Here is a 57,671-nt window from a genome sequence, read left to right on the forward strand (position 1 = left end):
ACCTATGGCATAGTACCCCGGAATATTGGTCTGGTAATAGTCATTGACCAGAATTTTATCGCGGTCCGTAGCAATGCCAACATCTTCCAGGCCAATATTTTCGATATTCGATTTAATACCCACCGCAGAGAGGACAATATCTGCTTCAAGGACTTTCTCACCTTTTGCCGTCTTTACGGTAGCCTTTACACCTTCTCCCGAGGTATCCACACTGGTAACCTCGGATGAGGTCATAATCTTGATGCCTGTCTTTTTGAAACTTCGTTCCAATTGCTTGGAGACCTCTTCATCCTCAACGGGGACTATCCGGGGAAGAAACTCCACAACAGTAACTTCGGTACCCATGGCATTATAAAAATAGGCGAATTCTATGCCTATGGCCCCACTGCCTACTACAATCATTTTTTTTGGCTGCCCTCCCAAGGACATGGCCTCGCGATAACCGATTATCTTCTTCCCGTCTTGGGGTAGGCTTGGAAGCTCCCGGCTCCGTGCACCTGTGGCAATGATGATATGCTCCGCACTATATTCGGATTCCTTGCCCTCTGCGTCGGTAACCGATAGTTTTTTCCCAGGTTTTAGTTTTCCAACACCGGAAATGACCTCTATTTTATTCTTTTTCATCAAAAACTGTACGCCCTTGCTCATACTATCGGCTACCCCCCGACTGCGTTTTACGACGGCATTGAAGTCCTTGTCCACATCTTCCGCCTTAAGGCCATAATCCTCGGCATGCTGAAGATATTCAAATACTTGCGCCGATTTTAGCAAGGCCTTCGTAGGGATGCAACCCCAGTTGAGACAAACCCCACCCAGACTTTCTTTTTCAACAATAGCGGTTTTGAATCCCAATTGGGAAGCCCTTATAGCGGCAACATAACCCCCAGGACCACTACCCAAAACAATAAGATCGAAATTGGCCATTTTTTCAACTTTTTAAAGATTACCTCTTGAAAGGTCCCGAATAAATCATCAGGCAAGAGCGGTGCAAAAGTACGGAAATCAGAACCCAAATTACAAATTCAAAATCCCAATTGTTTGCCAAGGGATTCCTAAGCGATACATCAAAACATAGATTTAGGGTTTTTCCGTTTTCCTAGGTTTGGGAAAATCCATAGTGCACCTTGTTATGTTTCCATTTCAACATAACATGCCTTTGTTTTTAGGAATCTTGTGCTTCGTATTAAGTTAGGTCAACTCAATTAAAGTAATGAAAGAAGATGCAGGTGTTTTATTCCTTGGGGATAAAGTTCAGCGCCACACCATTGATGCAATGCCGTTTTCCGGTGGTACTTATAGGGCCATCATTGAATACATGTCCTAAATGACCACCACAAGTTGCGCAATGCTCCTCGGTTCGTTTATAACCTATTTTGTAATCTACATCGTATGCCACATTGCCTTCTATTTCGCGATCAAAACTGGGCCACCCCGTACCGGAGTCGAATTTGTGTTCGCTTCTAAAAAGTGGGGTACTACAACCCGCGCAGACATAGATTCCCTCTTGCTTGTTGTCCAAAAGATCACTACTAAATGGATTCTCGGTCGCAGCCTTTCGCAGCACGTAGAACTCAATATCGGTGAGTTCCTTTCGCCATTCCTCCTCTGTTTTGGTTACTGGGAACGTCTTTTCTCTTTTTGCATCCTTTTTCGAGGCGTTTTCCTTTTCTTCGAAATTTCCTTTACATCCCGCTATAAGTAGGGTAAAGGCGATCAAAAGCATTCTACGGTTCATAAATATAGAGATGTTACATTTCTTGGATTGGACGATACAAGGGATAATTCCTTTCAAACATAGCCTAGCCTTATAAATTGAACTACATTTAGATTTACCAATGTCATCCGTTTAAGGGAAAAGCCCGTTCACCGTTAGGGAAACCGGGCTTTTCCACGGGTCTTATTACAGAATTTTATTAATCCAATTGTATTTTTCTTACGTCCTTTTCTTCAATGCCCAAGGAACGCATCACGGCATCAATATTGGATTTATCCATTTTTGAGGATAGACCTAGATTGGCTGGGATGACCACAATTCTAAATATCTGGTTTTGGATTAAATCCACAGGAACCAGGCTGGCATCAAATTCCGGTTCAACCAGAACGCTATAATCATTTAGGGTAAAGTCAAAATTATAGTACAACAAACCCTGATCGGAGAAGAAGGGTTGTGGTAATTGGCGCCAAACATCAAGGCCATTGTTTACCTCTTCCAATCTATACATGAGCACCACATCGTCTTGTAACAATACAACATCATCCGGAAAAGGTTCAAGGGCGAATTCATATCTGTTCAGGTCGGAATTCAGGACCATATCGATATCGATTTCAAAGGCTACGGCTTCAAATTCGGGGCCTGGAGGTCCCGGGGCACCATCCGCTCCATCAAATCCGTCCAATCCAGGAGGTCCTGCCGGACCTTCACAGGATATAAAAAGTAGGGCCAATACTGTACTGAATACCAAAGTTGCTTTTTTCATAATTAACGTATTTTAGCTAGAGATTTGATTCTTTTTTTACTCTTTTCAAAAAGCGTTCCAAAATTGAAATCGATTGCATTTGGGATGCCTAAAGAAGCCAAGAATTATATCTCGTTCCTGTAGGATTATCGTTTTATTTCCTATTTTTAGCAAAACCGGACAAACCTTGAATTATGCTTAGACAACAACGAGTTGTTATTGAAAATGTTTCACCACAAATTCAATGCGGGGATTTTTTTATCAAAAGAACCGTAGGTGAAAAAATAACGGTTTACGCGGATGTACTTCCCGATGGCCATGATATTATCCAGGCCGAAATTCTCTACAAGCATCATAATGATAGGAAGTACTCCGAAATGCGAATGCAACATCAAGGGCAGGACGTGTATTTTGGGACATTTTCAGTACAAAAACAAGGTTTTTACGATTATAAGGTACAGGGGTGGGTGGACCACGCCCTTAACTGGCAACACGGTATAGAGGCCAAGCTTAAGGATGGGCAGCATGTAAAGAGCGAGCTTTTGGACGGGGTACAGTATCTGAAATTCTTGGCCAAAAAGGCTCCAGCGCGGGAGAAACCCTATCTTCAAAAATTAAAGCAGCTTTTTGAGGATGACAATTTGTATGATGAGGCGGTAAAGGAAGCCGTTTCCCCAAAACTGCACGAACTATTCTTAAGCTACCCCCAGCGTTTTCTTGCCAATAATAGCAAGGTGCTCCAAGTCTACGTTGACCGTAAGAAGGCGGCCTTTAGTACTTGGTACGAGTTTTTTCCGCGGTCCTCCTCCCAAACGGAAAACGCTCATGGAACCTTTAAGGATTGCGAGGGATTACTGCCTAGAATCGCCAACATGGGCTTTGATGTGGTTTATTTTCCGCCGGTACACCCGATTGGCGAAGTAAACCGAAAAGGCAAGAACAACACGGTAAATGCAGTTGAGGGCGATTCAGGAGTGCCCTGGGCTATTGGCTCAAGATTGGGTGGACATAAGGCCATACATCCGGAATTGGGTACCGAAAAGGACTTCAAGAATTTGATCGAAAAGGCAAATGATCATGGAATTGAGATTGCCATGGATCTTGCCTTTCAGGCCGCGCCGGACCATCCCTATATCACCGAACATCCGGAATGGTTTAGAAAACGACCGGATGGTACTATTCAATACGCGGAAAACCCCCCTAAAAAGTACCAGGATATCGTCAATTTTTATTTCGAATCCAAGGCATACAAAGAATTGTGGGAAGAACTGTTGGACGTTACCTTACATTGGGTTAACTGCGGAGTACGTATTTTCAGGGTAGACAACCCCCATACCAAGCCCTATTATTTTTGGAATTGGCTTATTGCCCAAGTGAAAAAGGATTACCCTGATGTACTTTTCCTGGCAGAGGCGTTTTCACGACCAAGGGTAATGCAGCAATTGGCCAAGCAAGGCTTCTCACAATCCTATACCTATTTTACATGGCGGGTATGGAAACATGAGCTTATTGAGTATATGGTGGAGCTTACCCAATCCGAAATGAAGGAGTATTATCGTCCCAATTTCTGGCCCAATACCCCGGATATCAATCCGTACCATCTCCAAGGGGGCAATGAGGCCATTCATCTTATTCGGTACGCTTTGGCCGCAACAATGAGCGGAAATATCGGAATTTATGGGCCGGTCTTCGAATATATGGATACTGCATCCCTTCCAGGCAAGGAAGAGTATCTGAACTGCGAAAAGTACGAAATACGGCATTGGGACTGGTCCAGGGAAAATAAATTGACCTATGTTATTAGCAAGATAAATGCGGCACGAAAGACCCACGAATGCTTGCAGCAAACCAATAATATCCGTTTCTGCACCATTGAGAATGATAATTTAATCGCTTTTTATAAGTGGAACGATGACCAAACGGACCGAATGTTGATCGTCATCAGCTTGGACCCGCATTATGCCCAGAGGGGTACGGTTCAATTACCACTGGATAATTTGGGAATCCATGCCGGGCAACCCGTATCGGTCCATGACGTTATTACGGATAATGGGTACCTTTGGCATAATGAATGGAATTTTATTGAACTGCATCCGGCCTTGCCTTTTCATTTGTTCCATATCAATACGTAAGAGATGACCAAAAAGAAAAAGGAATCCCTGGCACGACCGCCTTATCATTTCGATACCGTTTGGGAGGAATTGATGGAGAACGATAAGTTCGTTAAAGTGTTTCTTTCCGATGTACTGGAAAACTATGTGGTAAAACAACGCTGGTACGGGGGTAAGGCGAGCAAGTTAAAATATTTGGAACTTCAGGAGTATTTTAGGATACAACAAAACGAAGAAGTCTATTATGGCCTATTATTACAGGTCAATTTTGAGGAAGCTTTCTATCAGCACTATTTTTTACCTATAGCATTTGTCTCCGACGAGAGTTTTGCCGAGAAAGACCGCATATTGCCGATACAGATAAGAGATCAGGAAGGTTTTATTATAGATGCCCTTAATTTGGAAGCTTTTCGAAAGTTGGTCTTTGAACGTATCATGACCGCTGTACCCAATGATACCACCAAGGTAAGGTATCACAAAAGCTCCGGTTTTTCGGAAACGGAATATGTTTCCTCCCGATTTATGGGATTGGAACAGAGCAACACTTCGGTCATCATCAATGATAGGTTGGTCATCAAGTTTTTCCGCAGGATTTATTCCGATAAAAATCCCGATTATGAAATGACGCGTTTTCTATCGGAGGAGAAAGAGTACCAAAACATACCTGCCTATAAGGGCAGTATCAATGTGATCGATTCCGATAATGTGAATATAACGATTGCCCTGATGCAGGAATTGGTACCCAATCAAGGGGATGCTTGGGAATATATGTTGGGAGAACTTCACAAAATATTTAGCAATCTGGAATACAAGCGTATTCAAATAAAAAATTTACCTGAAACGCCAATGTTCAAAAATTTGGGAATAAATGATGTGCCCCCAAGGATTATTGACTGGGCCGGGCTCAACATTTTTTTGAAAATTCAAAAACTTGCCCAAAGAACGGCGGAAATGCACATTGCCTTGGGATCTGAATTTGGTGACACGGCATTTCATCCCACCCATTTCAACGGAGACTATGAAGTATGGTTAAAAAATAGGCTGCTATATCAATTTCAAAATCGCTTGAATATTGTTGAGAACAACATGCATCGTTTGGAAGGGCTTTCCTTGGAACTGGCCCAGGAATTTTTGGAACGCAAAAATGAGATACGAAAACGGTTTGTAAATTTTGATTGGACCAAGCTAAAAGGGGAACGTATCCGTATTCATGGCGATTATCACTTGGGTCAGGTATTGGTTCAGGAAGACGATTTTTATCTTTTGGATTTTGAAGGCGAGCCGGAAAGTACCATTCGGGACCGTAAGGTAAAACAACCTCCCCTAAAGGATGTGGCCGGTATTTTCCGCTCTTTCCATTATGCTATTTATGCCACCATTTTCGGAAAAGGAGAGGGGTATCCCTATTCCCGTGAAGACCTGTACAAGGCTGGTGAAATATTATATCGCTATTTTATCGGCGTTTTCCTGGGGAGCTATGTAGGGTTGATACAAGAGCACAACCTTAACATCGGGTATGTTCAGGAACGCATATTTCTTTTGAAATACTGTATGCTGGAAAAAGCGGTCTACGAGTTGGGCTACGAAATGAATTCCAGGCCGCAATGGGCGGTAATACCTTTAGAAGGTATCATGGGCATTATTAATGACACTAACTAAACAACAATATGGCAAATGTAATACCGCACAGTCTGTTTACTGATTTTGATATCAATCTTTTTAAAGCCGGAAAACACTATCGGCTATATGAGAAGTTGGGGTCACATCCTATGGAATTGGACGGTCAAAAGGGTACCTATTTTGCAGTATGGGCCCCAACGGCCAAATCCTTATCCGTTGTGGGCGATTTCAATTATTGGATCGAGGGCGATCATAAACTCTTTGTGCGATGGGACGAAAGTGGTATTTGGGAAGGATTTATCCCCGGTGTAGATCAGGGTTCCCTGTATAAATACAAGATACATTCCCATAATAACGATATAAAGACCGAAAAAGCGGACCCTTTTGCACGTTACTGCCAACATCCTCCCAATACTGCATCGGTGGTTTGGGAAGATGATTACAAATGGAAAGACAAAAAATGGATGGGCTATCGTGCGGATAAAAATGGTCTAGACAGACCTTATTCCGTTTACGAGGTACACTTGGGCTCTTGGCGGCGTAAAAATGGAAATGAATACCTTTCCTATGTTGATTTATCGGATGAACTGGTACAATATGTAAAGGATATGGGCTTTACCCATGTGGAATTTATGCCGATTATGGAGTATCCTTATGACCCATCCTGGGGCTATCAGTTAACAGGATATTTTGCCCCCACTTCAAGATTTGGGAAACCTGAGGACTTCAAATTACTGGTGGACAAGCTTCACCAAAACGATATTGGGGTTATCTTGGATTGGGTTCCCTCGCACTTTCCGGAAGATGCCCATGGACTTGGCTTTTTTGATGGATCGCACCTTTATGAAAACCCGGATCGCCGTAAGGGGTACCATCCGGATTGGAAAAGTTTGATTTTTAACTATGGTAGGAACGAAGTTAGGGCCTTTCTTATTAGCAATGCCCTTTTCTGGTTGGAACAATTTCATGTGGACGGTCTACGGGTAGATGCGGTAGCCTCGATGCTCTATCTGGACTATTCCCGGGAAGAGGGAGAGTGGGAGCCCAATATATATGGAAACAACGAAAATCTGGAAGCGATATCCTTCATTCGCGAACTCAATGAAACGGTATATGGAAACTATCCGGATGTGCAAACCATAGCTGAAGAGTCCACAGCATTCTCAGGAGTTTCCAGGCCGGTTAATCTAGGTGGACTTGGTTTCGGGATGAAATGGATGATGGGATGGATGCATGATACTTTGGAGTATTTCAAAAAGGAGCCGATTTACCGCAAACATCACCAAAATGACATCACTTTTAGCATGACCTATGCCTTTACCGAAAACTTCATGTTGCCTTTTTCACATGATGAGGTGGTCTATGGAAAACAGTCCCTTATCTATCGTATGCCGGGAGACGAGTGGCAACGTTTTGCCAATCTCCGACTGCTTTTCGGGTATATGTTTACCCATCCAGGGGGCAATTTAATTTTTATGGGCGGTGAATTCGGCCAAACTTCCGAATGGAATTTTCAACAAAGTTTGGATTGGCATCTGACGCAGTACGATCTACATTCGGGAATACAGGAATTGATCAAGGATTTGAATACATTGTACAAATCGGAACCTGCCTTGTACGAGAAACAATTTAGCCATGAAGGCTTTCAATGGATAGACTACGGGGATTCTGAAAATTCGGTACTTACCTATGTCCGCAAAGGCCATGATGAGCAGAATACAATTGTTGTAGCCTGTAACTTTACACCTGTCCTTAGGGAAAACTATAGGATTGGTGTCCCAAAATCCAAGGCCTTAAAAGAAATCTTCAACAGTGATGCCAACAAGTATGGTGGTAGTGGTGTGCAAAATACTTCAGCGAAAATCAAAAATACGGAATGGCATGGGTATAAAAAATCCATAGAAATTACCGTTCCTCCTTTGGGTATTGTCATTTTAAAGTAAGGAAAAGTAGCTATATCGTTATAGTTAACAATTGGTCGTAATATGTTTTCGTTATTATGGGTTAAGTCCTTAATTTGTGGCGTTTTAAATTTAACTAGCGATGATAACGAATACCGAACTTGAATACAAGGGTAATTTATACCCCAACCAGATAGTAGATTATAAAAGGGATTCGGATAAACTTTACTTTACCACAGAAAATGGCGTTATACTGGAGATTACCGTTCTTCAAGACACTGTTTTAAGATTTAGATATGCGACGGAATATGTATTTGAGCCGGATTTTTCATATGCCATAAGTGAAACGGCCAGCAAGGGATACAATCACTTGGAGACCACGGAAACTAAAACGGAATACCTCCTAGAGACCGCTGTATTGCAGATACTGATTGATAAAAAAACCTTACGTATACAGATATCGGATTTGGAAGGAAATATTATCAATGAGGATGAACTAGGTTTTCATTGGGAAGAGAACTACGAATATGGGGGTAATACCGTAAAGATGAGTAAAATAACCCAGACCGCTGAAAGCTTTTACGGTATGGGCGATAAGGCTACACACTCCAACCTTAAGGGCAAACGCGTAAATAACTGGTGTACGGACCAATATGCCTTTGGAAAAGACCAAGAGCCCCTTTATAAGGCAATCCCATTTTACACAGGTCTGCACAATGGTAAATGTTATGGTATTTTCTTCGACAATACCTTTAGGACCTATTTTGATTTTGCCCATGAACGCCGAAATATTACCAGTTTTTGGGCAGATGGGGGAGAGATGAACTATTACTTCTTTTATGGACCACAAATGTCAGAGGTTGTCCGTTCCTATACCAATTTGACCGGGACTCCGGAAATGCCACCACAATGGGCGTTGGGGTATCATCAATCCAAATGGAGTTATTTTCCTGAAAGTAGGGTAAAGGAAATCGCCGACAACTTTAGAAAGCTGAAGATTCCTTGTGATGCCATCTATCTGGATATTGATTATATGGACGGTTTCCGCTGTTTTACATGGGATAAAACTCGATTTCCCGACCCAAAACGGATGATAGGTGAATTAAACGAGGACGGTTTTAAGACCGTAGTGATGATAGACCCGGGCATTAAGGTAGATAGGGATTATTGGGTATACCAGGAAGCCATGGATAAGGACTATTTCTGTAAACGTGGAGATGGACCCTATATGCAGGGAAAAGTGTGGCCGGGTGCCTGTAAGTTCCCCGATTTTACCAACCCCGAGGTACGCACTTGGTGGGCCGAGCTATACAAGGAATTCATGGCAGAGATTGGGGTACATGCCGTTTGGAACGATATGAACGAACCTGCGGTAATGGAAGTACCCACCAAGACGGCCCCTTTGGATACCAGGCATAATTACGATGGTCATCCCTGTACCCATAGAAAGGCGCATAATATTTACGGCATGCAAATGGTAAGGGCCACCTATGAGGGTGTAAAGAAGTACGTATTCCCTAAAAGACCTTTTGTTATAACTAGGGCCGCATTTGCCGGAACCCAAAGATATTCCTCTACTTGGACCGGAGATAATGTGGCCACCTGGGAACATTTATGGATAGCCAACGTACAGGCCCAACGGATGTGCCTTAGCGGCTATTCCTTTGTGGGATCGGATATTGGGGGCTTTGCGGAACAACCTAATGGTGAACTGTTTGCCAGATGGATCCAATTGGGGGTTTTCCATCCTTTCTGTAGGGTGCATTCCAGTGGTGATCACGGCGATCAGGAACCCTGGTCATTTGATACTGAAGTGACGGATATCGTCCGAAAATTTATAGAGCTGAGATATCAATTATTACCTTATTTATATACCATGTTCTACAGGTACACGGAATATGGCACACCGATGTTACAGTCTTTGTTCTACTACGATCAGGAGGATACTCAGACCCATTTCCGAACGGATGAGTTTATTTTCGGGAAACAAATCTTGGTCTGTCCTGTTCAGGAACCCAACGCAAAGGGTAGGCGAATGTATTTGCCCAGAGGGAAATGGTATAACTATTGGACTGAAGAAACTATGGAAGGCGGCCGGGAGACATGGGTGACCGCAGATATCGACAAGATCCCGCTTTTCATCAAGGAAGGAGCCATAATTCCTAAATATCCTGTACAACAGTATGTGGGAGAGCTTGAAATAAAGGAATTGATTCTTGATGTTTATTTTAAAATTGGCGCCGAGAATTCAATGGTCTACGAGGATGCCCAGGATGGATATGATTATAAGAAAGGACAGTTTAGTTTGCGTAAGTTCAAATTGTTGGGCAAGGAAAATGAACTTATAATCCAGCAATTCAAGGATGGATCGTATACTACTTCTTATGAGAGTTTCAAATTTAAATTACATGGCTTGCCTTTTACTATAGACACCATAGAAGTGGATAATGAGGTGGTCCCCTTGAAGGAGATAAAATTGAATGGAAACAACAGTATAGAAATCGACAAGAATTTTACCGAATTGCACATAACAGGAAAATAATTTTCGTATTTTTCTTATGCTAAACACTGGTTAAAATGAGAAGATTAATATTGACAATAGTGATTTTTATGGGCATGGCCGCCTGTAAAACCAATCCATTCACTGGAAAAAGCACACTGAATTTTTATCCCAATAGCCAAATATTTCCGATGGCATTCGCCCAGTACGACCAATTTTTAAATGAAAACAAGGTGGTGGAGGGAACGGCCGAAGCCAAAATGATAAATAGGGTTGGTCAAAGAATAGCTTCTGCCGCTGAGAGGTGGTTAGCGGCAAATGGTGAACCAGGATATCTTAAAGACTACAAGTGGGAGTACAATCTTGTTCAGGACGAAACGGTAAACGCATGGTGTATGCCTGGTGGAAAAATTGTTTTTTATACAGGTATCATGCCCATATGCCAAGGAGAGACCGGTGTTGCGGTCGTCATGGGACATGAAGTGGCCCATGCCCTAGCAGACCACGGCGCGCAACGGATGAGTGCCGGCACATTGCAACAGTTAGGGGCTGTGGCAGGCAATGTAGCTATTAAGGATCCCCAGAAGCGCAATATGTTCAATCAAGCATATGGTATAGGATCTTCCGTAGGTTTAATGTTGCCCTTTAGCAGGAGCCACGAAACCGAAGCAGATTTGATCGGGCTCCAAATGATGGCTATTGCAGGATATAACCCAGATGAGGCCGCCAATCTTTGGCGAAGAATGAAGGCTAAAAGTGGGGGACAGGCCCCTCCCGAGTTCTTGAGCACGCACCCTTCCAATGATACCCGTATAGCCAATCTTGAAAAATGGGCTTCAATGGCAAAACAGGAAGCAAGTAAATTTGGCGTAACATCATTCCAATAAATCTCTTAAAAACAGATGTATAAAATCGTATATTGAAACCCGTCCGCCAATTCGCGGACGGGTTTTACTCTTTATCAGATGAACAGAACAATAACCATAAAAGGAGATCGGAAGTTACTAAATGCCTGGGCATTTTATGATTGGGCGAATTCAGTCTATAGTCTGGTCATTGCGTCTGCCATTTTTCCAATATTTTACGGTGCTTTGTTTCGAGTGGCGGAAGTTGAAAGGGTTTCCGTTTTTGGTGGCGAAATTGCACGTGCACCATTGATCAGTTATGTTACTTCGACCGCCTTTCTCTTTATAGCTTTGATTACCCCTTTATTATCGGGGATGGCCGATTACCTTGGGAACAAAAAGGTATTCATGAAGTTTTTCTGTTACTTGGGAGGGCTATCCTGTATAGGTCTCTACTGGTTTTCCTTGGACAATATCTATTTGGGTTTAACCTGCTATTTTTTTGGTCTTGTCGGTTTTTGGGTAAGCTTTGCCATTAACAACTCCTATTTGCCGGATATTGCCTTTCCGGAGCAACAGGACAGGGTTAGTGCAAAGGGCTTTTCCATGGGCTATATAGGAAGTGTCATTCTATTACTCTTCAATCTGGCTATGGTTATGAAACCCGGTCTATTCGGTATTGAGGATAGTGTGGGGGAGGCGGCCGAATTGAAGGCTATGAAGTACGCTTTTGTATCCGTTGGTATCTGGTGGATTGGCTTTGCACAATACACCTTTTTTCACTTGCCAAAGGGAACTAAAAAGGAAGGTGAAAAAACAAATATTGTACTCAATGGTTTTAGGGAATTAAAAGGTGTTTGGCATCAATTGGGTAATGAGACCAGACTAAAACGCTATTTAGGGGCATTTTTCGTCTACAGTATGGCGGTCCAGACCGTAATGCTTATAGCCACCTATTTTGGCGAAGAGGAAATTAGTTGGGGTTCCGATAGTGAGCGTACCACGGGTTTGATTGTTAGTATTTTGGTCATACAAATAGTCGCTATCCTCGGAGCCACCCTTACCGCTAGGGCCTCTAAAGCTTTTGGTAACATTCCTACCCTTATCGTAATCAACCTTTTATGGGTTTCTATTTGCATCTATGCTTACTTTTTGATTACTCCGATGGATTTTTACATTGCAGCGGGGTGTGTTGGAATGGTTATGGGAGGTATACAAGCCTTGTCCCGTTCCACTTATTCCAAGTTTATTCCTGAAACAACGGATACCACTTCGTTCTTCAGCTTTTATGACGTAGCCGAAAAAATAGGTATTGTAATAGGTACTTTTTTATATGGATTTGTCGCACAGTTTACAGGGAGTATGCGAAATTCCACAATATTTCTGGGGTTGTTTTTTCTTATAGGCATGTTTTTACTGACTCGGGTCAATAAAACTAAAAAAGCTCCCATTGGATAATGGAAGCTTAAATTAGGATGTTGTTCGTTTTTTGATTTATGTTTTTACGCCGGATTATCCCCTGGAAATATCCCCCGACCCGGATGTCTTGGTATCTATTTTTTCTGGATTGCCTCGGTATTCTATATCCCCAGATCCGGAAACCCGTGCTCTTAGCCTCTGATTGGCGGTGACCTGTATGTTCGCCGATCCCGAAACAGTGGCCTCAACATTCTCCGCTTCTAGCGAATAGGCCTCAACATCTCCTGATCCTGAAACACTTACGTCAAACTCATCAGCCTTTCCTTTAAGCCGTATATCCCCCGATCCAGACATGGAAGCATTTATCGAGTTTGCTTCTACGGATAAGGTGATATCACCCGATCCGGACATGGCCGTTTCAAAGGAACTCGCCTTAATGGTTGTTTTTCCAACGATGTCCCCTGATCCGGATAGTGATATGGAACTTACACTTTCCACTGGAACGGTTATGACAATACCTTCGTTCCACTTGGAAGGTTTCAGATTCACTCCTTTTTCGGTCTTAATGACCAGCTTTCCATTTTTAACTTCCGTCTTAATGTATTCCAGAAGGTTATCCTCACCCTTTAAAGTAAGTTCCCCCTCGTTGCCATCAACCAAATTTACATCAAACCATCCGGAAACTGCAATTGCGTCATAGTCCCCTGTGGACCTTTCTATTGTTACGGTATTGCCATTTCCTTTTATTCTACGGCCCCATTGTGCGGTACAGGAGACCGTAAAAGCAAGTAAAAGACCTAATGTGATTAATTTTTTCATTTTGTGTCGTTTTTTTGGGTTATTATCGCTATTCTAAATGTTTCTTTTTCTTTTCGTGACAGACCCTGACCCTGAAACCTTACTGTCGATTTTATCGGGGGAACCTATATAATTGACATCTCCAGAACCGGAGATTCTTGCCCGGATTTCTTCATTCGCCTTTACATTGACGTTGGCGGAGCCGCTAATGGTAGCCACAACAATATCCGTCTCCAGGTCATAAGCTTTTATTTTACCGGAGCCGGAAATCTCCGCATCATGGTTTTCGGCCTGTCCGTGAAATATAATATTCCCGGAACCTGATATTCTGGAATTTAGGGAGTTGGTGTTTACGTTCAAATCGATTTCCCCAGAACCGGAAAGATTGGCAGCAAAGCGTTCTGCGGTCAAGGTGGTAGTTCCTGAAATTGAACCTGATCCGGAGAGCGATACACCATGGATACTTTCAACAGGAATGGTTATCGTTATCTTGGAGAAAGAATAGAAGGGGTTTAGATTAGATCTTTTTGCCCACTCTATTTTTAGGTCACCGTTCACTACTTCGCTGTCAATGTGTTTTAATAGGCTCGCTTTACCTGTAATGGTAATTTGGCCCTCTTTTCCCTCCACTAGTTCTACATCGAACCAACCGGATATGGATATTTCATCATATTCTCCTACGTTTCGTTTTTCAAGATTTTGCGCCTGTACGGAAAAAGAAAGGATTGAGACTAAAAAGGGTATTAGAACATTTTTCATAACGGTCGGATTTTTATTTAATTTCTTGAAAAGGACACACCACCATAGTCACTGGAAATAGTGACTGTGTTTCCACTATTTTGTTGTCCATGGAAACCCTTATAATACTTGGAATGGGATTTCTCCTTGCTGATATTGACTTCAAAATCGCCCATACCATTTACGCCGGCATATTCCGTATCGATTTCAAAATCAAAATGGTATTGGGGGGAATATCCGATTTTGATTCCGGTATAATCCGTTTTAATTTGAAGGTCTCCGGCATCATCGGCCATATTTTCTATTTTTATGGAGCCATAATCTGCTGTAATACCCACCGCACCATGTATTGTACCTAATTTCACATTGATATAGTCACCACTTCCCTGAACATCGTTTGCCTTACCGATATCTATTTTTCCATAATCGCAGGTGTACTGTAAATTTTCCATTTCTTCCACTGTTGAATCCGTATAATCTGCATTGATCATAAGATCCCCGGCCTTTTCGATGGTAAAACCGGAATAATCTGCCCGTATGTCACCACTGTTGATGTAACCAATGCTTGATCTGGAAGTGTAATCAAAATTAAGCTGGTTGTTCCTCCCTCGCAACTCCCCGATTTCCAATCTGCCATAGTCGCAATTTATTTTGGCATGGCCATCCACACGGTCCAAAATGATATTTCCATAATCATTATCCAAATGTACACTGTTCTTAACAGGTAGCTTTATGGTGTAATCAATTTGCATATTTACGTTATTATTCCTGCCCCAATTCCAACCCCAACTACCTTTGTTGTCGTTAAAAATAGTTTTGGCAGAGACCATGCTACTGCTCGCATCAAAATCCACGTTAATATTGTCCAGTTTACGCTGCACCTTATCTTCGTTATTACCACTGGTTTTTATATGGACCTCAATAAGCACACGATTCTCGTTCCAAGAAGTGATATTTAGGTTCCCATAGCTATTGTTTACTTTTAAAAGAGCATCAGAATTTACATTAAATTCCTTTTTGATGGTCTTTTCCTTGGTATATCTGCCCTTTAACTTTCCATCATGGGCCCATAAGGTCAATGGAAGTACACCAAAAAGTAATAGCGCTGCGTACTTATATAGTAATGTTTTCATCATTGTAGTCTTTTAATGTTTGTATAGTTTCAATTTGGTCCAGCACATCTTGTAAAAGATCTATTCTTGTCTGGAAATTGGTAATCATGGCACTGAGAATAAACTTGCTGTTACCACCATTTAAAAGATCTTCTTCCAATTGCCCATAATTGGTCTCCAATTTTTTCAACTGGGTCATGGTATCGGCAATAATCTTTTCGGTTTCCGGAGAACTCTTGCTTTCCAGTTCCCTTACCTGCTGCTCAATAAGATTGGCAAAGTAAAACTCTGTCTTGGATACCTCTGGGGAAATCTCAGCCACTTTTTCCTCGGTCGTAGCCTCGCCTGTGTAAATGCCAAGGCCTATAGTGCAAAGCACAAGGACGGAGGCCGCTATGGAGAGGGGTTTCCACCAGTTTATTTTTTTTGGGTACATCTGTACCACTCCTTGCGCTGCGTTCATCTTTTCCAAAAAACGCGCTTCATGACCTGGAGCTGGTTCTTCAATATCAAAAGAACCTCCTAGTCTTTTGAACATTTTTTCCAAATTGTCGTTTTCCATTATCCTGCGATTAATAGTTTTTGTCGTAGGCTTTCCTTGGCTCTTGAAATTGTTGTCCTACAATTAGCGTAACTTATATTCATAATACCACTTATTTCCTCATAGTCGTAACCTTCGATTAAATGTAGGGTCAAAGAAATTCTGTAATTGTCTTTCAACCGTTTCATGGCTTCCATCACCTTTTGAGCCTTCAGTTCGGTAAACGCATGATCCGAAGCAACTCCATCATTATCCTCGACCCTGTACATTATATCATCCAAAGCAACCTCATTTTTTTTCTGCTGCTTTTTATAGTGATAGATACTGTTGTTTATTACAATTCGTTTTAGCCAGGCTCCAAATGTGACCTCTCCCTTGAACGTATGCAGTTTTGTAAACGCGTTTAAAAAAGATTCCTGCATAACGTCCTCCGCTTCGGCACTATCCTTTACAATTCTAAGGGAGGTATTGTACATCGCCTTGTAATACCGATTGTAAATCTCTAGTTGTGCACTTTGGTTTCCCTTAAGGCATAGTTGCAATAAAGCATCAGTATGTTCACTCTTGTGGCTCAAAAGATGGACGGTTTATACAAAAGAGGACTTCATTTTTGGATTGTTACAGTAAAATATAAAAAAGTGTGTTTGCGTAATATGGATATGGCATAACAATTGTTTATTAAGGTTTGGCTAGAGTTTCTTATTATAAGGAACGACAATAATAATAGGCTCTGAAGACATTTATAATTTTTTACTTGAATATAATGTTCTGTCCAATTGTGACAGAATGACCGAAATAAATATATGGGAGATTCCAAATTTTCAAATTTTGACAATATGTCCTTTCATGGAATTGATGAGGACTCTGAGTTGATTCCCTTGTTGACCCCTGAGGACGAGGAAAAAATGAGTAACGAAGGGTTACCGGAAACCTTACCTATTTTACCTTTACGAAATACCGTACTGTTTCCTGGCGTAGTTATCCCTATTACCGCTGGCAGGGACAAGTCCATTAGTTTAATTAAGGATGCCAATAATGGGTCTAAAGTTATTGGGGTGGTTTCACAGAAGGATGAGGAAACAGAAAATCCTGACATAGACGATATCAATACCTTGGGTACCGTTGCGAGAATACTCAGGGTCCTTCAAATGCCGGATGGAAATACTACGGTCATTATACAGGGTAAAAAACGTTTTGAGATAGCTGAGATTCTTACTAAAAAACCTTATTTGATGGCTACGGTAAGGGAAACAAAGGAAGAACGGCCCGATGAGGACGGACAGGAGTTCCTTGCCATCATAGAATCTATTAAGGATTTGGCCTTGAGAATAATCAAGGACAATCCCAATATTCCTAGTGAGGCATCTTTTGCAATAAAGAATATTCAGAGTAATTCGTTCCTTATCAATTTTGTATCCTCCAACCTGAATTTGGATGTAAAGGAAAAGCAAGAGCTTTTGGAAATCGGTAGTTTGCAGGAAAGGGCCTTGGCCACTTTAAAATATATGAACCTGGAACTACAACGGCTGGAGCTGAAAAATGATATTCAATCCAAGGTCAGGAACGATATGGACCAGCAACAACGTGAATATTTTCTTCATCAGCAAATGAAGACCATCCAGGAAGAATTGGGTGGGGTTTCCTATGATGAAGAGGTGCAGGAGATGCGTACCAAGGCCAAGACCAAAAAATGGGGAAAAAAAGTAAAGGAGCATTTTGAGAAGGAATTGGGCAAGATGCAACGAATGAACCCCCAAGTTGCGGAATATTCCATCCAAAGAAATTACCTAGATCTTTTCTTGGACCTTCCCTGGAATGAATATTCCCAGGATAAATTCGATTTAAAGAGGGCACAGCGGATTTTGGACAGGGACCATTACGGGCTGGAAGATGTGAAGCGAAGAATAATGGAGTATTTGGCTGTATTGAAGCTTCGTAATGATATGAAATCGCCTATCCTTTGTCTTTATGGACCTCCTGGAGTCGGTAAGACCTCCTTGGGAAAATCGGTTGCCGAGGCGTTGGGACGGGAGTACGTAAGAATGTCCTTGGGTGGATTGCGGGACGAAGCAGAAATCCGCGGGCATCGCAAGACCTATATTGGTGCTATGCCGGGTCGCATTGTACAGAGTATTAAGAAAGCAGGAACTTCCAACCCCGTATTTATATTGGATGAGATAGATAAACTCTCCAGCAGTCATCAAGGGGACCCCTCCTCAGCTATGCTTGAAGTATTAGATCCGGAACAAAACAACGAGTTTCATGATAATTTCCTGGAATTGGGGTATGACCTTTCCAAAGTGATGTTCATTGCCACGGCCAATAACTTATCCACTATTCAACCAGCGCTACGGGATAGAATGGAAATTATTAACGTAACGGGGTATACTATAGAGGAAAAGGTAGAAATAGCCAAAAGACACTTACTTCCCAAACAATTAGAGGAACATGGACTTTCCTCAAAAGATTTAAAAATAGGGAAACGGCAATTGGAAAAGATAGTTGAGGGGTATACCCGGGAATCCGGGGTTCGTTCCCTGGAAAAACAAATTGCCAAAATGGTCCGCTATGCGGCCAAATCCATTGCTATTGAGGAAGACTACGACGTAAAGGTCAGTAATGCCGACGTTGAAAAGGTTCTGGGGCCGGCGCGTTTGGAAAGGGACAAATATGAGAACAATGAAGTTGCTGGAGTGGTTACCGGACTTGCCTGGACCAGTGTTGGAGGAGATATCCTTTTTATAGAATCCATATTGTCCAAAGGAAAAGGCACATTAAATATAACGGGCAATTTGGGGAAGGTAATGAAAGAATCCGCCACAATTGCCATGGAATATATAAAGTCCAATGCAGAACGGTTTGGGATAGATGCCCAGGTTTTTGATAAATATAATGTACACATCCATGTACCGGAAGGTGCTACACCAAAGGACGGGCCCAGTGCCGGTATTACTATGCTTACCTCCCTGGTATCCTTGTTTACTCAGAGAAAGGTAAAAAAGAGCTTGGCCATGACCGGTGAAATTACACTTCGTGGAAAAGTATTGCCAGTGGGTGGCATAAAGGAAAAAATACTGGCCGCCAAGCGCGCAAAAATCAAGGAAATCATTCTTTGCGAAGACAACAGAAAGGACATTCTGGAAATAAAGCAAGCGTATTTAAAAGGACTTGTGTTCCATTATGTAACCGATATGCATGAAGTTATCGATATTGCCCTAACGGACAGAAAAGTAAAGAACGCCAAAAAGTTATAGTACATTCCAAGAAACATTCCCCTTGGAAATCATCTTAGAACTCTGTAATTCTCCCTATTTTTAACCTATGGGAAAAATCACGATCGCCATAGATGGTTACTCGTCCACAGGCAAAAGTACTATCGCAAAACAGTTGGCAAAGTCCCTGGGTTATATATATATAGATTCAGGAGCCATGTATAGGGCCGTTACGCTGTATGCCCTTACAAATGGGCTTATTGAAGGGCAAATCCATAATAAACAGGCTATCGCGAAATCACTTTCCAAAATCAGCTTGAAATTTACTTATAACGATACGTTGGGATATTCCGAGATGTATCTTAACGGAACCAATGTAGAGCAGGAAATACGAAGCTTGGAGGTCTCTAAATATGTGAGCAGGATAGCCGAGATTAAAGAGGTCCGTGAAATGCTGGTCGGCATGCAGCGGGAAATGGGACAAGGAGGCGGGGTCGTCATGGATGGCAGGGATATTGGGACCGTGGTTTTTCCCAATGCCGAGCTAAAGGTTTTTATGACCGCATCACCGGAAAAAAGAGCTTACAGAAGATATAAGGAACTTTTAAATAGGGGAGAACAGGTTACCTATGAACAGGTGCTGAAAAATGTGCAGTCTAGAGATCGCATAGATTCCAGCAGGGAATTTTCACCATTGCGAAAAGCCGAGGGTGCCATAACCTTTGACAATAGTGATATGGGGTTGCAAGAGCAATTTGAGCGCTTGCACAATTATGTAATGCGCGTATTGGAAAGCAAAAAGGGCGCTCAATGAGGGCCCTTTTTCTATTATAAAAATATCTAGGCATTGGGAATAACCAAAACCTGATCCGGATGTATCACATCTGGATTGCTCAAGATGTTGGTATTGGCCTCGAAAATTTGCTTATATTTCATGGCATCACCATAATAATGTTTTGCAATCTTGCTTAGCGATTCCCCGCTTTTGACCACATGTCTATGGTAAACGGAGTCATCGGCAACGGTAATATTGGCCTTTATGTCGGAAGGATTTTCACCTCCAATTTCCTTTATTTTATCCCACAACAAATCCTTTTCATAAGGTGTGTTGGCCTCTCCTTTTATCTTGATGACACCTCCTTCCTCGGTGACATTTCCGTCCTTGACACCTAATTGCTCGCCCAAACTTAAAACGGGTTGATACTTGGCTTTAACGCTCATAGTTATTCTCTTTTAATGGTTAATATTAATGGTTGAAAGATAACGATTCTTCATCTATTATGATGAAAAAATGCGTAAATACTATTTTTACCCAAGGCTCCGCTTCTTGCGATTTGTAAAACCATTTTTAAATTGTACTTTTGCAGTCCTTTTTTACAAAGAGTCAAGAGGAAAGGGATACGATAAAACATACTTATAACTACTTTCGGAGGTATTGTTTAGCTCTTGTAACACTTCGGAATACAAAATTTAAATCAGCATATGGCTGAAAAAAAAGAAACGGCCCAAGTAGAGGAGACTACGGAAGCGGTACAGGAAACACAGACTGAAACACAGGTTCAAGATCCCAAGGAATTTCTGGAGAACTTTGATTGGGATAAATACGAACAGGGAATAGAACGGGTGGAGGATTCCAAACTTCAGGAATTTGAGGATTTAGTTGCCGAGAATTTCGTGGATACTGCCGATGAGGAAGTAGTTGAAGGGAAAGTCGTCCATTTAACGGAGCGTGAAGCCATCATTGATATTAACGCAAAATCGGAAGGCGTCATCTCACTCAATGAGTTTCGTTATAATCCACACTTGAAAATTGGGGATAAAGTTGAAGTACTTATCGATATCCGTGAGGACAAAAGTGGTCAATTGGTCCTTTCCCATAGAAAGGCCAGGACCATTAAGGCCTGGGAGCGGGTAAATAATGCCCATGACAAGGAAGAAATTGTAAGTGGATTTGTGAAGTGCAGGACCAAAGGCGGTATGATCGTTGATGTCTTCGGAATAGAAGCTTTCTTGCCTGGGTCGCAAATAGACGTAAAACCAATTCGCGATTATGACCAATATGTGGGAAAAACGATGGAATTCAAAGTGGTTAAGATAAACCATGAGTTCAAGAACGTAGTAGTTTCCCACAAGGCGTTGATAGAGGCGGATATCGAAGAACAAAAGAAAGAGATCATCAGCCAGTTGGAAAAAGGACAGGTTTTGGAAGGTGTGGTCAAGAACATTACTTCCTATGGTGTCTTTATAGACCTTGGCGGTGTAGATGGATTGATCCATATCACGGATTTGTCCTGGAGCAGGATTAACCACCCCAACGAAGTGGTGGAATTAGATCAAAAGCTAAACGTGGTTATATTGGATTTTGATGAAAATAAATCAAGGATTCAGTTGGGGCTAAAACAATTGGAGAAGCATCCATGGGATGCCTTGAGTGATGAGATCAAAATCGGCGATAAGGTTAAAGGAAAAGTTGTTGTAATTGCGGATTACGGTGCCTTTATTGAAGTTGTTGAAGGTGTTGAGGGACTTATTCACGTTTCTGAAATGTCCTGGTCCACGCATTTGCGTTCCGCACAGGATTTTGTAAATGTCGGCGATGAGGTAGAGGCAGTAGTATTGACCTTGGACAGGGAAGATCGTAAAATGTCCTTGGGCATAAAACAGCTAACTCCAGATCCATGGACCGATATTACTTCCAAGTATCCGGTCGGTTCCAGGCACAAGGGAATTATTAGGAACTTTACCAATTTTGGAGTGTTTGTAGAATTGGAAGAGGGTATAGATGGATTGATATATATATCCGATCTTTCCTGGACCAAGAAAATTAAGCACCCATCGGAATTTGTGACTGTTGGAGATACTATAGAGGTGGAAGTGCTGGAATTGGATGTGGAAGGCCGTAAACTTAGTTTGGGCCATAAGCAGACTACTGAAAACCCTTGGGATAAATATGAAAAGGAATTTGCCGAGGGAACAGTTCATAAAGCGACCCTTACAGAAATAGTGGACAAGGGAGGTACCATTGACTTCAATGAAGATATCACTGCCTTTATTCCACAACGACATATGGAGAAGGAAGATGGGAAGAAATTGAGCAAAGGTGAAGAGGCCGAATTCAAGATTATTGAGTTCAATAAGGACTTCAAGCGTGTTGTGGCAAGCCATACGGCCATCTTTAAAGAAGAGGAGCGACGAAACGTAAAAGCTGCTGCCAAAAGGGCTGCTGCCAGTGCTGAGGAATCCAAACCTACCCTTGGTGATGCCAATGAGCAATTGCAGGCTCTAAAGGACAAGATGGAAGCCAATAAGAAGAAATAGGTTTTCATTATAATGTAATGTTCCGTTAAGGTGGAAATAGGGAGCCCCGACATTTTAGGTCGGGGCTTTTTTGTGCGAAAAGGGACCGTTTTTGGCTTAAATGCATTACTTGTAGAAATCCCGTGGCTTCCGATATCGAATTCTTCCTTTGGGAACAGTTCAAATTCAGAAAATTTCCAATTTCAGTCTGAAATACGCCTATAGGGTTCCAATAGGTATTTGTTCAATCCGTCCGTATTTTAAAGAGAAATCCCTATTTTTGTCCTTCCAAGGGTAGACGGTCTAATACATGAGCCAAAAAGTACTACTTTCCTCAAAAGAAATTAATATCATTCTCCATCGTTTGGCTTGCCAACTTCTTGAAAATCATTTGGATTTTAAGGACACCGTTCTAATCGGTCTTCAGCCCAGGGGTATTTTTGTGGCCCAAAGACTAAAAAAAATACTCCAATCGGAATATAGCGTAAAGAAGATAGATCTTGGTTTGCTTGATATCACTTTCTACAGGGACGACTTTAGAAGGGGAGACAAACCCTTGGAAGCCAGTAAAACCAGAATAGATTTCTTGGTGGAGGACAAAAAGATTGTATTTATTGACGATGTATTGTACACCGGTAGAAGTATTAGGGCGGCACTTACAGCGATTCAGTCCTTTGGCCGACCCCGGGAAATAGAGCTGCTTACACTTATTGATCGTCGATTTAGCAGGCATTTGCCCATACAGCCTAATTATAGAGGCAGACAGGTTGATGCCATAAATAATGAAAAGGTAAAGGTTATGTGGGAAGAGAATGAGGGAGAAGACGTAATTTATTTGATAAATAAATAAGAATGAGTGAATTAAGTGTAAAGCACTTATTGGGAATAAAATATCTGCAAGAGAAGGATATCCAACTCATTTTTGAGACTGCCGACCATTTTAAGGAAGTCATAAACCGATCGATCAAAAAAGTACCCTCTCTTAGGGATATAACCATAGCCAACATTTTTTTCGAAAACAGTACCCGTACAAAATTGTCCTTTGAGCTGGCGGAAAAACGACTTTCCGCAGATGTCATTAATTTTTCCGCGGGGCAGTCATCGGTAAAAAAAGGTGAAACTTTGATCGATACCGTAAACAATATCCTCTCCATGAAGGTGGATATGGTAGTGATGCGGCACCCCAATCCAGGAGCGGGAATCTTTTTGGCCAAACATGTCAACGCCTCAATAATCAATGCAGGTGATGGGGCACATGAGCATCCTACCCAAGCCCTATTGGATTCGTATTCCATCAGGGAAAAACTCGGTGATGTGGCGAACAAAAAAGTGGTTATTGTTGGGGATATCTTGCATTCCAGGGTGGCCCTGTCCAACATATTTGCCTTAAAACTTCAAGGGGCCGAGGTGAAAGTATGCGGTCCGAGAACCTTATTGCCCAAGTATGTGGAATCTTTGGGGGTAGAGGTTGAAACCGATTTGAGAAAAGCCCTAAATTGGTGTGATGTTGCCAATATGTTGCGTATTCAGAATGAACGATTGGACATCAGCTATTTTCCTACCACCAGGGAATACACCCAACAGTATGGAGTGAACAGCAGGTTGTTGGATAGTCTGAACAAAAAAATTGTAATCATGCACCCCGGGCCTATCAATAGAGGTGTTGAGATTACCAGTGACGTGGCCGATTCCGGACAATCCATCATATTGGACCAAGTGGAAAATGGCGTAGCAATACGTATGGCCGTTATTTATCTGCTGGCCTCAAAAATAAAGCAGTAAGCCATGATTTTCGATAGGGAAGGAAACATCACTTTGGTCTATCAGGAAAATATCTCCTTAAAGAGCTTTTTGGAGAACTTGACAAAGTCTTATCAAAAAATCAAAAATGATAATATCATAATCAACCTTTTTTCGTTTTCGGAATTAACCTCCGGGGAAGTTTTGGAATTTTTGGAACTTTCCAACACGCATAGGGCCTCTAAAAAATCCTTTGTATTGGTAACGAACCAAGTGTCCTACGATGAGGTACCCGATGAAATATGTTTGGTGCCAACACTTCAGGAAGCATATGATATCGTTGAAATGGAAGAAATTGAAAGGGATCTGGATTTATAGCAAATGGCCATACGACTTTCAATTTTAGGTTGTTATGCGGCTACCCCAAGGACGCTCACCAACCCTACCTCACAGGTATTGGAAATCAAAGGCCACATGTTTTTGATAGATTGTGGTGAGGGGACCCAAGTTCAGTTAAGGAAGAATAAGATAAAATTCTCAAGGATCAACCATATATTTATCTCCCACCTGCATGGAGACCATTTTTTTGGACTCCCCGGACTAATTTCGACATTTCGGCTTTTGGGAAGGGACAAGGAAATGCACATCTACGGCCCAAAAGGAATAAAGGAAGCCATTACCCTTTTATTGAAACTTGGAGATTCGTGGACCAATTACCACTTGATTTTCCATGAGCTTACCGCCAGGGAACGTACTGTGCTATTTGAGGACGATAAGGTTAGTGTAGAAACTATTCCATTGAACCACCGGGTGTATACCAATGGATTCCTGTTCAGGGAAAAGCCATCGGAACGAAAACTGAATATTGATGCCGTAAGGGCCCATAACATTGATAAGGCCTATTTTCGAAACATTAAAAAGGGTAAGGATGTACAGTTGGATGATGGAAGGGTTATTCCGAACGGGATGCTCACGCTAGATCCACCAAAACCCATGAGTTATGCATATTGCGGTGATACCCGGTTTAAGCCGGATATAGTAGACCAAATAATCGGTGTGGACATCTTATACCATGAGGCTACTTTTTTGGAAACGGAAAAGCACCTATGCGCCAAAACAAAGCACGCCACTGCCAAAGAGGCGGCAACCATTGCCCGGATGGCCAAGGTAGGCACCCTTATTTTAGGGCATTACTCCACGCGGTACCGTTCCATTGACGCCTTTAAGGTTGAGGCAGAAGAGATTTTTGGAAATGTGGAACTTGCGGACGATGGGAAAATCTTTGAATTTTAATTTTCATGCCCTTGTTTCTCAAACTCCCTATTTGAAATATCCCAATACATCTTTTCAAGAGTCCCATCTTTTTAAGAACTTTACCTAGCTTTTTAACAATTACCGAAATGCAAAACGATTTAGGGAGTTATAGGAGGTCATACGAAAAGAGTACCCTAATAGAGGAGAATATCTCTGATAATCCCATGGAACTTTTTCAAAAGTGGTTTTATGAGGTTGAGGCATCTGAAGGTATAGATGAACCCAATGCCATGACGCTTTCAACTATGGGATTGGATGGGTTTCCGAAAAATAGGGTGGTTCTCCTTAAAAAATTTACTTTCGAAGGGTTTATTTTTTATACGAACTATGAAAGTGAAAAAGGTAAGGCCATTACCGAAAACCCTAATGTATGTCTTTCATTCTTTTGGCCTGTTATGGAGCGCCAGGTTATAATAAAGGGAAGTGCAGAGAAAATAGCAGAGAATTTATCCGATGGATATTTTGAATCCAGACCGGAAGGCAGTAAATTAGGAGCAATAGTATCAGACCAAAGCAGTGTTATCCCTTCTCGTGAGTTCTTGGAGGTTAAGTTAAAGGAACTGGAGAAAAAGTACGAAGGCAGGGATATTGAAAGACCCGATTATTGGGGAGGGTACATTGTAAAACCTTCATCTATCGAATTTTGGCAGGGTAGGCCCAATCGTTTGCATGACCGCATCCTATATACACTTCAAGAAGATTTTGACTGGAGAATAGAGCGCTTGGCCCCCTAAAACCCTAATGTATTGAGTTCTTTTAATTTCGGTTGCCGTACCTTTAAATGCAAATTAAGTTTAGGTTAAATGAAGACACTTATATTGGTAAGGCATGGCAAATCTTCTTGGGAGTATTCCGTTGATGATAAAGATCGGCCACTCAGTGAAAGGGGGATCAAAGATGGTCACTTGGTAAGCTCTATCTTCCATTCACGAGATATTGAAATTGATGCTGTTTTTTCTAGCCCGGCCAATAGGGCACTTCATAGTTGTCTAATCTTCCTCAGACAGTTGAACTTTCCTTTTGATAGATGTAAGCTCACAAATATGTTATATGACTTTTCCGGGGATAGTGTACTCGAGTTTGTTCGAGGTTTGGACGATAATTTGAAAACGGTTATGATTTTTGGACACAACCACGCCTTTACCCATATTGCCAATTCTTTGGGAAATAGCTATATTGACAATGTCCCTACCAGTGGACTGGTCCATTTGGAATTTCGGACCCAAAAATGGGCTTCCGTGGAAAAAGGGAACACAATTCAGACTATTTTTCCAAAACATCTTAGAGAATGAACAAAACGGGTAATCAATATGTTAATAGGGAAATTAGTTGGTTGTGGTTCAATGAAAGAGTATTACAGGAAAGTGCCGATAAGAATGTACCACTCATAGAAAGACTTCGATTTCTAGGGATATTTTCCAATAATCTTGACGAATTTTTTAAAGTGCGTTATGCTACGGTAAAGCGCATCGTGGAAGCCGGAAAGACAGGTAAAAGTGTGTTGGGAGGTGAGAGGGCAAAGGATTTACTTGAGGAAATCACCAAAATTGTAATAAAACAGCAAGCGGATAGTATTACCATTTTAAAGAATATCGAAAAGGAACTGGAGACACAGAACATATTTCTTTTACGGGAAACGGAGCTTAACGAAAATCAAAAAGAATTTGCAAAAAAATACTTTATTCAAAATGTGAGCCCCCAGCTCATGACCATTATCCTTAACGACCTTACCGAATTCCCCATGCTAAAGGACACCGCGGCATATCTTGCCATAAAAATGGTGATAAAGGGAGACCGGAAGGAAAAGGAAAAAAGATATGCGCTGATAGAAATTCCAAAGGGGATAGATCGTTTTGTGGTACTTCCCAAGGAAGGGGAAAAAAACTACATCATTATCTTGGACGATTTGATACGGTATTGTTTGGACAGCATTTTTACCATGTTCGAGTATGAGTCCATATCCGCACATATGATAAAAATTACCAGGGATGCCGAATTGGATATCGATAATGACTTGAGCAAAAGCTTTATCGAAAAGATATCCTCTAGCGTTGAGTCCCGTAAAATAAGTGACCCGGTGCGGTTTGTTTATGACCAAAGTATAGGACCGGATACGCTCCTTTTCCTAAAGGAAAAAATGAATATAGAAGATACGGACAGTGTTATCCCCGGAGGTAGATACCATAATAGAAGAGATTACATGGGCTTCCCCAGTTTGGGAAGGAAAGATTTGCTCTATGATAACATTACCCCCTTACCGGTTAAAGGCCTTAGCATGGAAGGTAGTCTTTTTGAACATATAGCACAAAAGGACTATTTGCAATATACGCCCTACCATACGTTTTTCTATGTAATCAAGTTTTTGAGGGAAGCTGCTTTGGACCCCAAAGTACGTAGCATAAAGATAACCGTCTATCGTCTGGCGAATAACTCCCAAGTGGCCGCCTCATTGATCAACGCCGTTAAAAATGGAAAACAGGTTACCGTCCAAATAGAACTACAGGCCAGGTTTGATGAACAGGCGAATATAGAATATGCGGAGCAGTTGCAAGCGGAAGGTGTTAAACTGATTTTTGGGGTACCCGGACTTAAAGTGCATAGCAAAATATGTGTTATTGAACGGGAAGAGAATGAGGAAATTAAGCGTTACGGGTTCATAAGCACAGGCAACTTCAATGAGTCCACGGCAAGAATTTATACGGATTATACACTTTTTACCGCCCATGAGGCCATTCTAAAGGAATTGAACAAGGTTTTTGCCTTTTTTGAAACAACGTATAAAATAAACAAGTACAAGCATTTGGTGGTATCCCCACATTACACCAAAAGTACCTTTCAAAAGCTTATTGATAACGAAATCGCCAATGCTATTGTGGGCAAGGAAGCCTATATAAAAATAAAGATGAACAGCTTTACGTCCTATAGAATGGTGGATAAATTGTACGAGGCCAGTAGGGCGGGAGTAAAAATTCAATTGATAATCCGAGGTATATGTTGTTTGGTCCCTGGTGTAAAAGGTATGAGCGAGAATATCGAGGCCATAAGCATAGTGGATAAATTTTTGGAACACCCCAGGATTTTCATTTTTGCCAATGAGGATAATCCCCAGGTGTATATATCATCGGCAGACTGGATGACCCGAAATCTTGATTATCGTGTGGAGGTGGGTTGTCCTATTTACGATAAGGACGTAAAACAGGAATTGATGGATACTTTTGAGATTTCTTGGAAGGACAATGTGAAAGCCAGGGTCTTTTCAGAAGAACAGGATAATTCATATAGGGAAAATGATGGCCCAAAAGTGCGATCTCAGTTCGCCATGTATGATTATTATTTGGACAAGCTCAATTCCTAGTGCCGCTAAGGGACCAGGTTCCGCCTAACCGTGAACAGTCTCCTTTTTTCCCAGGGTTTTCATAATATTTGCTTCGTAAACCAATAGTTCCTTCCACTTCTGATCAACTTCGTGGCGTTTCCCGTACATTCTGGCAAATTTTAGGAACATCGTATAATGCGAAGCTTCACTTACCATTAGTTTATGATAAAATTCTGCTAGTTCCTTATCCTTAAGTTCTTCGGACAATAAACGGAATCTTTCACAACTTCTGGCCTCTATCAGTGCAGCATACAATAATCTATGGACCAATTGCGTGGGGCGGCTACCGCCTTTAGGAAAAAATTTCATTAGCTCAATTACATATTCGTCCTTTCGATATTTACCCAAGGTTTCTCCACGTGCAATTATGAGGTCGTGGACCATCTTAAAATGGCCCATTTCTTCCCGGGAAAGCGCTATCATTTCCTCCACCAACTCGGGATATTCGGGAAAAGTGACGATCAATGAGATGGCGGTGCTTGCCGCTTTTTGCTCGCAATAGGCGTGATCGGTCAGAATTTCACTGATGTTTTTTTCAACAATATTGACCCACCTTGGGTCGGTCGGTAGTTTTAATCCCAGCATGGCAATTGTCTTTTTTCAAAATTAATAGGAATAGCGATAGAATTCAAAAGTCGGCTTAGTATATTTGTTCTTATGAAGTTATTTTTTCCCATTTTGGGCTGGGTTTTTGGAGCTTTGTTCCTAGTTTCTGCCGCAGTTCAGTATAACGATCCAGACCCTTGGACCTGGATTTTAATTTATAGCATTGCCGCGTTGGTCTCTTTTGGCTTTGCTTTGGGAAGGATATCTTTTCGGATACTGCTGTCCCTTGGTATTATAACATTTTTGGGTTTCATCTATACTTTTCCCGAAAAATTCGAAGGCTTTGAAATAGGTGGGGGGGATATCAAGAATATTGAGGAAGGTAGGGAGTCTTTTGGTCTTCTCATTATTTCTATCATAATGTTCATATACGCCTTTCGGACCCGATATTTGAGAGCTTCAAAAATCTAGATCAAATTCCTTGCGCAGTAGATCTATGGCTGGGTTTTTTTCCCGAAGCTTCTGATATTTTTCCTCTGGTGTAAACGCAAATTTCTTGGCAGTCCGCTCGTTAACGGTAATCCTCAAGTTAACGGAATGGTTGTTCAATTGCTGCCTTAAATACAACATTAGGTCATACTGTTCCCTTTCTACCTCTTTTTTCATGGTATCATTGGGCAATTCTATCCAAATAGTATTTTCGTCAAAAAGTTTGGGAGTATCCGTCATAAGACTCGATGCCAGTATTTTTCTTCCTTCCCCATCCAATTTTTGTACAAAATCCTCCCAATGTCCTTGCATTTCCTTCTCGGTAAAAGCATCTTTTGGCAGCTCGCCTTCCTCAGTGGATTCTTCTTTCTTGTTGAGATGATGTTCCTTTTTTGCTTTAAGACTGGAGAGTGAGAGTCCCGATATCCTCTTCCCTGTGGTCTTAAGGTCTATCTTTTTCAATGCCTTCGGTTTGTCCGATACGGGCATCGCAGAAGAAAGCACAGTACGGGCCGTTGCAATTTCAACGTCATGATCTAAAGGAACTTGCTCTACCGTTTCCACTGAAGAAGCAGATGGTTCAAAATCTATCGAAGCGTCTTTTGAATGGACTTCCCCTATTCTTTTTAGGGTGTCAGGGACCGGAGCAGGCACCTGATTGTAAAAGGAAGCCGGAGCAATAAATCCAATAGGGGATTGGTTCACTCCTGTGAATTCAGACTTTTTTTTTTCAAAGTCAATGGATGCCATTTTCATCAGGGCCAACTCCACGAGTAATCTTTGGTTTTTGCTGGCTTTATAATTTAAATCACAATTATTGGCAATATCCAGGGCCTTCAACAAAAAAGAACCGGAAGTCTTTTGGGATTGTTCTTGATAATGCTTTTTAGCCACTTCGCCCACTTCCAATAGATCAATGGTATCCTGATGTTTACAAACCATTAAATCTCTAAAATGGGAAGCAAGGCCTATAATAAAATGATGACCGTCAAAACCAAGGGCCAGGGTACTGTTCAACAACACTAATAATTGTGGGATTTGGTGTTGTAGTATTAAATCCGTTGCTTCGAAGTACGTATCATAATCCAATACGTTTAAATTTTCCGTAACCGCCTTCCGGGTCAATTGTTTTCCGGAAAAACTGACGACCCTATCAAATATGGAAAGTGCGTCGCGCATAGCACCATCTGCTTTTTGCGCAATAATATGCAAGGCGTCTTCCTCCGCCTGTATACCCTGTCTTTCTGCAATATTCTTAAGATAATTGGCGGCATCCCTGACCGTTATTCGCCTAAAATCGAATATTTGACATCGGGATAAAATAGTTGGAATTATCTTGTGTTTTTCGGTGGTGGCCAAAATAAAAATGGCATGTTTGGGTGGTTCCTCCAAAGTTTTTAAAAAAGCATTGAACGCCGACTGGGAAAGCATGTGTACTTCATCTATGATATACACCTTATATTTGCCAACTTGGGGAGGTATACGTACCTGGTCTATAAGGTTCCGAATATCATCCACTGAATTGTTGGATGCTGCGTCCAATTCAAAAATATTGAAGGCAAAATCCTCTTCTTCACGTTCCGAACCATCTTGATTGATCTGTTTGGCCAAAATGCGGGCACATGTAGTTTTCCCAACTCCCCTTGGGCCACAAAAAAGCAAGGCTTGCGCCAAATGATTGCTTTCAATTGCGTTTAATAAGGTTCTGGTAATAGCCTCTTGCCCAACGACATCCTCAAATGTTTGTGGTCTGTATTTTCTGGCCGAAACGATAAAGGGTTCCAAATACGTATCTTTTGAATTACGGGTAACCTGTTCTACAAATATAAAGATAGCTGTTTTTGATATGCTTTGATAATGGGCGATATCGTTAATTTTTATCAACAATTGGGCTACCTTTGCAGAGAGCAGGCCACCTTATCGCCCCTGATGGATATCCGGGGAGGAAAGTCCGGACACCGTAATGCGGCATAGCGGGTAACGCCCGTCTTCCCATACTATGGGAAAGGACCAGTGCAACAGAAAGTATGTACAGATAATGCTGTAGTGAAATCCGGTAAACTCTATGCGGTGAAACGTCACGTATACCGGCGTTATGAGGGTTGCATGCCCAAGCCGAAGGGTAGACGGATTGAGCTTTTGGGCAACCAAGGGCCTAGATAAATGATAAGGTCCATTGTAATGGAAACAGAATCCGGCTTATGGCCTGCTTTTTTCATGTATTGAGCTACGATCGATTCTTGTTGACTCCCTATTTTTCTAGTCTATAAAAAAACTAAAGACGCTTCCCCCATATTTTCTTGAATTTGAGAAATTTAGACTTCGCGATAAATCCACATGTTTGGAATGTTCCATGACCAATATTCCGTTTTCCGTGAGTAGGTTGTTTTTGAAAACCAGCTGTGGAATTCTTTCAAGATCAACTAGGGCCATGTCATATGGGGGATCTGCAAAAATGATATCGACCTTTATGTTGGATTTTTCCAAATAGGTGAATACATCCACCTTAATCGGGGTAATATTAAAACCTAATTCGCGGGCCACTCGCGAAATGAATTTTATACAATAGCTGTTAACGTCTACGGCATAAATATGTTTGGATCCCCTGGAGGCAAACTCATAACTAATATTTCCGGTCCCTGAAAACAGGTCAAGAACGGACACGTCCTTAAAATAGAACTGATGGTTCAAAATGTTGAACAAAGCCTCCTTGGCCATATCGGTCGTAGGACGTACGGGTAATTTTTTAGGGGCCAAAATCCGCCTACCCTTATATTCTCCAGAAATAATTCGCATTATAGGGAATTTAACACGGCAAAATCAATGTTTTCGGATTCGGCATCTATAAAGGGGTGGGACCCACCGGAGGGGACAAATATGGATATCTGTTTTATATATTCGTAGCAAAGTGTATAAATTTCGTCGTCCTCCTCGATAGAGCCGAAGAGCCTTAAGATTACAGATTCCGTATCCAAGTCCAGTTGTTCCAAGGTGAAGAGGAGGTAATACAGAAAATCTTCTTTGGTATCGAAAGAAAAGCTGTTGTACAGTACTAATTTTTTTTGGGAGACAACTACGATATCCATAATTTTTTCGGATACATGGACGTAGCAAACCGGGTTTTTTCCGTTGGTATGACTTTTTAACAAAGACTCGATCAATACCGTCCCGACATGCTTAAAAATGAACTCACCAAAAAGCTCATAGATGTAATTGTTGATATTTACAAAGGGTACATACACGTTGACCATATCGTAGCTCGTAATTTCGTCAAAAACTATATGATCGCTAGCTAAAATTTTGGTGTTGAACTTTATATAGTTCGGCAGCTCTTCTGGGTTGAAAAGCGGTTTTGGGACCAAACCGTACAAATTGTTCTGATGAATTACAATTACCTCGGAAAACTTTTTTTGGGAAATGGAATGTCCATTAAAAAGCTCCTTTATTTCCTTCAGTAATTGATAGGGCGTAAGCGATATATCAAAAGTTTTCCTTTCCGATAGCAGTACCGCACCTTTTAGGGTATCCAGAATACAAAAAGAAAGTCCATTCAAACTAACTTGAATGGACAGTTTCAAAAAATCTTGAGAAATTCCCTTGGAATTATTGTTCACCTTTTTTGTCGTAAATAGGGGGCCAGTTACCACTTGTGCTAACTTCCTCCAGAGAACCTACTTTAATGACATTCCCATTAACCTCATCCACTCCGATTTCTGCATTTTCCTTAGCCAATAAATCTTTGGGTTGATCATATAGGATAATACTTTTCTCGACTTTTGCCTCAAAAACAGGAGCTTTATAGCCACTTTTTTCAATAATGTCCGCTTTCATTTCAAATTTTTCACCGCCAGGTGCCCCGGGCACGTTCATCATACTTTTAAATCGGTCATCTGATTTGAACAAAGAATCCTTTACGGATACAAAACCGAGTGTATCGATAATTTTCACTTCCTTCAAAAGGTCTATTTGGTACACTTTGTCGAACTCCATATACGACGAATCCCTTTGTTGGGTAATAACGTATTTTCCGGTGTCCACAAAAGTGACAAGACTATTAAAATCCTTGGCGTATTTACCGTTCACTGTTTTGTAGGCTTCCTGGGAATTGCGGATATCCTTGAGGTTTGAAACAACCTTGGCAAAACGCTCTACCTTCACCTTGTTAAACTCTATCGGGCCGGTAACGGACTTATAGATGAGATACCCAAGTCCTATACAAGCTAGCCAAAGTACAATCTGAATTATGGTCTTCATTTCCTATGTGTTAATTTAATTTAGTGGTTAACACAAATCTACAATTTTTTTGCAAACTGCCTAATTTTTTGTGTTTGGATTTCAACGTGTACCTCATTGATTCAATTGCAGCGAATTGCTTTGTTTTAAGGGGCAAAAGGCAGAAGACATAAATGGGTAGCACAAGGAATTACAGATTGTAAATAGGAAAGGACTGTGTAAATTTCTTTTATTCAATTGCAGGGGTTTCGCAAGGAAATCATCTCTATCTTTGAAAATCTATGAAACGTCTTTCAAGCGCGTCTTTTTATGCTATTCTAAAGGAAAAATTTCCCCACGAGCCTACAATGGGGCAGTCTGTTGTTCTTCAAAAAATCGCGAATTTTCTTTTGTCCGAAGACAAGGATACGGTATTCCTTTTAAAGGGGTTTGCAGGTACCGGAAAGACCACTATTATTGGTGCCTTGGTGAATTGTTTGTGGAAGACGACTATGAAATCCGTACTCATGGCACCAACGGGAAGGGCCGCAAAAGTGATGTCCAATTATTCCAATACACAAGCTTTTACGATACATAGGAAAATTTATTTCCCAAAAAAGCAAAGTGGGGGAGGTATCCAATTTGTATTGGCGCCCAATAAACATAGGAATACGGTTTTTATAGTGGATGAGGCCTCCATGATACCGGATACCCCAACGGATTCCAAGCTCTTCGAAAATGGTTCCTTGCTGGATGATTTGCTGATGTTCGTGCATTCGGGCCATAATTGCAAACTGATTTTGATCGGTGATATAGCGCAATTGCCTCCGGTACATCTGGATATAAGTCCAGCGCTGGATGAAGACAAGCTTTCCCTAAATTACAATAAAGAAGTGATTCGGGTAGAGTTGGATGAGGTAGTACGCCAAGTTGGGAATTCGGGTATTTTGGTCAATGCCACTATGTTGCGGGAACAGCTCCAGGGCAGTTTTTTTGATGCGTTTCAATTTGATGTGAACTCGTTCAAGGACATCCAAAGGTTGGTAGACGGCCATGAAATCCAAGAGGCCATAGATACCTCCTATTCACAGAATGGGAAAGAAGAGACTACCTTCATCGTCCGTTCAAATAAAAGAGCGAATCTGTACAACGAAAATATCAGAAGTCGGATTTTGTTTTTGGAAAATGAACTGGCCGTAGGGGACTATATGATGGTAGTCAAGAACAACTATTTTTGGTTGAAACCCAATTCAGCGGCCGGATTTATTGCAAATGGCGATATTATCGAGGTCCTTGAGATTTTTGCATTGAAGGAAATTTATGGTTTTAAATTTGCCGAGGTAAAGGTAAGAATGGTAGATTATCCCGATCAAAAACCGTTTGAGACAGTACTCCTCTTGGATACGATACAGGCCACCACACCTTCCCTATCCTACGAGGATGGCAATAAACTATATCAGGAGGTTAGTAAGGATTATATGCATGAAAAGTCGAAATATAAACGATTTTTAGGAGTAAAGAATAATAAGTATTTTAATGCCTTACAGGTAAAGTTCTCCTACGCAATTACATGCCATAAGTCCCAGGGAGGGCAATGGGACACTGTTTTTGTGGAACAACCTTATCTGCCCAATGGGGTGGATAAAGAGCATCTCCGTTGGTTATATACTGCCATAACCCGTGCTAAGAGACGGTTGTATCTTATAGGTTTCAAAGACAATTTTTTTGTTGGGAATGAATAGGTTAAATTCGTGAAACTAAAGGGAGCGATTAAACCAATGTTCCCATGAAAAGGAATGACCTCAGAAACCATTATCAGTATATTTTTGGGTATAGGCCTTGCGGCTTCTGTGGGCTTTCGGGTATTTTTACCTTTATTTGCCCTTAGTTTAGCTGCTTACTTCAATATTTGGGAGCTTAATGAAAACTGGGAATGGGTGGGTAGTCTCCCCGCTTTGATTACCTTGGGAGTGGCCACCGTAGTCGAGATTTTTGCCTATTTCATTCCGTGGGTGGACAATATATTGGACAGTATGGCCATACCCTTGGCTGCCATTGCAGGTACGGCGGTTATGGTTTCTACCGTTGCTGATTTGGACCCCGTGGTAACCTGGTCATTGGCCATAATAGCCGGAGGAGGAACCGCTACGGCCATTAAAGGTGCGGGTGCTACGGGCCGACTGGCTTCAACGGCATCAACAGGGGGGTTGGCAAACCCCATAGTATCAACGGTGGAAACAGGAACTGCTCTTGTTGTAACCACAGCGTCCATCTTTGCACCAATAGCAGCCGCTTTTCTGGTTATCATAATTTTAATCATCGTATTCAGAATATATAGAAAATTAAGACCCAGACCTAAAACATGAATAGACCAACCAAAACAAAAAAAAGGTGAGAATCATTGCTATGATACCTGCGCGTTATGCCGCATCGAGATTCCCTGCAAAATTGATGCAAGACCTTATGGGCAAACCCGTAATCTTGAGGACTTACGAAGCGGCGCTAAAGACCCGACTTTTTGATGCTGTATATGTTGTTACCGATAGCGAACTTATTTTTAATACCATTTCCAATGCTGGGGGAAAGGCGCTTATGAGTTTTAAGGAACATGACTGTGGAAGTGATCGTATTGCTGAGGCCGTTCAGGATATGGATGTCGATATTATAGTAAATGTTCAAGGGGACGAACCTTTTATCGATAGGGAAAGTTTAGCGGGAGTGCTCGATGTTTTTCAAGGTGATGTAAATAAGGAAATTGACTTGGCCTCCCTAATGGTCAGGATTTGGGACAAGGAAGAGATCAATAATCCCAATACGGTAAAAGTAATAGTGGACCATCATGATTTTGCCTTGTATTTTTCACGAAGTCCCATTCCTTATCCTAGGGCCGAGGAAGTTGATCCACCTTATTTTAAACATAAGGGAATTTATGCTTTTCGAAAAAGGGCCTTGATGGATTTTCAACGACTGCCCATGCTTCCTTTGGAGGCATCGGAAAAAATTGAGGCCATTCGCTATTTGGAATACGGAAAAAAAATAAAAATGGTAGAAACAACGGTAAGCGGCATAGAAATTGACACACCGGAGGACCTAAAACGGGCGCAAGAGCAATGGAAATAGATTACAGTAGAATAAAGGTTATCGGATTCGATGCAGATGATACTCTTTGGGTAAATGAAACCTATTTTAGGGAAACTGAGGAAAAATTTGCCGATTTATTGGAAGGCTATGAGACCAAAAACAAAATAGACCAGGAGCTCTTTAAAGTGGAGATGAAAAATCTTGAACTGTACGGGTACGGAATCAAAGGATTTATGCTTTCCATGATAGAATCCGCTATGGAGATTTCAAATAATCAAATTTCCCAAGCAACGATATTGGAAATATTGAATCTTGGTAAAAGGATGATTGCCCACCCCGTGGAACTATTGGATGGTGTAAAGGAGGTATTAAAAAGACTAAAGGGAAAGTACCGACTTATTGTTCTGACAAAAGGTGATCTTTTGGATCAAGAGCGCAAATTGGAACGGTCTAGCCTGTCGAACTACTTCCACCATGTTGAGGTCTTGAGTGATAAAAAAGAAGAAAACTATCTAAATTTGTTGGATCATTTAAAGATCGATGTCCATGAGTTTTTAATGATAGGAAATTCCTTAAAGTCCGATGTATTGCCAATTCTTAATATTGGCGCACAAGCCGTACACGTTCCTTTTCACACAACATGGCAGCACGAGGAAGTATCGGTGGAAGAAGGTGAGTATACATATCTGAAAATTAACAAGTTGACGGATATTTTGAAGTATTTGTAAATCGCACTATGGAGATTAAAAAAGATGTTGGCTTAAAGCATTCCCGAACCATTGAAGCAAATCGATATAGAAACTTTCCTATGGTGCCCAGGGTAATATTTGGGAGGGGAAGTTTTGATCAGTTGGGAGAAATTCTTATGCCAAAACGTAGGCATTCCGAAGCTCCATTCATTTTTTTGGTCGACGATGTTTTTGAGGGTACTTCGTTTATTGACCGTATCCCCTTGATTTTTAATGACCAGGTTGTTTTTGTCTCGGCTGAAGAAGAACCTAAAACAGTTCAAGTTGACGCCCTGGTTGGGAGGATTAAAACGGAATTTAATGAACTTCCCTCGGGAATTGTTGGAATTGGCGGTGGTACGCTATTGGACCTAGCCAAGGCTGTAGCTATTTGTTTGACCAATAAGGGTAGTTCGTGTGATTACCAAGGATGGGATTTGGTGATAAAGCCTTCGGTGTACCATGTGGGTATTCCAACAATTAGTGGTACAGGAGCTGAAGTCTCCAGAACCACGGTTCTCCTGGGACCAGAAAAAAAACTGGGAATAAATTCAGATCATACCACCTTTGATCAAGTAGTCCTAGATCCTGATTTGACCATGGGCGTTTCCAAGGAACAATGGTTTTATACGGGAATGGACTGTTTTATCCATTGTATAGAATCGCTCAACGGCACCTATTTAAATGCTTTTAGCCAAAGTTACGGCGAAAAGGCTTTGGAGCTCTGCAAGGAAGTATATCTCGGGGAGTTATCGCCTTCGGATTCCAGGGAAAAATTGATGATGGCCTCATGGCATGGGGGCATGAGCATAGCATATTCCCAAGTAGGGGTGGCACATGCTTTGAGCTATGGACTGTCTTATTTGCTCGGTGTAAAGCACGGTATCGGAAATTGTATGGTATTTCGGCATTTGGAAGAGTTTTACCCGGAAGGTGTAGCACTTTTTAATCAAATGATACAAAAGCAAAAAGTACACCTCCCAACAGGAATCTGTTCCGAACTGGCCGATTGCGATTACGAAACTATGATAAGTATTTCCCTTGGTATGGAACCCTTGTGGGAGAATGCCTTGGGTAAGGATTGGCGCAAAATTGCCACACGGGAAAAATTAAGGTCCATTTATGGCAAGATATAATTTGGACAATACGGTAATCTAAAAACAGGGCAAAGGGTACCTCATTAATCCCTGAACTTACTTATTGGTTTAAACGATTTAAACAATCTGATCAAATTCCCAAGCACAAGTAAATCAATATATGCGTATTCTGGCAAAATTCATTTACTTCAAGGTCTTGGGATGGAAATTGATAGGTTCATTTCCCAAAGTGGACAAATGTGTCGTCATTGTGGTGCCCCATACCAGTTGGGTCGATTTTTTTCTTGGACTTTTGGTACGTAAGGTATTGGATGAGGAAATCAATTTTATCGCCAAGAAAAGTTTGTTTACACCTCTTTTGGGTTGGTATTTGAGGTTGATGGGTGGCGCGCCCATTGATCGTGACCAAAGTAGCGATACGGTAAACGCTGTTTCCAAGATTTTTAGGGAACGCAAAAAGTTTAGATTGGCTCTTTCTCCCGAAGGTACCCGAAAGAAGGTTACGCAATGGAAGACCGGTTTTTACTATATCGCCAAAAGTGCCCAAGTGCCTATTGTTATGGTAGCCTTTGACTATGGCCGTAAACAGGTGAAGATTTCAGAAATCCAATATCCTTCCAATACTAAGGAAAAGGACTTTGAAGCGTATCAAAAGTTTTTTAAAGGGGTAAAGGGTAAAGTGGCCGAATATAGCTTTTAGTCCCTTTTGATTAATTTCTTGGGTCCAGGTTCGTCTTTTTTATTGGAATTGCCCGGGAAAACAAGATTGGTACTGGAGTATGTTGTACCAAAGGTAACATTTGCCAAATACACCTGATCAATGGCATCCAGCACCTGATGGTCGGAAAGCTCGCGAAGGGGATGGGTAAAAACGGACCAGATTATTTCGTCACTAAGTGCGTATTTCACATCCAAGGCGGAGTGAAAATTGGCCACTAGGGCATTCAACAACTGTTCCTCCTCTATTTCCGAACGCTGTACGATCGGAGAAATAATTCGCATACGGTTGGCATTTTCATCGTAAATCGTAAAGAGAAATGCATCCTTATACACAAACCTAAAGGAATTTCCATTGATTTCGAAGGTATCCGTAACCGATTCAATAAGCCCTCTCAATTTTTTAGGATCCATTTCCTGGGCTCTGCTTGCAGTGATGTTGAGCATAAAAAATAAAAGGCCTAGGAGGAAAAGATTGCGCATAACCGGTTTTTATAAGTAAGTCGTTGCCTTGGAAGCTTATTTACAAAACGCCAAAAAATGAATCAAATTGTAGGTAAGCCATTTCTTCATCATAATAAATAGGTGTTCCGATTACAATTGTTTTAAGCTTAACCAATTGATTTATAATTAATCAGAATGTTACAAATAGAATGAGCCGAGATTTAGTTCGATTCATGACACGTATAAACCTGTACTTTATTTTGGATATACAGTGATTAAATATCTATGGATTCTTCGCTCCGGTCAATTCCCTTTAGCATCTCGAGGTCCTATGTTTTTGACCCCTGTTCCCGTCCACTAAGGCTGTGAGAATCCCGTTGGCGTATTAAGCCACTTTCATGGACCATTTTTGAATGATTATTGAAATAAAAATCCTTTTAAATCAAACTATTTACAATTTGGTTACATCGTTTATTTAGATTTATTAAAAATAATAATTATGTTTGTTTTCTTAAAATATAGTTAAGAGCAATGGGCATAATACTAATTTTCCTCGGGTGTTTTTTGCTTTACGCAAAATCCAAACATGTTCCTCGGTATTTCTCACGCATTGAAGCATGGGCAAAACAACAACCTAAAAAGACAAGGTTACTTGCCTACGGCCTCTTCGCACTTTCAGTGGTAATCTTTTGCTGGCAAAATGGGATCGCCACCGGTCTGGTTGCTTTCCTTGTTGCCTTGATGTTCGGTCTATGTCTGACCATCATTTTTCTGCCCTTGCATAAGAAATATGCCTACTTACTCGTCGGTTTAAGCCTTGTACTAATAATTATTAATACTATTCTGTAATGCCTGCAAATGCAAAATACCTATCCAGCCCGGGTCAGCGGGTCTTAAAAATCACAGCTGGAATTCTTGGAGGTCTTTTGATTACCATTCTTTTTCATAATGCAATCGGCATTTTATTGAATGATAAATCTGGACTTATTGCAACCACGGCCTATACGTCATTCATACTCTGGGCAATTTTATTGGCCATTCCTTTTTTGATTAAAAACGGCTGGAAAACTTGGGGCCTCTACCTTTTGTTAATTCTTCTTTTTGCCAGTATCATATTTCTAAATAAGTAGGGAACATGAAATTAAGAGCATTAAAACCTAGATTACACAATGCAATGTTCCATACCCATACGGTGTCTGGTATTGTAATTAGTTTTGCACTTTTCATTTGTTTCTATGCTGGTGCGGTTGCTTTGTTCCTGCATGAATTACAGCGATGGGAAAACCCTGATGCTAGGATTGAAAGCATTGACCCGGCAATAGTAAATTATGATAGGATTGCTTCAGAGATAGCTACAAATTATTCGGATTTTGACACTAGTGCCGGCTATGGAATGAGGCCACCTACCAAGGCAAATCCCTTAATACAATTCTATGGTCGTAAAAAAACCGAAGACGAAAGTTTTGAGCGTTTCAATGCTACTATAAATCCTCTGACATATGAAGTGCTTTCTACTGAGGATGAACCAAGAACGCATATGGCGCAAACTATTTATGAATTGCATTTTTTTCATCAAATTCCGATTGTGGGCATTTATCTATCTGGACTAGTCGCCTTTTTTTTCCTTTTTGCCATCATAACGGGTTTATTGACACATTGGAAGAACATCGTAAACAAATTTTACGCTTTTAGCGTAGTAGGGAAGTGGAAACAGATTTGGACAAACGGACATATTTCATTAGGCTTCATTACGTTACCCTTTCAGTTGATCTATGCTGCTACAGGTGCTCTTTTGGGGTTGTCCATTCTTTTATTGGCCCCAAGTGCCTTTCTGATGTTTGATGGTGATACCACAGAAGTCATTAAAGCCGTTAGACCGGATTCCGCAATCAAATATGATGAAAATGCTTTGGCGGTTGAGAACGGAATTGGCTTTAATAGTGTATTTGAAAAAGTTAGCAATGCGTACCCAGAAACCGAAATTACGTATCTCTACGCTAGAAATTTTGGTAAGGAAGATGGTACCATTACGGCACGTGTCGATGATCACCATGGCATTGGCAGCGATGGTATGTTCATTTATAGCTTTAAAGATGGAAGTTTGGTCGAATCCATAGAACCGGAAACTAGATCATATTCAAAAGGCGCTCTAGGAGTACTGATAAAATTGCACTATGCAACTTTTGGCGGCATTTTCCTCAAAATCATCTATTTCATCTTGGCAATGATTACGTGTTATATCATAATCAGTGGGGTCATGATTTGGCGTACTGCTAGGGATAAGCCAATGTATACGGACAAACAAAGAAGTTTCCATCATCGGGTCACTAAGCTTTATCTTGCCATTTGCCTTTCAATGTTTCCGGCTTTAGCGATGATTTTTATTGGTAACAAATTAGTTCCCATGGATATTCCAGGGCGGGTATTTTATGTAAACTCCATTTTTTTCCTAAGTTGGCTGGTCTTAACCGTTATTGGTCTTTTTTGGGATGACTACAGAAGGTTAAACCGAAATTTTATTTTGATCGGAAGTATTCTGGGAATTCTCATTCCGATAGCCAATGGAGTGGTTACCGGAGATTGGTTCTGGACCACACTCTTAAATGCGCAATACTATGTTTTTAGTGTAGATATCACATGGTTGATCATAGGGGTTTTTGGATTATGTATTTCTAAGTACTTAAAGTCAAACAAGAGAAAAGAGGACATTGAGGATGAAAAGAACTCGGAGGAAATAACAGTCGAAGAAAAAACGGTCAAAAAGCAAGAACCGGTTACCGTGCTCCAAACCATTTCCAAAAGAATTTGAAATCGTTGAGAACCCAGGCAAACTTATTATATTTATTTAGATTAATTAAAAATAAATTGATAGCTTTGCTACCTCAAGGGATGTAAACCAACCAATGAAACAACGGTTATTGTTTTTTTTACTCTTTCCCATCATGGCCCTTTCCCAGAATAGGTACACCATTACAGGTACTGTTTTGGATAGCAATGGGGCACCGGTTGCTTTTGCCAATGTGGTTTTAAGCAAAGGCAATAAATATGCGGTGGTGGAACAAAACGGGACTTATCGAATTAAAAATGTTCGCAGGGGAAGTTATGAGGTTTCCGTAAGTTCTTTGGGCTTTGAGACCATAACGCGGAATATAACCGTAAGCGAAAATCTAACGTTGAATTTTGAGCTATCGGAAAGTGTTGAAAATTTGGATGACGTAACAGTCACCGCCAAATCCGAAGCAACCAACATTAGCCAAAAAGCCATTACCATAAGCTCCTTGGACGTGAAGCAAGTAGCAGACCTTTCCCTTGGGGCGGAAGAAGTGCTTAGAACATCAACAGGGGTGGTAGTACGACAAAGTGGAGGACTGGGAAGCAATTTAAACATCAATCTAAACGGATTAACAGGTCAAGCAGTTCGCATTTATTACGATGGTATACCGATACAAGTTTTTGGTAATGGTATTCAATTGAATAATATTCCTGTGGATGCCTTGGAGCGTGTAGATGTGTATAAAGGGGTTATGCCGGTGGATGTGGGTACTGACGCCTTGGGTGGTGGTATCAATTTGGTTCCTGCACAGCAAAATCAGGATTACTTAAGGGCTTCCTATTCTATTGGGTCATTTAATACCCACCGTGCCACATTGAATGCCAATAGGAATTTAAATGATAACACATCTTTATCCGTGCTATCTTATTTCAATTATTCGGATAATGACTACACAATGCGTAACATTCCGAGTATAATCGAAAACGTTGACGAAAATGGAGATGTAATTAGTGTATCAGAAGAGGTTATCGAAGCTGACCGTTTTCATAATAGACATACTTCGGCCTTTGCTGAAGTTTCCTTAAAGCTAAAAAACCGTAGCTGGACCGACCTATTCGCCATATCGACCTCTATTAGTTCGCGGTTTGATGAGATTCAGCAAGGTAATTTTATCATTAATACGGCCGTAGGTGAGGCAGAACGAGATATCATCGGATTTAACCAAAGGCTAGAATTTCGCAAAAAACTGTTCAAAGAAAAGGGGCAAATCAGATATTATGGTACTCTGTCAAACACTACTACCAAAAGTAACGATAGCACTGCCGCTATTTACAATTGGAGAGGTGAAGTACTGCGTACCCCTAATAGCAGTGGAGCTGAAATATTCGCTATCCCCACACTCCGCGAAGGTGATGAATTGGGTACGGCGCATAGGTTACTGTTCAAATATGCCCTGAGCGACAATCTTGATATTACTCTTTCCGAGTTTTTTAGATATTCCAGGATTAGGGGCGAGGATCCAGTTGGTTTTCGGATTGATATCAATGGGGAGTCAATTGATCCGAATACCGTACCATCAAAGTTGAGTCGAAATATTGTTGGTCTGGAAGTGGAAAAGCGCTTTTTTGATGAAAGGCTTACCGCCATTGGTTTCTTTAAAAACTATGTCTACTCCGCTGAATCCATAGATATATTGGCAGGTGCGGCAACAACCTTGCCCGTTAGGGAGGTCAGTGAGAACGAGAACGGTTTTGGGTTTGCCCTAAAGTACCAGGTTATTCCCTCGGTATTTATCAGGGGAAGTTTTGAGCGCGCCGTACGAATACCTACGGAAACTGAAGTCTTCGGTGATTTTGCGGCAACACTTCCTAATTATGAATTGAGACCTGAAAAAAGTGAAAATTTCAATGCCGGTATAACCTACGAGGAAAAATTTGGGAAAGATTTCTATCTCACTTTACAAGTCGATGGTTTTATTCGAGATCAACAAGACTTGATACGTTTGGACGATTTTGGACCTGAGAATGCCATTTTTGTCAACCAGGCGGAAGTAGATGGGGAGGGCATTGAAGTATCTTTGCGATTATCTCCCATCGGCAACTTGAATATAAGCGGTAATCTTACGTATCAAAGCAATGAAATTTCGGGAGGTGACAGTACCTCCAATGCTGACTTGGGCAATCAAGTACCGAACATACCCAACTTCTTTTACAATGTAGGGGCCAATTATAGGATTGATAATATTTTTGGTTCCAATAACAGTCTAAGGTTTGATTATACGTATTTCTTTACCGATAGGTTTAGTATCAATGAGGTTGCGGATTTGGATACTGCAAATCCAATTTTTCTGATTCCGGAACAAAACCTTCACAATGGTGGTATTACTTACTCTTTAACTAAAAAAGGGTTGAGTTTTTCCCTGAATTTCCAAAATATTTTCGATGCCGAGGTCTTTGATAATTTTAGGATTCCCAGACCTGGCTTCAATTATGCATTTAAAATCAATTATAAACTTTAATGTTTTACCTATGAAAGTGAAGAAAAGTTTAAGAGGACAATATTGGAATATCATTTTTGTACTATTGTTTGCTATGGCTGCGGTTGCCTGTTCTAATAGTGACGATCCTGATCCTACTGATGACGTTGGGCCAACGGACAACGATGGCATGGAAGAACCTCAAAATAAATCTACGGGATTCGTTTTTGTAGGTACTACCAGCAGCGGTTCGGCCTTGGCAAAGTATGTAGAAGAACTTCCCACAGGGGATTTGGATCTCTCCGACGGAACAGATTATAGCCGTTTTTTTCCAACGGCGCTGTATGGCAACGCACTTTTTATGCAGCGCCCGGATGGTTCCGCTGGGTTCTCTAAGATAGTTGTAAACCCGGATGGGGAGTTGGAAGAAGATGGGGTTATTCCTACCATTAGTGATGGTTCCTTTCGAATGGAGGTTAGGGATGCCGAGCTTGGTGTTTTTCACGATAGGGCAACACCAAACACCCTCTCGGTTTTCAACCCGACCACGTTCGAAGTAACCGGTTCAATTGATATGAGTGCGGGCGAGGTTCCTGGAGATATCGATCAACGTTATCAACGTTTGATGTTTAGAGGAGATGATCTGTTTGCACCGATCAGGGGCGAAGATGGATCATCGTTTCCATCTTTTGTGATTCACTCAGCAGATCTAAGCACAAACTCCTATGTCGGTACCACGGGCAGGGACGGTAATGGCGTCTCCGATATTGTGTTTATGAACGATTTTGGTCAGAACGTAGTCGATAGCCAAGGCAATATTTACATAATGGATGTGGGTAATCTTGAAGGAGCAGGTATCCCGGCCAGAATCAACAAAATACCCGCGGGTAGTTATGAAGTCGACCCGACTTACACTTTTGACCCTGCAGCAGTATTGAACCCTGCAAATACCTTTTTGCCGTCTATGCAGTATTTAAGGGTGCTTGATAATGATAATGCAGTAGCGCTAGTAAACGCGGAAACACCCCAAGCGGCGGTTGATATTGTCTTGGACGCAGGAGGACTGGGAAATTTAACTCCCGACCAAATAAACCAAATTCTAGGTATTCTCTTCACAGCCGAATCTGCAGTTTGGTGCGAATTGGATTTGACCGCACAAACTGTAACACCTATTGAAGGTGTCCCAAATGTTGGGGCTTTTGCCGGCGGTACTGTCTTCAACTATGATGGAGCAGTTTATTTACCAGTACCGACCACGGAAGAAACAGCATATTATAGTTGGAATCCTGGAACCGGCGAAGTTACCAAAGCTTTTACAATAACCGGAGCCGACCTTTCCGGTGGCTTTAACATTGCCAACAACAACTAGAGTATTATTGGTTTTAGGAAGTTTGAAATGTAAAGGCCCCAAAGTTGGGGCTTTTCCAATTAACGGAACGTTTGCCAATCCTTCAAGATCATTGGCCATGGGAAATAACTAGATAGGCCAATCATATGATGTACCATTCTTGCTTTCAAAAAGTTGAATAATCAACTAATTAATGGTCGCCCATATTGTGAAAGACGTTCTGCACATCATCGTCCTCTTCGATTTTTTCCAGAAGCTTTTCCACGTCTTCGGACTCTTCTTGGGTCAATTCCTTGGTTACTTGTGGAATACGCTCAAACCCGGAAGAAAGAATTTCGATACCCCTATGCTCCAATTCTTTTTGGATCGACCCAAAACTTTCAAATGGGGCATAGATTAAGATTCCATCATCGTCCACAAACACCTCCTCCGCACCATAATCGATCATATCCAATTCCAACTCTTCCGGGTCTATGCCATCTCCGTTGATCCGGAAATTACAGGTATGATCAAACATAAACTCCACAGATCCTGAAGTTCCTAAACTGCCATCGCACTTGTTGAAATAACTCCTTATGTTGGCAACGGTACGCGTGTTGTTATCGGTGGCTGTTTCAATAAGGATAGCTATTCCATGGGGGGCGTAGCCTTCAAAAAGGACTTCCTTATAATCTCCTTGGTTTTTGTCCGACGCCCGTTTAATGGCCCGTTCAATATTGTCCTTGGGCATATTAACGGACTTGGCATTTTGAATTACCGCTCGTAATCGGGCATTTGAATCGGGATCTGGCCCACCTTCCTTGACGGCTATTACGATATCTTTCCCAATACGGGTAAATGCCTTGGACATCGCGGCCCACCGCTTCATTTTGCGTGCTTTTCTAAACTCAAAAGCTCTTCCCATTGCCTATATTTTGTAAAATGTAATAGGCAAATTTAGCAAAATTAAAAACTGCCGCAAGAACAATTGGGCATAGTCCTTTTAGGGAATTATGTTCTGTATGCTATGGGCAAGTTGAAAATCTTTTTCCGTCACACCACCGGCGTCGTGCGTGTTCAATCTTATTTTTAGGGAGTTGTAGACATTGGTCCAATCCGGATGGTGGTTATGCGCCTCACATTCAAAGGCGACGTGGGTCATTACGGAAAATGCTTCCCTAAAATCCTTAAAGGTAAAATTGGCCTCTATGGCTCCATCCTTATACTGCCATTGTTCAAATTTCTCCAAACGCTCCGCAATGGTCCGTTCCGATAATTTTTCCATCATGTTACTTTTAGTGTTCCTCTAAAAATAAAGAATTGCGTTAAAGCTTCATGAGCCAATACAAGATTTAAACAAAAATTAACGCGGGAAAAAGCTTTAGTTAAGGATATGATGATCAATAATTTCCTGGTAACCAAACCTCAAATTTTTGGGTAACTTATTGTCTTTGGGTAGTACGGCCAAATAGCGTTCTTCGTTTGTAGTATACACGCGCTTGTATACGGGATTAAAATTTCCTATACGATCTACAATTTCCCTTATGAACTCATCATGGTGTATTAAATCCGAACTGCCCATATGATAAATACCCGTTTTATTTCGGTTGATTAAGTAGTGTATCTGTTGGGTTAGCTTGTCATCGTTCGTAACATTCATGACAAGGTTTGGAAAAACTTCAATTGGCGTATTCTTCCAAATAGCCGTTTTGATTTCTTTTATCCGGGGAGAAGAATTTCCGAAAACCATAGGTATCCTTAAAATGGCCATCTTTTTTTTAGGGAGCCTAAGTAACATATTCTCTATCTTGATTTTCAGTCTTCCGTAAATGCTTTCCGATAGGGTCTTATCATGCTCATAGGAGGGATATTTGCTGTAGGCGTCAAAAACATTCGCCGAGGAAAGGAAGTGGAGGGTACACTCATTTTGCAAAACGTACTCCGTGATATGTTGATGGATTTGTATCTGGGTGGCAAAATTTCCGCGTAATGCAGAAATGATAAATTGTGGACGTACTTTTTCCAAAAGATGGAAAACATCATCTTCTTCCATAGTATACCTAAAGAATTGATGATTGTCCTCAAAGATCCTTCTGGCTGAGCAATAGGTGCCATAGGTATCAAAATAGTTACAGAGTTCCTTATAGATGGCATTTCCCAAAAAACCGCTTGCCCCTAGAATTAAAACTTTCCTCGACTCCAAAATTTAAAATATTGATTGATGGGTTGCCGTAGTCAGTTTTTCTAGGGCCTCCATCCCTAATTTTGAATTTCCCTTGGCGTTTAGTCCCGGAGACCAGACGGCGACACAATACTTTCTGGGAAGTACTGCCACGATGCCACCACCTACACCACTTTTTCCGGGTAGGCCAATTTCAAAGGCGAACTCTCCCGCCTCATCATAGAAACCACAGGTAAGCATTATGGCGTTGATTCTTTTTACTTGGCTCAGGGTCAGATAGTTTCTGTTCCTTTGACATTTGCCCCCGTTCATAAAAGGAAAGAAGGCTTTGGTGAGCTGTTCGCAGTCCATTGCCATGGAGCACTGATGAAAATAGAAGTCAAGAACGGTTTCCACATCATTTTTAAGGTTGCCATAGGATTTCAACAAATTTGCAGCTGCGTAGTTCTTGAACCCGGTTCGCTTTTCGGACTTCGCAACCTTTTCGTCAAAATCAATGGTTTGATCGTTGGCCAAATCCCGAACAAATTGTAAAAAGTCTTTTTTGGGATTATCCAGTTCGGAAACCAAAACATCGGCCACGACTAGGGCCCCGGCGTTGATAAGTGGATTCCTGGGTATTCCGTTTTCGAACTCTAATAAGGACAAGTGGTTGAAGGGATCTCCGGAAGGTTCTACATCCACCCTTTTCAAAAGTGCATTGTCCACCAAAGAAAATGCCAATGCCAAGGAAAGGACTTTGGATATACTTTGTATGGAGAAAGCCTCCTTGGAATGACCGGCACAAAAGTTATTCTTATTTAAATCTACAAGATGGATACCAAATTTGGATTCGTTTACTTTGGCAAGCTCAGGAATGTAGGAGGCTATCTTACCCCGTTCCTTAGTCTCCTTATAACCGGAACTTATGTCATCTAAGATGTTCTGATAATCTGTCATTGGGGCTTGTAGAATGGAAGTCTTGTTATGGAGGCTGGTACCGTCTTTTTTCGGATCTGAATTTTTATTTCACTACCTATTTTCGAAAGGGGAGTCGGTACATATCCTAGGCCTATACCCTTGCCCAAGGAAGGTGACATGGTGCCCGAAGTTACGGAACCGATTTTTTTACCTTGTTCGTCTACAATGTCATAACCCTGTCTAGGTATTCCCCGCTCATTCAATTCGAAGCCCACAAGCTTACGTTTTGGGCCTTTTTCCTTCTCTCGGGCCAAATTTTCAGAGTTGACAAAATCCTTGGTAAACTTGGTAATCCAACCCAAACCGGCCTCTATGGGAGAAGTGGTTTCATCGATGTCGTTGCCATAAAGGCAATACCCCATTTCCAAACGAAGTGTATCACGAGCAGCCAACCCTATGGGCTTAATGCCAAAGTTGGCGCCGGCTTCGAAAACCTTATCCCAAACCTGTTGTACCTCATTGTTTTTACAGTAAATTTCAAATCCACCGGAACCCGTATACCCTGTGGCCGAGATAATTACATAATCGATACCTCCAAAATCGGCAACGACAAAGTTATAGAACCTAATCTCTGATAAATCCACTGAAGTTAGGCTTTGCATGGCCTCAACAGCCTTTGGACCTTGAATGGCCAAAAGGGAATAGTCATCGGAAATATTTCTGAGGCCGGCACCTACGGATTCATTGTATCTGGAGATATGTTCCCAGTCCTTTTCTATATTGGAAGCGTTCACCACGAGAAGATAGGTCTCTTCCTTGATTCTGTAGATGATAAGGTCATCTACTATTCCACCTGTCTCATTGGGTAGGCAGCTGTATTGTGCCTTCCCAGGTGTCAATTTTGATGCGTCGTTGGAACTTACTTTTTGGATAAGCTCCAGTGCTTTGGGACCTTCGATTAAAAATTCGCCCATATGGGATACATCAAAGACGCCGACCCCCTTCCTTACGGTTTCATGTTCTACATTTACCCCCTCATAGGAAACGGGCATGTTATAGCCCGCAAAAGGCACCATTTTGGCACCAAGTGCCTTATGTGTTTCGGTTAGTGCGGTATTTTTCATAACGCTTCAATTTAGAAGCGCAAAGCTAGAGAATAATTTAGCGATAGGAAAGCAAGTACATACTATGTTTTTCACAAAGCCCTGACACCAGTTATTGTTGAATATCTATCTTCCCAACAGGTATTCCTTTACCTCCAAATATGTAGAAATCTTTACGGATTTCTTCTCTTTGTCCATTACTTTTTGGATTTGTGGAGGTATCTCCAAAGACTGGCCTAGGGTCTCCTCTACCACATCCAAGAATTTTACAGGGTGCGCCGTTTCCAGGAAAATTCCATATACATCCGGATGCTTTTCCCTAAACTTTTTAAGCCCTAAATACCCTACCGCACCGTGAGGGTCTGCTATATACTTACTTTCCTTATATATGCTGCGCATGGCCGCTTTGGTTTCAGTATCCGTAAAGGAGTAGGAGGAAAGGTTTTGTTTCAACAAGTCAAAATTATCTTCATATAAATGTCGGATGCGAATGAAATTACTAGGATCTCCAACGTCCATGGCATTGGATATGGTGGCCATGGAAGGCTTTGGACTGTAATTTGCGGTTTGCATAAATTGGGGTACGGTATCATTTACATTGGTCGCGGCTATAAAATGGTTTACCGGCATGCCCAATTTTTGGGCTACCATGCCGGCACAAATATTACCAAAGTTGCCACTGGGTACCGAAAATACAATTTCCTTGTTTTTAGCCTTTAGCTGTTTGTAGGCGAACAAAAAGTAGAACATTTGGGGTAACCACCGGGCCGCATTAATGGAATTGGCAGATGTCAATCGCATATTTTCCAGAAGCTCCTCGTCCAAAAAGGCGGTCTTAACCATCTTTTGGCAGTCATCAAAGGTTCCATCTATTTCTAGCGCCACTATATTTTGCCCCAAGGTAGTTAATTGCCTTTCTTGGATGTCGCTTACTTTCCCACGGGGATACAGAATTACCACATTCACACCCTGGACCCCTAAAAATCCGCTGGCAACCGCACCTCCCGTATCTCCCGAAGTGGCTACCAGAACATTAACTTCATTGGATTTTTCTTTTGAAAAGTGCCCTAGGCATCTAGCCATAAATCGCGCGCCGACGTCCTTAAAGGCCATAGTAGGTCCGTGAAAAAGTTCCAGCACGGCTATATTATGCTCAAGCTCATGTACCGGAAAATCAAAATCCAGAACGTCTCTTAAAATAGTCCTCAGCGCGTTTTCGGAGATATCCTCACTAACAAATTGACGAATGGCTTCAAAAGCGATTTCATCGTTTGCCAAATCTTCAATTCCTTCAAAAAAGGAAGTTGGTAAAGGTTCTATTTTCTCCGGAAAGTATAGCCCACGATCGGGGGCGATACCTCTAATAACGGCCTCCTTAAAGGATACTTTCGGTGCTTCCCTATGTAGACTGTAAAAATTCATGAACTTAATGACTTAATGCCCAAAGTGTTTATTTTTGAAACATGTACATCATAATCGACCCCGATTTTTTGATATACGTCTTTCATGGTATGGGCCACCTTTTTTGCAATGGCCTCACCTTTGCTAAACGCGAAGATGGAAGGTCCGGAACCCGAAATACCACAACCCAATGCCCCGGCTTCCAGTGCCTCGGATTTAATGGTCTCATAACCTGGAATAAGAATGGAACGAATAGGTTCCACAATATGATCTACTAATGATCTCCCTATTAATTCGTAGTCCTCATAGAAAAGCCCTGCAATCAGGCCACCTACATTGCCCCATTGTTTAATGCCGTCCGCCAAGGTAATGTTGGTCTTGAGTATCTTCCGAGAATCAGAGGTTTTTACCTCTATTTGTGGGTGGATGACCGTGGCATACAATTCAGAAGGACTAGGTATGGAAACCACATCCAAGGGGGCGTAACTTCGGACCAGGGTGAATCCGCCGAATAGGGCGGGAGCCACATTATCCGCATGCGCCACACCACTGGCCAATCGCTCCCCTTCCATGGCGAACTTCACCAAATCTACCTTGGAAAATGGTTTGCCCAACAACTCGTTCAAGGCCCAGACCGCTCCTGCGGAACTCGCCGCACTGCTACCTATACCACTACCAGCTTTGATCCTTTTAAATATTTCGATTTCAAAACCACCCTCGTAGTCAAGGTTTTCCAATAGGGCCATGCCTGCTACCCCGGCAACGTTCAAATGGGTTTCCAATGGAAGGTCTTGTCCTTCCAGTTTGGTAATCGTGATACCTTTCTCCTTTGTTTTCCGAATCACCATTTCGTCCCCGACCGCATCCAATGCAACACCCAGCACATCAAATCCACAGGAAATATTGGCAATGGTGGCCGGACAGAATATTTTGATTTCGTTGGTATTCATGCTTTCCTAATTTGACAACCTACTACATAGTTATTGACACGATCGGGATTAAAAATTTCCGATTCTAATGATGTCCGCAAAAATTCCTGAGGCCGTTACTTCAGCTCCCGCTCCTGCACCCTTTATGATCATAGGCTGGTCCGGGTATCGTTCCGTATAGAACAATACAATATTATCGCTTCCATGGAGATTATAAAAATCGTGGTCTTTTGGGATTTGCTGTAGCCCCACGCTAGCTTTTCCATCTTCATATTGGGCTACATACTTTAACTTACATCCCGCATTGTTGGCTTCTTCGTATAAGGTCTGAAAGTCCTTTTCATACTTTTTTAAGGAAGCGAAAAAATCTGGGTTACCTTTTGTATCAAGGCTTTCCTTAGGAAGAAAGGATTTATTTTCAATATCATCGATTTCCAGTCGGTTTCCACTTTCCCGGGCCAAAATCAATATTTTACGCATCACATCTATCCCGCTAAGGTCTATTTTTGGATCCGGCTCGGTATAGCCCTCCTCTTGGGCTTGTTGTACCACATTGTGGAAAGTAGTCGTATCGTTGAAATTATTAAACACAAAATTGAGACTGCCCGATAAAACAGCCTGAATCTTTAGGACCTTGTCCCCCGAGGCAATCAGATGCTTCAAGGTATCGATTATCGGCAACCCTGCCCCAACATTGGTTTCAAACAAAAAAGGTGCGCTGTATTCCCGTGCCATGTTTTTAAGGCCCTGATAATTTTCATAATCCGAGGAACACGCTATTTTATTGCAGGTAACCACGGAAATGCTACTTCCCAGATAGGAGCTGTACGTGGATGCCACTTCATCACTGGCTGTATTATCCACAAAAATGCTATTCCGATAGTTTAATCTTTGAACGACGTCAAAAAACTTCTTCTTATCCGCCTTTTCGCCTTTCTGCAATAGCTCTTCCCAGTGCTTAAGGGCAATACCATCTTCATCGAATATCATGGTCCGCGAATTTGATATTCCAATAACTCGGATATTGAGCTTTAAAAATTCTTTTAAATACTTTTTTTGCTGCTGAACCTGCCTCAAAAATTTAGAGCCTACGTTGCCAACACCCATGACAAAGAGATTCAATTGTTTGACGTTCTCTTCAAAAAAAGTTTCATGTAGGGCGTTCAATGCTTTTTTTACATCGGTTTTCTTAATGACCGCGGAAACATTGCGTTCAGAGGCCCCTTGGGCTATAGCCCTTATGTTCACGTTGTTCCTTCCCAAAGTACTGAACATTTTGCCGCTTAACCCCTGATGACTCTTCATATTATCGCCTACAAGGGCGATAATGGCCAAATCTCCTTCGGCAATGACCGGCTTTATTCGATTCCTATCAATTTCGTATTCGAAGGCGGCATTCACCGTGGATATGGCCTCATCGGTATCCTTTGCCGAAATGCCTACACAAATGGAATGCTCGGAGGAAGCTTGGGTAATCAGTACAACGCTGATTTCCGCTTGCGAAAGGACTTCAAAGAAACGTTTTGAGATACCGGGAATACCTACCATCCCTGGACCTTCCAAGGAAAGTAGGGCGATGTCTTCCACATGACTGATACCCCGAACGGTCTTGCCCTTCCCATTTTTATTTTGGGTGATCAAAGTGCCTTTATCCTCCGGTTGAAAAGTATTTTTTATCGCTATCGAAATTCCTTTGGACAACACGGGCTGAATCGTTGGTGGATATAATACTTTAGCGCCAAAATGTGATAGCTCCATAGCCTCTTCATAGGAAATATGCGGTAGTGCCTTGGCCTGTTTTACAAGTTTGGGATTTGCGGTGTACATACCACTGACATCGGTCCAGATCTCCAAAATATCGGCGTCCATGGCCGCAGCAAAAATAGCTGCGGTGTAATCGGAACCTCCTCTGCCCAGCGTGGTGGAATTTCCAGTTTCCGAGGATGAGATAAACCCTGGGGTGATAACTATGCGTTTTTGGGCATCTTCAAAGAAAGCCTTGCAAAGCGTATTGGTAAGTTCAAAATTCACAACGGCCTTTTCGTTGAGATCGTTCGTTTTAATAAGCTCCCTGCTGTCCTTGTATGCTACATCCATTTGTTCTTGCTTAAAGAACTCGAATATGACGTAAGACGAAAGCAATTCACCATAACTAACGATTTTGTCGGATAACTTGGTCGTAAGTTCTCCTATCAAATAAGAACCTTCCAAAAGGGTCTCTAGAGTATTGAGGTCACTTTTTACCTTACTGAGAATTCTACTTCGGCCTTGGACGGGAATTAGCTTTTTAATGGCGTCCAAATGCCTATCCTCAATAGCCTTGAGAACCGATTTATATTTCCCATCCTGTTGGGAAGCCAAGTGGGCTGCCTGGAGGAGCAAGTCGGTTATTCCCCCAAAGGCAGAGACGACCACTATGTTTTTAGAGTTATCGCTTTGGGATACGATATTCTTTACAAGGCTTATATTTTTTGCGTTGGCAACGGATGTACCACCAAATTTTAAAACTTTCATCTGATAAAATGCTTGAAGTTTGCTATTGTATTAAAAAGGTATGGAAAATGCGTAGACGGACGGAAATAGAATTGCTTACCCCAAAGGGGTGGTGCCAAGGGTAAAAACACAATAGATATTGAATGAAGAAACTAGCATTTGTTTGTCCGGCTTATTAAAAAAGCATACTTCTTAGATAGGTCCAAATGTAGTACTTTTAGCAACCCAATCAAATGTTTGGATGAATTTTTACGGAATTGATAGTTTTAGACAAAAACCTTTGTTGAATGAAGATTTTCACAGCTGAACAAATCTATTTGGCGGACAAATCCACAATTGAAAATCAACGCATTTCCAGCACTCAGCTTATGGAAAGGGCTGCCACCGGGATTTTTGATTGGATTCATAGGCGTATGCAAGGTGCCCAGGTAAAAATTCATTTATTCTGTGGTATCGGGAACAATGGGGGAGATGGTATTGCCGTTGCGAGGCACCTGCAGGATCACGGTTACAATATTGGTGTCTATGTGGTAAACTACAGTAAAAAAAGATCTGAGGACTTCCTTATTAATCTAGAGCGGTTGAAGGAAAGGAAGGTATGGCCAGTTTTTTTGGAGGAGCGTTCGGACCTTCCTATAATAGGACGGGACGATATCATTATAGACGCCATTTTTGGTATAGGTTTAAATAGAAAACCCGATAAATGGGTTGGTAGGCTAATGCGGCATTTAAATGATTCGGATGCTTTTATTCTTTCCATAGATGTTCCTTCCGGATTGTTTTTGGATAAGGGAGTTGCTGATAGTGAAGCTGTAATAAGGGCCAATTACGTGTTAAGTTTCCAAGCTCCAAAATTGATTTTTTTCCTTCCCGGTACCGGCGTCTTTGTCGATAATTGGGAAGTGTTGGATATCGGATTGGATTCCAATTTTATGGTATCTACCGAAACGGCATATGAGCTTATCGGTAAAAAAGAAGTTCTGCCCTTATATATACCACGAGAAAAATTCGCTCATAAAGGTTCATACGGCCATTCGTTGATTATCGGTGGCAGTTACGGCAAGATCGGGGCAATTACCCTTGCTTCCAAAGCCTGTCTTAAAGCCGGAAGTGGCCTGGTAAGCACTTACCTACCACATTGTGGATACATTCCCTTGCAAACTTTTCTTCCTGAAAACATGGTTATAACCGACAAAGGAGAGAAATATATTGAGCATATAGATTTTGAGATTGAACCAAATGCCATAGGAATAGGTGTCGGTTTGGGTACCTCCAAGAAAACGGTAAAGGCATTTTCGGACTTTTTATCCAAGAATACAAGACCTCTGGTCATCGATGCGGATGGATTGAACATTCTCTCCAAGAATAGGGAGTTGATCGAAAAAATTCCTCCTCAAACTGTCCTTACGCCCCATCCAAAGGAACTGGAACGATTAATAGGAAATTGGAAGGATGATTTTGACAAACTTGCCAAGGCAAAGACCTTTTCTAAGGAGTACGATTGTATCCTAGTTATAAAAGGGGCCCATACCATTACTATTTATAAAGACAAAGGATACATAAACACTACGGGAAATCCAGGAATGGCCACGGCCGGAAGCGGTGATGCGCTTACCGGAATACTTACCGGTTTAGTTGCCCAGGGGTATACCCCCTTGTCCGCTACCATATTAGGTATCTACCTGCATGGCAGGGCAGGGGATATAGCTATTGAAAAAATGGGGTATCAAGCCCTTACCGCTTCGGATATTACAGCTCATATTGGCAAAGCGTATTTGGACTTGTTTATAACA

General features: G+C 41.6%; 52 protein-coding genes and 1 other RNA gene (2 of these 53 running past the window's edge). 30 read left to right on the forward strand and 23 right to left on the reverse strand.

Features of this window, described 5'->3' with window-relative positions:
• From lpdA to Q0993_RS00555, 3 genes are all read right to left on the reverse strand, one after another.
• Positions 1-924: the 5' portion of a dihydrolipoyl dehydrogenase gene (gene lpdA, locus Q0993_RS00545; RefSeq protein ID WP_299528731.1), read on the reverse strand. The gene continues 468 nt to the left of window position 1, outside the view; 924 of the gene's 1,392 nt are visible here — the first part of the coding sequence; the start codon lies at positions 922-924; the stop codon falls past the left edge of the window.
• Between the two features lie 307 nt (positions 925-1,231).
• Positions 1,232-1,735 carry a peptide-methionine (R)-S-oxide reductase MsrB gene (gene msrB / locus Q0993_RS00550; protein ID WP_299528733.1) on the reverse strand — a complete coding sequence of 168 codons (504 nt, stop codon included), beginning with the start codon at positions 1,733-1,735 and terminating at the stop codon, positions 1,232-1,234.
• Between the two features lie 178 nt (positions 1,736-1,913).
• Positions 1,914-2,477 carry a collagen-like protein gene (locus Q0993_RS00555; protein ID WP_299528735.1) on the reverse strand — a complete coding sequence of 188 codons (564 nt, stop codon included), beginning with the start codon at positions 2,475-2,477 and terminating at the stop codon, positions 1,914-1,916.
• A gap of 173 nt (positions 2,478-2,650) precedes the next feature.
• On the opposite strand from Q0993_RS00555, the gene Q0993_RS00560 reads away from it, so the two are divergent.
• The 6 genes from Q0993_RS00560 to Q0993_RS00585 all read left to right on the forward strand — a co-directional run bounded on the left by Q0993_RS00560 (position 2,651) and on the right by Q0993_RS00585 (position 12,891).
• On the forward strand, positions 2,651-4,588 hold the full coding sequence (locus Q0993_RS00560) for an alpha-1,4-glucan--maltose-1-phosphate maltosyltransferase (protein WP_299528737.1): 1,938 nt from the start codon (positions 2,651-2,653) through the stop codon (positions 4,586-4,588).
• A gap of 3 nt (positions 4,589-4,591) precedes the next feature.
• Positions 4,592-6,226 (forward strand): trehalose synthase, encoded by a 1,635-nt coding sequence (locus Q0993_RS00565; RefSeq protein ID WP_299528739.1) that lies wholly within the window; start codon positions 4,592-4,594, stop codon positions 6,224-6,226.
• Between the two features lie 8 nt (positions 6,227-6,234).
• Complete coding sequence (gene glgB, locus Q0993_RS00570; protein WP_299528741.1) at positions 6,235-8,130, forward strand: 1,4-alpha-glucan branching protein GlgB; 1,896 nt, start codon at positions 6,235-6,237, stop codon at positions 8,128-8,130.
• Positions 8,131-8,230: 100 nt separating this feature from the next.
• Positions 8,231-10,630: a glycoside hydrolase family 31 protein gene (locus Q0993_RS00575; protein ID WP_299528743.1), complete on the forward strand. Its 2,400-nt coding sequence runs from the start codon at positions 8,231-8,233 to the stop codon at positions 10,628-10,630.
• 35 nt (positions 10,631-10,665) lie between these two features.
• Entirely contained in the window at positions 10,666-11,475 is an 810-nt protein-coding gene (locus tag Q0993_RS00580) for a M48 family metallopeptidase (RefSeq protein ID WP_299528744.1), read from the forward strand.
• 78 nt (positions 11,476-11,553) lie between these two features.
• Positions 11,554-12,891, forward strand: a complete 1,338-nt coding sequence (locus Q0993_RS00585) for an MFS transporter (protein ID WP_299528746.1) — start codon at positions 11,554-11,556, stop codon at positions 12,889-12,891.
• 54 nt (positions 12,892-12,945) lie between these two features.
• On the opposite strand, the gene Q0993_RS00590 is transcribed toward Q0993_RS00585, so the two are convergent.
• From Q0993_RS00590 to Q0993_RS00610, 5 genes are read right to left on the reverse strand one after another with little or no spacing between them, the layout of a single operon-like run.
• Positions 12,946-13,671, reverse strand: a complete 726-nt coding sequence (locus Q0993_RS00590; protein ID WP_299528748.1) for a head GIN domain-containing protein — start codon at positions 13,669-13,671, stop codon at positions 12,946-12,948.
• Between the two features lie 33 nt (positions 13,672-13,704).
• Positions 13,705-14,409: a head GIN domain-containing protein gene (locus tag Q0993_RS00595; RefSeq protein ID WP_299528750.1), complete on the reverse strand. Its 705-nt coding sequence runs from the start codon at positions 14,407-14,409 to the stop codon at positions 13,705-13,707.
• Positions 14,410-14,426: 17 nt separating this feature from the next.
• Complete coding sequence (locus Q0993_RS00600) at positions 14,427-15,521, reverse strand: hypothetical protein (protein ID WP_299528886.1); 1,095 nt, start codon at positions 15,519-15,521, stop codon at positions 14,427-14,429.
• A complete protein-coding gene (locus Q0993_RS00605) occupies positions 15,502-16,062 on the reverse strand; it encodes a hypothetical protein (RefSeq protein ID WP_299528751.1) in 561 nt (186 codons plus the stop codon). Before Q0993_RS00605 ends, Q0993_RS00600 begins: the two co-directional genes overlap by 20 nt.
• Positions 16,062-16,616 carry an RNA polymerase sigma factor gene (locus Q0993_RS00610; RefSeq protein WP_299528753.1) on the reverse strand — a complete coding sequence of 185 codons (555 nt, stop codon included), beginning with the start codon at positions 16,614-16,616 and terminating at the stop codon, positions 16,062-16,064. Before Q0993_RS00610 ends, Q0993_RS00605 begins: the two co-directional genes overlap by 1 nt.
• A gap of 228 nt (positions 16,617-16,844) precedes the next feature.
• Between Q0993_RS00610 and lon the strand changes: the two genes are divergently transcribed.
• Together lon and cmk are read left to right on the forward strand one after the other, a co-directional pair.
• On the forward strand, positions 16,845-19,295 hold the full coding sequence (gene lon, locus Q0993_RS00615) for an endopeptidase La (protein WP_299528755.1): 2,451 nt from the start codon (positions 16,845-16,847) through the stop codon (positions 19,293-19,295).
• A gap of 67 nt (positions 19,296-19,362) precedes the next feature.
• Positions 19,363-20,067: a (d)CMP kinase gene (cmk, locus tag Q0993_RS00620; RefSeq protein ID WP_299528757.1), complete on the forward strand. Its 705-nt coding sequence runs from the start codon at positions 19,363-19,365 to the stop codon at positions 20,065-20,067.
• 26 nt (positions 20,068-20,093) lie between these two features.
• Here the strand turns inward: cmk and Q0993_RS00625 are convergent, their stop codons facing one another.
• Positions 20,094-20,474, reverse strand: a complete 381-nt coding sequence (locus Q0993_RS00625) for a LysM peptidoglycan-binding domain-containing protein (protein ID WP_299528759.1) — start codon at positions 20,472-20,474, stop codon at positions 20,094-20,096.
• Positions 20,475-20,735: 261 nt separating this feature from the next.
• Between Q0993_RS00625 and rpsA the strand changes: the two genes are divergently transcribed.
• The 8 genes from rpsA to ppk1 all read left to right on the forward strand — a co-directional run bounded on the left by rpsA (position 20,736) and on the right by ppk1 (position 28,959).
• Positions 20,736-22,571 (forward strand): 30S ribosomal protein S1, encoded by a 1,836-nt coding sequence (gene rpsA / locus Q0993_RS00630; protein WP_299528761.1) that lies wholly within the window; start codon positions 20,736-20,738, stop codon positions 22,569-22,571.
• Between the two features lie 289 nt (positions 22,572-22,860).
• Positions 22,861-23,400, forward strand: a complete 540-nt coding sequence (gene pyrR, locus Q0993_RS00635) for a bifunctional pyr operon transcriptional regulator/uracil phosphoribosyltransferase PyrR (protein ID WP_299528763.1) — start codon at positions 22,861-22,863, stop codon at positions 23,398-23,400.
• 2 nt (positions 23,401-23,402) lie between these two features.
• Positions 23,403-24,332 carry an aspartate carbamoyltransferase catalytic subunit gene (locus Q0993_RS00640; protein WP_299528765.1) on the forward strand — a complete coding sequence of 310 codons (930 nt, stop codon included), beginning with the start codon at positions 23,403-23,405 and terminating at the stop codon, positions 24,330-24,332.
• 3 nt (positions 24,333-24,335) lie between these two features.
• Positions 24,336-24,668, forward strand: a complete 333-nt coding sequence (locus tag Q0993_RS00645) for a ribonuclease Z (RefSeq protein WP_299528767.1) — start codon at positions 24,336-24,338, stop codon at positions 24,666-24,668.
• 9 nt (positions 24,669-24,677) lie between these two features.
• A complete protein-coding gene (locus tag Q0993_RS00650) occupies positions 24,678-25,583 on the forward strand; it encodes a ribonuclease Z (RefSeq protein WP_299528889.1) in 906 nt (301 codons plus the stop codon).
• 107 nt (positions 25,584-25,690) lie between these two features.
• The gene (pdxH, locus tag Q0993_RS00655) at positions 25,691-26,338 is read left to right on the forward strand and encodes a pyridoxamine 5'-phosphate oxidase (RefSeq protein ID WP_299528769.1); all 648 of its coding nucleotides are present in this window, start codon (positions 25,691-25,693) and stop codon (positions 26,336-26,338) included.
• A 69-nt stretch (positions 26,339-26,407) separates the two neighbouring features.
• Entirely contained in the window at positions 26,408-26,896 is a 489-nt protein-coding gene (locus tag Q0993_RS00660) for a histidine phosphatase family protein (RefSeq protein WP_299528771.1), read from the forward strand.
• Positions 26,893-28,959, forward strand: coding sequence for a polyphosphate kinase 1 (gene ppk1, locus Q0993_RS00665; protein WP_299528773.1), 2,067 nt, complete (start codon positions 26,893-26,895; stop codon positions 28,957-28,959). The genes Q0993_RS00660 and ppk1 overlap by 4 nt, the downstream gene beginning before the upstream one ends.
• Before the next feature lie 24 nt (positions 28,960-28,983).
• On the opposite strand, the gene Q0993_RS00670 is transcribed toward ppk1, so the two are convergent.
• Positions 28,984-29,565: a tRNA-(ms[2]io[6]A)-hydroxylase gene (locus Q0993_RS00670; protein ID WP_299528774.1), complete on the reverse strand. Its 582-nt coding sequence runs from the start codon at positions 29,563-29,565 to the stop codon at positions 28,984-28,986.
• 72 nt (positions 29,566-29,637) lie between these two features.
• Here Q0993_RS00670 and Q0993_RS00675 point away from each other — a divergent pair, with 72 nt between their 5' ends.
• On the forward strand, positions 29,638-29,997 hold the full coding sequence (locus tag Q0993_RS00675; RefSeq protein ID WP_299528776.1) for a transmembrane 220 family protein: 360 nt from the start codon (positions 29,638-29,640) through the stop codon (positions 29,995-29,997).
• Here Q0993_RS00675 and Q0993_RS00680 read toward each other — a convergent pair.
• Positions 29,986-31,800: a DNA polymerase III subunit gamma/tau gene (locus Q0993_RS00680; RefSeq protein ID WP_299528892.1), complete on the reverse strand. Its 1,815-nt coding sequence runs from the start codon at positions 31,798-31,800 to the stop codon at positions 29,986-29,988. The genes Q0993_RS00675 and Q0993_RS00680 overlap by 12 nt on opposite strands.
• A gap of 119 nt (positions 31,801-31,919) precedes the next feature.
• On the opposite strand from Q0993_RS00680, the gene rnpB reads away from it, so the two are divergent.
• Positions 31,920-32,232, forward strand: an RNA gene (gene rnpB, locus Q0993_RS00685) — RNase P RNA component class A.
• 42 nt (positions 32,233-32,274) lie between these two features.
• On the opposite strand, the gene Q0993_RS00690 is transcribed toward rnpB, so the two are convergent.
• The 3 genes from Q0993_RS00690 to Q0993_RS00700 are packed head-to-tail and all read right to left on the reverse strand — an operon-like array spanning position 32,275 to position 34,269.
• Complete coding sequence (locus Q0993_RS00690; protein WP_299528778.1) at positions 32,275-32,811, reverse strand: RsmD family RNA methyltransferase; 537 nt, start codon at positions 32,809-32,811, stop codon at positions 32,275-32,277.
• Positions 32,811-33,629 (reverse strand): DUF3822 family protein, encoded by an 819-nt coding sequence (locus Q0993_RS00695; protein WP_299528780.1) that lies wholly within the window; start codon positions 33,627-33,629, stop codon positions 32,811-32,813. The genes Q0993_RS00690 and Q0993_RS00695 overlap by 1 nt, the downstream gene beginning before the upstream one ends.
• Entirely contained in the window at positions 33,619-34,269 is a 651-nt protein-coding gene (locus tag Q0993_RS00700) for a hypothetical protein (protein ID WP_299528782.1), read from the reverse strand. The genes Q0993_RS00695 and Q0993_RS00700 overlap by 11 nt, the downstream gene beginning before the upstream one ends.
• A 260-nt stretch (positions 34,270-34,529) precedes the next feature.
• On the opposite strand from Q0993_RS00700, the gene Q0993_RS00705 reads away from it, so the two are divergent.
• From Q0993_RS00705 to Q0993_RS00730, 6 genes are all read left to right on the forward strand, one after another.
• Positions 34,530-35,969 carry an ATP-dependent RecD-like DNA helicase gene (locus Q0993_RS00705; protein WP_299528784.1) on the forward strand — a complete coding sequence of 480 codons (1,440 nt, stop codon included), beginning with the start codon at positions 34,530-34,532 and terminating at the stop codon, positions 35,967-35,969.
• Between the two features lie 54 nt (positions 35,970-36,023).
• The gene (locus tag Q0993_RS00710) at positions 36,024-36,593 is read left to right on the forward strand and encodes a DUF4126 domain-containing protein (RefSeq protein WP_299528786.1); all 570 of its coding nucleotides are present in this window, start codon (positions 36,024-36,026) and stop codon (positions 36,591-36,593) included.
• 40 nt (positions 36,594-36,633) lie between these two features.
• Positions 36,634-37,347 (forward strand): 3-deoxy-manno-octulosonate cytidylyltransferase, encoded by a 714-nt coding sequence (kdsB, locus tag Q0993_RS00715; protein WP_299528895.1) that lies wholly within the window; start codon positions 36,634-36,636, stop codon positions 37,345-37,347.
• Positions 37,338-38,036, forward strand: coding sequence for an HAD family hydrolase (locus Q0993_RS00720; RefSeq protein ID WP_299528788.1), 699 nt, complete (start codon positions 37,338-37,340; stop codon positions 38,034-38,036). The genes kdsB and Q0993_RS00720 overlap by 10 nt, the downstream gene beginning before the upstream one ends.
• 8 nt (positions 38,037-38,044) lie before the next feature.
• Positions 38,045-39,172 carry an iron-containing alcohol dehydrogenase family protein gene (locus Q0993_RS00725; RefSeq protein WP_299528790.1) on the forward strand — a complete coding sequence of 376 codons (1,128 nt, stop codon included), beginning with the start codon at positions 38,045-38,047 and terminating at the stop codon, positions 39,170-39,172.
• A gap of 121 nt (positions 39,173-39,293) precedes the next feature.
• Complete coding sequence (locus Q0993_RS00730; RefSeq protein ID WP_299528792.1) at positions 39,294-39,833, forward strand: 1-acyl-sn-glycerol-3-phosphate acyltransferase; 540 nt, start codon at positions 39,294-39,296, stop codon at positions 39,831-39,833.
• Here Q0993_RS00730 and Q0993_RS00735 read toward each other — a convergent pair.
• On the reverse strand, positions 39,830-40,333 hold the full coding sequence (locus Q0993_RS00735) for a hypothetical protein (RefSeq protein ID WP_299528794.1): 504 nt from the start codon (positions 40,331-40,333) through the stop codon (positions 39,830-39,832). The genes Q0993_RS00730 and Q0993_RS00735 overlap by 4 nt on opposite strands.
• A 492-nt stretch (positions 40,334-40,825) precedes the next feature.
• Here Q0993_RS00735 and Q0993_RS21850 point away from each other — a divergent pair, with 492 nt between their 5' ends.
• The 5 genes from Q0993_RS21850 to Q0993_RS00755 all read left to right on the forward strand — a co-directional run bounded on the left by Q0993_RS21850 (position 40,826) and on the right by Q0993_RS00755 (position 46,912).
• Positions 40,826-41,143: a DUF3325 family protein gene (locus tag Q0993_RS21850; protein ID WP_367279573.1), complete on the forward strand. Its 318-nt coding sequence runs from the start codon at positions 40,826-40,828 to the stop codon at positions 41,141-41,143.
• A complete protein-coding gene (locus Q0993_RS00740) occupies positions 41,143-41,424 on the forward strand; it encodes a hypothetical protein (RefSeq protein WP_299528795.1) in 282 nt (93 codons plus the stop codon). The genes Q0993_RS21850 and Q0993_RS00740 overlap by 1 nt, the downstream gene beginning before the upstream one ends.
• Before the next feature lie 5 nt (positions 41,425-41,429).
• Positions 41,430-43,103, forward strand: coding sequence for a PepSY domain-containing protein (locus Q0993_RS00745; protein ID WP_299528797.1), 1,674 nt, complete (start codon positions 41,430-41,432; stop codon positions 43,101-43,103).
• A 94-nt stretch (positions 43,104-43,197) separates the two neighbouring features.
• Positions 43,198-45,585, forward strand: coding sequence for a TonB-dependent receptor (locus tag Q0993_RS00750; protein ID WP_299528799.1), 2,388 nt, complete (start codon positions 43,198-43,200; stop codon positions 45,583-45,585).
• A gap of 10 nt (positions 45,586-45,595) precedes the next feature.
• Positions 45,596-46,912 (forward strand): hypothetical protein, encoded by a 1,317-nt coding sequence (locus Q0993_RS00755; RefSeq protein WP_299528800.1) that lies wholly within the window; start codon positions 45,596-45,598, stop codon positions 46,910-46,912.
• Between the two features lie 169 nt (positions 46,913-47,081).
• Here the strand turns inward: Q0993_RS00755 and Q0993_RS00760 are convergent, their stop codons facing one another.
• From Q0993_RS00760 to thrA, 8 genes are all read right to left on the reverse strand, one after another.
• Complete coding sequence (locus tag Q0993_RS00760; RefSeq protein WP_299528801.1) at positions 47,082-47,795, reverse strand: YebC/PmpR family DNA-binding transcriptional regulator; 714 nt, start codon at positions 47,793-47,795, stop codon at positions 47,082-47,084.
• 78 nt (positions 47,796-47,873) lie between these two features.
• Positions 47,874-48,155, reverse strand: coding sequence for a 4a-hydroxytetrahydrobiopterin dehydratase (locus Q0993_RS00765; RefSeq protein WP_299528897.1), 282 nt, complete (start codon positions 48,153-48,155; stop codon positions 47,874-47,876).
• A 96-nt stretch (positions 48,156-48,251) separates the two neighbouring features.
• Entirely contained in the window at positions 48,252-49,073 is an 822-nt protein-coding gene (locus tag Q0993_RS00770) for a sugar nucleotide-binding protein (protein ID WP_299528803.1), read from the reverse strand.
• 3 nt (positions 49,074-49,076) lie between these two features.
• Positions 49,077-49,991: a glutaminase gene (locus tag Q0993_RS00775; protein ID WP_299528805.1), complete on the reverse strand. Its 915-nt coding sequence runs from the start codon at positions 49,989-49,991 to the stop codon at positions 49,077-49,079.
• Entirely contained in the window at positions 49,988-51,076 is a 1,089-nt protein-coding gene (gcvT, locus tag Q0993_RS00780) for a glycine cleavage system aminomethyltransferase GcvT (RefSeq protein ID WP_299528807.1), read from the reverse strand. Before gcvT ends, Q0993_RS00775 begins: the two co-directional genes overlap by 4 nt.
• A gap of 105 nt (positions 51,077-51,181) precedes the next feature.
• Positions 51,182-52,477 carry a threonine synthase gene (thrC, locus tag Q0993_RS00785; RefSeq protein WP_299528809.1) on the reverse strand — a complete coding sequence of 432 codons (1,296 nt, stop codon included), beginning with the start codon at positions 52,475-52,477 and terminating at the stop codon, positions 51,182-51,184.
• Positions 52,474-53,406, reverse strand: a complete 933-nt coding sequence (locus Q0993_RS00790) for a homoserine kinase (RefSeq protein WP_299528811.1) — start codon at positions 53,404-53,406, stop codon at positions 52,474-52,476. The genes thrC and Q0993_RS00790 overlap by 4 nt, the downstream gene beginning before the upstream one ends.
• 48 nt (positions 53,407-53,454) lie before the next feature.
• A complete protein-coding gene (gene thrA / locus Q0993_RS00795) occupies positions 53,455-55,899 on the reverse strand; it encodes a bifunctional aspartate kinase/homoserine dehydrogenase I (RefSeq protein ID WP_299528813.1) in 2,445 nt (814 codons plus the stop codon).
• 266 nt (positions 55,900-56,165) lie between these two features.
• On the opposite strand from thrA, the gene Q0993_RS00800 reads away from it, so the two are divergent.
• Positions 56,166-57,671, forward strand: partial view of an NAD(P)H-hydrate dehydratase gene (locus Q0993_RS00800; protein WP_299528815.1) — the 5' portion only. It continues 45 nt past the right edge of the window; 1,506 of the gene's 1,551 nt are visible here — the first part of the coding sequence; the start codon lies at positions 56,166-56,168; its stop codon lies beyond the right edge, outside the window.

It is taken from the genome of Ulvibacterium sp. (assembly GCF_028285715.1).
Taxonomy (GTDB): domain Bacteria; phylum Bacteroidota; class Bacteroidia; order Flavobacteriales; family Flavobacteriaceae; genus Ulvibacterium.

Coding starts and splice junctions, on each gene's coding strand:
- msrB (WP_299528733.1), bottom strand. CDS start 1,735: ATGAACCGTAGAATGCTTTTGATCGCCTTTACCCTACTTATAGCGGGA.
- Q0993_RS00555 (WP_299528735.1), bottom strand. CDS start 2,477: ATGAAAAAAGCAACTTTGGTATTCAGTACAGTATTGGCCCTACTTTTT.
- Q0993_RS00560 (WP_299528737.1), top strand. CDS start 2,651: ATGCTTAGACAACAACGAGTTGTTATTGAAAATGTTTCACCACAAATT.
- Q0993_RS00565 (WP_299528739.1), top strand. CDS start 4,592: ATGACCAAAAAGAAAAAGGAATCCCTGGCACGACCGCCTTATCATTTC.
- glgB (WP_299528741.1), top strand. CDS start 6,235: ATGGCAAATGTAATACCGCACAGTCTGTTTACTGATTTTGATATCAAT.
- Q0993_RS00575 (WP_299528743.1), top strand. CDS start 8,231: ATGATAACGAATACCGAACTTGAATACAAGGGTAATTTATACCCCAAC.
- Q0993_RS00580 (WP_299528744.1), top strand. CDS start 10,666: ATGAGAAGATTAATATTGACAATAGTGATTTTTATGGGCATGGCCGCC.
- Q0993_RS00585 (WP_299528746.1), top strand. CDS start 11,554: ATGAACAGAACAATAACCATAAAAGGAGATCGGAAGTTACTAAATGCC.
- Q0993_RS00590 (WP_299528748.1), bottom strand. CDS start 13,671: ATGAAAAAATTAATCACATTAGGTCTTTTACTTGCTTTTACGGTCTCC.
- Q0993_RS00595 (WP_299528750.1), bottom strand. CDS start 14,409: ATGAAAAATGTTCTAATACCCTTTTTAGTCTCAATCCTTTCTTTTTCC.
- Q0993_RS00600 (WP_299528886.1), bottom strand. CDS start 15,521: ATGAAAACATTACTATATAAGTACGCAGCGCTATTACTTTTTGGTGTA.
- Q0993_RS00605 (WP_299528751.1), bottom strand. CDS start 16,062: ATGGAAAACGACAATTTGGAAAAAATGTTCAAAAGACTAGGAGGTTCT.
- lon (WP_299528755.1), top strand. CDS start 16,845: ATGGGAGATTCCAAATTTTCAAATTTTGACAATATGTCCTTTCATGGA.
- cmk (WP_299528757.1), top strand. CDS start 19,363: ATGGGAAAAATCACGATCGCCATAGATGGTTACTCGTCCACAGGCAAA.
- Q0993_RS00625 (WP_299528759.1), bottom strand. CDS start 20,474: ATGAGCGTTAAAGCCAAGTATCAACCCGTTTTAAGTTTGGGCGAGCAA.
- rpsA (WP_299528761.1), top strand. CDS start 20,736: ATGGCTGAAAAAAAAGAAACGGCCCAAGTAGAGGAGACTACGGAAGCG.
- pyrR (WP_299528763.1), top strand. CDS start 22,861: ATGAGCCAAAAAGTACTACTTTCCTCAAAAGAAATTAATATCATTCTC.
- Q0993_RS00640 (WP_299528765.1), top strand. CDS start 23,403: ATGAGTGAATTAAGTGTAAAGCACTTATTGGGAATAAAATATCTGCAA.
- Q0993_RS00645 (WP_299528767.1), top strand. CDS start 24,336: ATGATTTTCGATAGGGAAGGAAACATCACTTTGGTCTATCAGGAAAAT.
- pdxH (WP_299528769.1), top strand. CDS start 25,691: ATGCAAAACGATTTAGGGAGTTATAGGAGGTCATACGAAAAGAGTACC.
- Q0993_RS00660 (WP_299528771.1), top strand. CDS start 26,408: ATGAAGACACTTATATTGGTAAGGCATGGCAAATCTTCTTGGGAGTAT.
- ppk1 (WP_299528773.1), top strand. CDS start 26,893: ATGAACAAAACGGGTAATCAATATGTTAATAGGGAAATTAGTTGGTTG.
- Q0993_RS00670 (WP_299528774.1), bottom strand. CDS start 29,565: ATGCTGGGATTAAAACTACCGACCGACCCAAGGTGGGTCAATATTGTT.
- Q0993_RS00675 (WP_299528776.1), top strand. CDS start 29,638: ATGAAGTTATTTTTTCCCATTTTGGGCTGGGTTTTTGGAGCTTTGTTC.
- Q0993_RS00690 (WP_299528778.1), bottom strand. CDS start 32,811: ATGCGAATTATTTCTGGAGAATATAAGGGTAGGCGGATTTTGGCCCCT.
- Q0993_RS00700 (WP_299528782.1), bottom strand. CDS start 34,269: ATGAAGACCATAATTCAGATTGTACTTTGGCTAGCTTGTATAGGACTT.
- Q0993_RS00705 (WP_299528784.1), top strand. CDS start 34,530: ATGAAACGTCTTTCAAGCGCGTCTTTTTATGCTATTCTAAAGGAAAAA.
- Q0993_RS00710 (WP_299528786.1), top strand. CDS start 36,024: ATGACCTCAGAAACCATTATCAGTATATTTTTGGGTATAGGCCTTGCG.
- kdsB (WP_299528895.1), top strand. CDS start 36,634: ATGATACCTGCGCGTTATGCCGCATCGAGATTCCCTGCAAAATTGATG.
- Q0993_RS00720 (WP_299528788.1), top strand. CDS start 37,338: ATGGAAATAGATTACAGTAGAATAAAGGTTATCGGATTCGATGCAGAT.
- Q0993_RS00725 (WP_299528790.1), top strand. CDS start 38,045: ATGGAGATTAAAAAAGATGTTGGCTTAAAGCATTCCCGAACCATTGAA.
- Q0993_RS00730 (WP_299528792.1), top strand. CDS start 39,294: ATGCGTATTCTGGCAAAATTCATTTACTTCAAGGTCTTGGGATGGAAA.
- Q0993_RS00735 (WP_299528794.1), bottom strand. CDS start 40,333: ATGCGCAATCTTTTCCTCCTAGGCCTTTTATTTTTTATGCTCAACATC.
- Q0993_RS21850 (WP_367279573.1), top strand. CDS start 40,826: ATGGGCATAATACTAATTTTCCTCGGGTGTTTTTTGCTTTACGCAAAA.
- Q0993_RS00740 (WP_299528795.1), top strand. CDS start 41,143: ATGCCTGCAAATGCAAAATACCTATCCAGCCCGGGTCAGCGGGTCTTA.
- Q0993_RS00745 (WP_299528797.1), top strand. CDS start 41,430: ATGAAATTAAGAGCATTAAAACCTAGATTACACAATGCAATGTTCCAT.
- Q0993_RS00750 (WP_299528799.1), top strand. CDS start 43,198: ATGAAACAACGGTTATTGTTTTTTTTACTCTTTCCCATCATGGCCCTT.
- Q0993_RS00755 (WP_299528800.1), top strand. CDS start 45,596: ATGAAAGTGAAGAAAAGTTTAAGAGGACAATATTGGAATATCATTTTT.
- Q0993_RS00760 (WP_299528801.1), bottom strand. CDS start 47,795: ATGGGAAGAGCTTTTGAGTTTAGAAAAGCACGCAAAATGAAGCGGTGG.
- Q0993_RS00765 (WP_299528897.1), bottom strand. CDS start 48,155: ATGGAAAAATTATCGGAACGGACCATTGCGGAGCGTTTGGAGAAATTT.
- Q0993_RS00775 (WP_299528805.1), bottom strand. CDS start 49,991: ATGACAGATTATCAGAACATCTTAGATGACATAAGTTCCGGTTATAAG.
- gcvT (WP_299528807.1), bottom strand. CDS start 51,076: ATGAAAAATACCGCACTAACCGAAACACATAAGGCACTTGGTGCCAAA.
- thrC (WP_299528809.1), bottom strand. CDS start 52,477: ATGAATTTTTACAGTCTACATAGGGAAGCACCGAAAGTATCCTTTAAG.
- Q0993_RS00790 (WP_299528811.1), bottom strand. CDS start 53,406: ATGAATACCAACGAAATCAAAATATTCTGTCCGGCCACCATTGCCAAT.
- thrA (WP_299528813.1), bottom strand. CDS start 55,899: ATGAAAGTTTTAAAATTTGGTGGTACATCCGTTGCCAACGCAAAAAAT.